The sequence below is a fragment of the Solirubrobacter phytolaccae genome, from assembly GCF_027587195.1.
Taxonomy (GTDB): domain Bacteria; phylum Actinomycetota; class Thermoleophilia; order Solirubrobacterales; family Solirubrobacteraceae; genus Solirubrobacter; species Solirubrobacter phytolaccae.
In genome coordinates this window covers 1-47,163 of the sequence record NZ_JAPDDP010000062.1, presented here as the reverse complement: position 1 = coordinate 47,163, position 47,163 = coordinate 1, and the positions used below count along the sequence as shown (strand labels likewise).

Here is a 47,163-nt window from a genome sequence, read left to right as displayed (position 1 = left end):
GACTTGCCCGCGCAGCCGGGGACGCCCGGCCAGCCGGGCCAGGCGTCCGCGCCCGGGCAGCCGGCCCAGCCGGGCGCCGCCGCGCAGCCCGGCCAGTCGTCGGCGCCAGGACAACCCGCCCAGCCCGGCGGCACTGCGACGCAAGGACAGCCGGCCCAGCCGGGCGCCAACGCGGCGCCGGGGCAGACCGCCCAGCCCGGCGCCCCCGCGACGCCGGGTCAGCCCGCTCAGCCGGGCGGCAATCTGGCGCCGGGGCAGCTCACCCAACCGGGGGGGAACGCCGGAACGTCGGCGCCCGCCCCCGGCCAGCCCGCGCAGCCCGGGGCCGCCGCACAGCCCGCTCCCGGTACGTCTGCCGCACCCGCGCCCGCCCAGGCCGACGGCACCGCGCCGCCGAAGCCCGAGGCGGGGCCGGCCCAGCCCCAGGTCGCGCAGCCGCAGCCGCAGGTGCTCGCCCAACCGACGCCGCAGATGCCGTTCCAGCCGCGCGTGGAGGTGGAGGAGCCGCCGTCGCGTCAGGTCGGCGCGGACGGCGAGCCCGCGAACGTGGTCCTGCTCACGTTCACCTCGCCCACGCTGGGCAAGTTGGACCTGCGCCTGGAGCTCCGCGGGGAACGTTTCCTGGCCGAGGTGACGACCCCCGCGGGCCGCCCCCACCAACTGGCCAGCGTTGCTTCTGAGCGTTTGCGTGCCAACTTGGAAGGAGTTGGTTTAGAGGCGACGGTAAACGTCCGACCGCGACACAACCCGCTGGATCTTTATGCCTGAGCGCGACGTCATCGCGGCCCTGCAGTACACCGGCGACGGCGCGCCGAAAGTCGTCGCCGCCGGCCGGGGATTGGTCGCCGCGCAGATACTCGAGCGCGCACACGAGGCGGGGGTGCCCGTGCACCGGGACCCCGAGCTCGCGTCGGCGCTGACGGAGCTCGCGCTCGGACAAGAGATTCCGGAGCAGATGTGGACGGCTGTTGCCCAGGTGCTGGCCTGGGCGTACGGACTGTCCGAAAAGCGTCCTACTCCAAATCGGTGATGAAGAAACTCCGGCGAGCGCCCGATACAGACTGCGTCCGTCAGTCCGTTTCGCCCTCTTAGGAGTCCCCTACTCGCCATGAAGTCAACGACGTCCTCAGGCAGTCGCCGCCGCGTCAGCGCGGAGGATGCCCTCGCGCTCTGGCGTGAGTACAAGGAGACCGGATCGCTCACGGTCCGCAATCGCCTGGTGATGACCTACGCACCGCTGGTCAAGTACATCGTCTTCAAGAAGGTGCGCGAGCTGCCCGCTCGTTGCGAGGTCGAGGACTTCATCTCGTGTGGCCTCGAGGCGCTCATCGCCTCGATCGATCGCTACGACCCGGAGAAGGGCGCGACGCTCGAGCAGTTCGCGTGGACCCGCATCCACGGCGCCGTGCTCGACGAGCTGCGTCGCCAGGACTGGGCGCCGCGCTCGCTGCGCCGCTGGGAGCGCGACATCGCTCGCGCCCGTGATCAATTCACGACGATCCAGGGCCGTCGCCCGACCCGTGAGGAGCTCGCCGACGCGCTCTCGATCACGGTCGAGGAGCTGCGCCGCCGCGAGGACGACATCTCCGTCTCCGACGTCACGTCGCTGAACACGCTCGTGATCTCCGACGACGAGACCACCGTCGAGCGCATCGACACGCTCGCCGACGGCGACTCCAAGGCCGACCCGGAGCACCAGGCCGCCAACTCGGAGGCCAAGGCGAAGTTCCGCCGTGCGTTCGACAACCTGCCCCAGCGCGAGCGCGAAGTCGCCGTGCTGCTCTACGTCAAGAACCTCACGCTGCGCGAGATCGGGGAGGTCATGGGCGTCTCCGAGAGCCGGATCTGCCAGATCCACTCCCAGCTCAAGCGCACGCTCAAGCAGCAGCTGTCCGACGACGCGGTGCTGTTCTCCGCGGTGGGCTAAAGGATCTCCGGCACCCGCCGACTACCGGGTCTGAGATGACACTCCAGATCGGTCGCTTCGTTCCCTACCAGCAGCTGCCCGCGGTGCCCCCCGCGGCGCCGGCCGCTGCGGTTGAGCCGAGCCCCCAGGTGGCGGCTCAGCATCACCGGGGAGTGGTTGAGACCGGGACGATCGTCGGCGACGTTCCCCCGGCCCCCACCCCGGAAGCCCGCGAGCTTGTGGCCAAGGCTGCTGAGGTCGTGGAGGCGCTGCACAAGAACAACCGCGAGCTGCACTTCACGCGGGACGAGGACACGAACCGGGTGATCATCCAGGTGCGCGACCTCGAAGGCAACGTGATCAAGACCATTCCGCCCTCGAAGGCCCTGGACGTCCTGTCCGGCGGCGAGCTGTAAGGAGCCCCGAAGATGGCTATCTCTCTAAGCGGCATGGCGTCGGGCCTTGATACCGACTCGATCATCACGCAGCTCATGCAGATCGAGCAGACCAAGGTCACGGCCGTACAGAAACGCCAGGTCTCGGTCACGCAGCACCAGACCGACCTGAAGGCGATCAAGACCAAGCTCGACGCCGTCAAGACGGCGGCCGCCGACTTGCAGGCCGCGTCGCTGTGGAAGCCCGCCCAGGCGACCGCCTCTTCGGACGCGACGAAGGTCGACGTCTCGGTGCTCGGCGGTGCCGGCATCGGCGGTCACACGATCCAGGTCAACAAGCTCGCGTCCTCCGCGCAGCACGGCTTCACGTTCGACCCGCAGACGACCGCCGGCACGCTCAGCTTCTACTACGGCAACGACCCGAACGCCGCGGGCGCGTCGAAGATCGACATCCCGGTCGCCGCGAACGCCACCGCCACCGACGTCGCGACGCTGATCAACGCGAACGACAAGGCTCCGGTGTACGCCGCGGTCGTGAAGGAGAACGGCACCGAGCGGCTCGTCTTCTCCTCGCGCAAGACCGGCGAGAACTCCAACTTCACCGTCGACACCTCGGCGCTCGCCGACGCGAGCAAGATGACCGAGCTCGCGAGCTTCAAGCGCGAGGGCACGATCCTCAACGCCGACGTCGTCGTCGACGGCCAGCAGCTCAACCCCGAGACCAACGTGCTCGAGGCCGCGGTCCCGGGCCTGCGCATGACGCTCAAGGGCGTCACGACCAGCCCGGTGTCGGTCACCACGACGCAGCCCGCGGTCGACAGCGACGCGATCGCGAAGAAGATCACGGCGCTCGTGGACGCCTACAACGCGGTCGTCACCTCGACCCGCGCCGAGCTGACCGAGAAGCGCGTCCCGACCGCGAACACGACGGCCGACCTGCAGAAGGGCCAGCTGTTCGGCGACACGGGCATGACGTCGATGCTCAACTCGCTCAAGAGCACGATGACCAAGACGCTCTCGGGCCTCGGACTCACGGGCCTGAAGGACCTCGGCATCGACGTGCCCAAGGCCGGCACCAACGCGGCCGACGCCCGCGCCGGCAAGCTCACGATCGACACCGAGAAGCTCAAGACCGCGATCGCCAACGACTACACCAAGGTCAAGGAGCTCTTCGCCGGCCAGGGCGCGACCAAGGGCCTGTCCGCGGTGATCTCCGACTACGTCGGAACCCAGACCGGCACCAACGGCGTCCTCACGAGCCGCATCAGCGGCGACGACAAGACCCTGACGGGCTTCAACGACCAGATCACGAAGCTCAACACGCGCATGGAAACCGAGCAGAAGCGCCTGAAGGCGCAGTTCGCGGCCATGGAAACGGCGCTGAACACCTCGCAGACGCAGCAGGCCTGGCTCACGAGCCAGATCGCCACGCTCGGCTGATGAGCCTCAAGAACCACGTGTTCGCACCGAATACCCGATCGATCCCTCCCTCCTCCCCCTCCCCTCCGACTCACCAGGAGCCTCCCTCAGTGGCTACTTACGCCGCCAGCAGCCCGACGGCCCAGTACAAGCAGCAGAGCATCCTCACGGCCCCTCCTGGGCGGCTCGTGGTCATGCTCTACGACGGGTGCCTTCGCTTCCTGTTCCAGGCCGCCTACGCGATGCGCGAGGGCGACAAGACCAACTCGCAGGACCGCATGCGCCGCGCCGAGGCGATCATCGACGAGCTCACGGTCACCCTCGACCACGAGCGCGGCGGTGAAGTCGCCGCGCGCCTGCAGGGCATCTACGCGTTCTGCCGCCGGCACCTGATCGAGGCCTCCCTCGAGCGCAACCCGGCCAAGATCGAGGAAGTCTCCGAGCTCCTCACCGAGCTGCGTGACGCCTGGGCCGAGATCGCCGACGCCCCGCGGCCGACGGCATGAGCGTCGAGGCCCAGCCCTGGGCCGACCTCGTCGCGCTCGCCGAGCATGAGCGCGACCTCGTTCGCGACGGCCGCTGGGACGAGGTCCCCGCGGTCGCCGAGCAGCGCCTGAGCGCCGCCACGGCGCTCGGCAACCCGCCCGCGACGGCCCGCCCGCACCTCGAGCGCCTGGTCGAGCTCCAGGCCGAGATCCACTCCGGCCTCTCGGTCGGACGCGCGTTCACGATGCAGAAGCTCGGCGGCATGAACCGCAAGATGACCGCCTTCCGCGGCTATGCGGGGCCACCGCCCCCGCAGCAGCACGACCTCGTCAATCGCAGCGCTTGACCTTCGGCCCGCCCTCGGCGGGCCGACGCGATTAATCAGGTCCAAGCCCTAAAGGCGTTCGTTCAGCACGCCGATAGAGGGAGTGCGCACCAAGGATGGAGCGCGTGAGGTCCAAGGACGGACCGCCCCCCTCTTCCCTCCAGGAGATTCCGTCCCTCGTGCTGATCGATACCACACAGCTGGCGCTTGAGCGCAGCATTTCGGGCGCTGCCCAGCGCCACGAAGCGCTTGCCGCCAACCTCGCCAATGCTTCGACGCCCGGCTACCGCCGCGTCGACGTGGATTTCCACGGCGCGCTCTCCGCGGCCCTGGGCACCGGCGACAAGAACACCGTCGAGCACACCACGTTCACGACGCAGGCCGATCAGGCAGTCGGTGTGACGCAGGCCGACGGCAACTCCGTCGACGTCGACGCCGAGTCGGCCAAGCTCGCGGCCAACGCGCTCGAGCAGCAGGCCGCCGTCTCCGTGCTGAAGGCGCGCACGGCGATCATCCGCTCGGCTCTGGGTGTTGCCTGATGAGCATGTTCGGCGGCATGGAGATCTCGGGCTCTGCGCTCACCGCGCAGCGCCTGCGGATGAATGTGACGGCGGAGAACATCGCCAACGCTGAGACGACCAAGGGCGCCGACGGCAATCCGTACCGGCGCAAGGAAGTCACGCTGCAGTCCGTCGGCCAGTCCGGCGCGTTCGGCTCGCAGCTCTCCCGTGCGATGGGCACCTCGGGCGTCGCGCCCGGCGGGGTTCAGGTCACGGCCATCAACGAGGACACGACGAACGGGAAGCTCGTCTACGACCCCGGCCACCCCGACGCGAACGAAGAGGGGTACCTGCGCATGCCGAACGTCGACACGGTCACCGAGATGGTGGACCTGATCGACGCGCAGCGCGCGTATGAAGCCAACGTCACCGCCATGACGGCCGCCAAGCAGATGTTTGCCAAGACCCTGGAGATCCTCCGCTAATGACCATCGATCCGACTTCCGCCATCTCGGGCGCCAGCTCGATCGGTTCCATCGGTTCCATCGGCTCGATCAGCAAGCCGCCGACCGCCACCGAGGGTGGCTCGGGCTTCGGCTCGATGCTCGGCGACGCGATCCAGGGGCTGCAGAACACGCAGACCGAGGCCGCCGGCGCCGCGCAGGACCTCGCCACGGGCAAGGCCACCGACCCGACCGCCGTGGTCATGGCCGTCGAGCGCGCGCAGCTCTCGATGCAGATGGCCAGCCAGATCCGCACGAAGGCCGTCGAGGCCGTCCAGACCATCTTCCAGACGCAGGTCTGATCTAAGTCATGCCGCCTTTCGTTCAGAACATCCTCGCCCTCCCCGCCAAGACCAAGGCGATCCTCGGTGTGTCGGCCTTCGCCATCCTGGCGATCGCCTTCCTGCTGCTCAAGATCGCCACGGCGCCGGCGTACTCGACGATCGCGTCGGGCCTCGATCCCGCCCAGACGGGCAAGATCACGGCCGCGCTCGACGAGCAGGGCATCGCCTACGAGCTCCAGAACAACGGCACGGCGCTCGCGGTGCAGAAGGCCTCCATGGCGCAGGCGCGCATCGCGCTCGCCTCGCAGGGTGTCGAGGCTTCGGGTGGCGGCACGCAGCCGGGCTACGAGCTGCTCGACGAGAGCAAGCTCGGCGCCTCGCAGTTCCAGCAGCAGGTCACCTACCAGCGTGCGCTGGAGGGTGAGGTCGGCAAGTCGCTCAAGTCGGTCTCGGGGGTCTCCAACCCGCAGGTCCAGATCGTGATGCCGCAGGACGACCTCTTCCAGGACCAGGCCTCGCCGGCCACCGCCTCGGTCATGCTCGGCAACACCGCCGACGCGCTGGCGCCCGGCGCCGTGCGCGGCATGGCGCAGACCGTGGCCTCCTCCGTGAAGGGCCTCAAGACCGAGAACGTGACGATCACCGACTCGACCGGCGCGATCCTGTGGCCGTCCGACGAGGTCGGCGGCGCCGGCGGCAGCTCCAAGCAGTCCGCCGAGGCGCGCTTCGCCCGTCAGAAGGAAGCAGCCATCAACGCGATGCTCGCCTCCACGCTCGGCCCGAACAAGGCCAAGGTCACGGTCAACGCCGACCTCAACGTCGACGACACGACCGAGAAGTCCGAGACCTACGGCGCCAACGTCGTCCCGGGGACCGAGACCACCGAGAAGGAGGAGATGCAGGGCGCGGGCGCCGGCAACGCGGGTGGCGACACCGGCACGGCCAACAACGTCCCGACCTACTCCGACAACGAGGACGCCGGCAACGGCAACGGCGCGGGGAGCTACAGCAAGGAGAGCACCACCCGCGGCAACCTCGTCAACAAGAAGATCACCGAGACCAAGAAGGCCCCGGGCGAGGTCAACAAGATGAACGTCGCCCTGATCCTGGACAAGTCGGTCCCGGCCGATGTGGCCACCGCCCTCAAGAACACGGTCGCGACCGCCGCCGGCATCGACACGCAGCGCGGCGACACGATCACCTCCACGCAGTTCGCCTTCGCCAAGGCGGAGACGCCCAAGGCGGGCCCGGTGCCCACCACGCTGCTCGGTCCGCTCAAGTGGGTCGGCCTCGGCCTCGCGGCGCTGATCTTCCTCTTCTTCATGACGCGCGGCATGCGCAAGCGCGAGAACGAGAACCTCACCCCGGCCTGGATGACCGAGATCTCCGAGCCCGTCTCCCTGGCCCAGCTCGAAGCGGGCGCCGGCCAGAACTTCACCCTCGACAACGCCGCCACGGCCATGCTGCCGCCGCGCAGCCCGGACGCCAGCATGCATCAGCTCGACCAGCTGATGGAGCGCGAGCCCGAGCGCGTCGCCGCGCAGGTCAAGGCCTGGATGGCGGAGGACTAGTCAGATGGCCGCGCTGAGAGACCTCGAGAAGCCGGAGATCACGGCTTCCTCCCTCAAGGGCATCCAGAAGGCCGCCGCCCTGCTCGTCGCCATCGGCGAGCAGCGGGCGGGCGAGATCTTCAAGTACCTCGGCGAGACCGAGGTGGAGGCCCTCTCCCTGGAGCTCGCCAAGGCCCAGAAGATCCCGACCGAGGTGTGCCGTGACGTGATCACGGAAGCCGTCGAGTCGGTCCTCGCCGAGGACTACCTCGCCGAGGGTGGCGTGGACTACGCCCGCAGCGTGCTCATGCGCTCGCTGGGCGAGGATCGCGCGGAGGAGATCATCGGCCGCCTCGCGGCGACGATCGAGCGCCGCCCGTTCGAGTTCCTGCGCCGCACGCCGGCCGAGCAGATCGTGGTCTTCCTGCGCAACGAGTCGCCGCAGACGATCGCGCTGGTCGTCTCGAACCTGCACACGATGCTCGCGGCCCAGGTGCTGTCGGACATCGACCCGGAGATCCAGGCCGACGTGGCCCTGCGGATCGCGCTGATGGCCGAGACCCGGCCGGAGGTCGTCTCGCACGTCGAGACCGTCATGCGCTCGCGTCTGTCGGCCGTCGGCTCGCAGGAGTACGCGGCCGCCGGTGGCGTCAAGTCCCTGGCCGACATCCTCAACAGCTCCGACCGGACGACCGAGCGCAACGTGCTCGACGAGCTGGCCAAGGCCGACGGCGAGCTGGCCGAGGAGATCCGCCTCCTGCTGTTCACCTTCGAGGATGTCGTCAAGCTCGACGACCGCTCGATCCAGATGGTGCTCAAGGAGGTCGACCAGAAGGACCTCGCGATCGCACTTCGTGGCGTCAACGACGAAGTTGCGGGCAAGATCTTCGGGAACATGTCCGAACGTGGCGCCGAGCTCCTCAAGGAGGAGATCCAGTTCCAGCCGCCGCAGCGCAAGCGTGTGGTGGAAGAGGCCCAGGGCCGCATCGTGGGTGTCGTCCGGCGTCTCGAAGAGGCCGGCGCCATCGTCATCTCCCGCGGTGGCGGGTCCGGCGACGACGCGCTGGTGTAGTCATGGGCTTCGTCGCTGAATACGACTTCGAGACGCTCGACCCGATCCAGCCGGCGATGTCGCCGGTCGATCAGGCCGCCGCCGTCATGGACGTGCTGGCCGAGGCTCGCGCCGAGGCCGACCAGATCCGCCGCCAGGCCCTCGAGGAGGGCTACGCGGCCGGTCGCCACGAGGCGCTCGAGGCGCTCGCTCCCGCGCTCGCCGCGCTGGGTGCGGCCACCGAGGAGGTGCGTGCCGCGCAGGCGGACACCGCTTCCGAGCTCGAGCTCCGCGCGGTCGAGCTGGGCATGGCGCTCGCTTCGAAGGTGCTCGCCGGTGCGCTGTCGGTCGAGCCCGAGCGGGTGTTGGACTCCGTCCAGGGCGCGCTGCGCGGGATCGTCGAGCGTGAGCGGGTCATCGTCATGGTCAACCCGGAGGATCTCGAGATCGTCCAGGGCGCGGCCGAGGAGCTCAAGGCCACGCTCGGCGGCATCGACCACTGCGTTATCGAGGCTGAGCGGCGCGTCGGCCGCGGCGGGTGCATCGTGCGCACGCCCGTGGGTGACGTGGACGCGCGCATCGAGACCAAGCTCGAGCGCGCCAGCGAAGTCGTCGCGGCCGCGCTCGGCAAGTCTTCGCCCGGCAAGCCGGCCGCGAAGTCGGCTGCCAAGTCGGCCTAAAGCCTCCCGCTGCGCCGCCGATAAGACCTCAGATGTTCTCGCTGATGGAGAGCGCGCTCGACGCGGTCGGCGCTGCCGACGAAGACCTGCTTGACGAGGCCACGCTCGCGATCCGCGAGGCGGACCTGCATCGTCGTACCGGCCGTGTGATCGACCTGATCGGCCTGATCACCGAGGCCACGGGCCTCGAGGCCGAGGTCGGCGAGGTGTGCATGATCGAGACCGGCCGTGGCCGCGCCACGGTGCCGGCCGAGGTCGTCGGCTTCCGCCAGGGCCGCACGCTGCTGATGCCGCTCGGCGAGCCCAAGGGCATCGGCCCGGGCTCGAAGGTCGTCGCCACCGGCCAGCCCTTGAAGGTCGACGTCAGCGACGCCCTGCTGGGTCGCGCGCTCGACGGCCTCGGGAACCCGCTCGACGGCAAGGGCCCGATCGATCACTCCAAGTGGTACCCGGCCGAGCAGTCGCCGCCGGACCCGCTCTCGCGTCCGCGCATCCATGAGCGCGTGTCGCTCGGCGTGCGGTCCTTGGATGCGTTCGTGCCCTGCGGGCGCGGCCAGCGCATCGGCATCTTCGCCGGCTCCGGCGTGGGTAAGTCGTCGCTGCTGGGCATGATCGCCCGGTCGACCTCGGAGGAGATCAACGTGATCTGCCTGGTCGGCGAGCGTGGTCGAGAGGTGCTCGAGTTCATGCAGCGCGACCTCGGCGAAGAGGGCCTCGCGCGGAGCGTCGTCGTCTGCGCCACGTCCGACCAGCCGGCGCTCGTGCGTCTGAAGGCCGCGTTCACGGCCACCGCGATCGCGGAGTACTTCCGCGACCAGGGCAAGAACGTGATGATGATGATGGACTCCGTCACGCGCTTCGCCATGGCCCAGCGTGAAGTCGGCCTGGCCATCGGCGAGCCGCCCGCCACGCGCGGCTACACCCCGTCCGTCTTCGCGATGCTCCCGAAGCTGCTCGAGCGCACCGGCACCTCGCCGAGCGGGTCGATCACCGCGCTCTACACCGTGCTCGTCGACGGCGACGACATGAACGAGCCGATCGCCGACGCCGTCCGAGGCATCCTCGACGGCCACATCGTGCTCTCGCGCCACCTCGCCCACGCCGGTCACTACCCGGCCGTGGACGTCCTCGCCAGCGTCTCCCGTCTCGTCACCGAGATCACGACCCCCGACGTGCGCGCGGCCGGCAACGAGGTCCGCAAGCTCATGGCCACCTACAAGGAAAAGGCCGACCTCATCTCGATCGGCGCCTACCAGCCCGGCTCGGACCCCCAGATCGACGCGGCCATCGAGGCCCGCGGCCCGATCGACGGCTTCCTCAAGCAGCTCTCCAGCGAGCCCTCCTCGGCCGAGTCCGCCGACGCGACCCTGGCCCAGCTCGCCCAGCTCTCCGGCACATGGGAGGCGCCCGTGGTCACCGGCTACGTCGTCGACCCGGCCGGCGGCAACGGCGGCATGCCGCTGCACAACGCGATTCCGCCGTTGCACATTCCGAGCTGACGCTCGGCAACGGCAACGGCTGACCGCACCGTCGGGCGCCTGCAGTGATCCGTCAGTTGACCCCCCTCAGGGGCGTCAAGTGACGGATGACCCCACGAGGGGGTGTTCGGCCCTCGCGAATCGCCCGACGGGAACGCAACGCGTTCCACAGTCCGGGGAACCCGGCTCATTGGCACATGAGCGCACCCGCCCCGACGGGTCAAGCGGGCTCGCCGCGAAGCGCGAGTTTGCTTGACGCGGCGGCAGTGGGTGTGCTCGCCGTTCAGGCCGCGAGCGGCGCGGTGTAGCCCTGGCGTGTGTAGGCCAGCGGCATCGTCGCTCCGCGTACGGCGCGTTTGACCGCGCCGATCACGAGCACGTGGTCGCCTGCCGCGTGCACGCGTTCGACCTCGCACTCGAAGCGTGCCGCCGCGCCGTGCAGGCGCGGCAGGCCGCCGCCGGAGACTGGCCACCAGTATCGGGCGGCGAACGTCGGCTCGACGCCGCGGAAGGTCTCGGCCAGGTCCGCCTGGTGGTCGCCGAGCACGTTGGCGGCGAACTCGCCGCGGGTCTGGATCGCGGTGGCGAGCGCGGGCGTGACGGTGACGAGCAGCAGCGGCGGTTCGTCGGAGAGTGAGCTCAAGCCGGTGACGGTCTCGCCGAACGGGCGGCCGGCGACGCGGGTGGTGACGATGGTCACGCCGGTCACGGTCGCGTTGAGGGCTTGGCGGTAGGAGCGGGACATGGGGAGGGTGCAAGTGGAGCGGATGGCGGCCAACGGCCAGTAGGTGTCCGGTAAACGGCTGGCAGGCGTTTACCGTGAGCCGGTAGCTTGCGGCCGTGGACTTCCGGCTGCTGGGACCGCTCGAGGTGGTGGATGGTGGGGGCGCGCCGCTCAAGCTGGGCGGGCGCAAGCCGCGGGCGTTGCTGGCGCGGCTCGCGCTGGACGCGGGGCGCACGGTGTCGGTGGACCAGCTGGTGGACGACCTGTGGGGCGACGAGGTCCCGGAGTCGGCGGTGAAGATGGTCCACATCCACGTGTCCGCGCTGCGCAAGGCGTTGCCGCCGGGGACGCTGCACACGCGGTCGCCGGGGTACGCGCTGGAGCTGCCGGAGGAGGCGCTGGACCTGGACCGGTTCGAGCGACTGCGGCGCGCCGGCCGGCAGGCGCTGGATCACGGTGACGCGGGCACCGCGGCCGACCGGTTCGCGGCCGCGCTCGACCTGTGGCGCGGACCGGCGCTCGCCGAGTTCAACGAGCCGTTCGCGATCGTGGAGTCCGCGCACCTGCGCGAGCGACTGCAGGTGTGCGTGGAGGACCGGGTCGACGCGGACCTCGCGCTCGGTCGGCACGCGGACCTCGTCGGCGAGCTCGAGAGCCACGTGGCCGCGAACCCGCTGCGGGAACGGCTGCGCGCGCAGCTGATGGTCGCGCTCTACCGCTCGGGCCGTGAGGCCGACGCGCTCGCCGTCTACCACGCCTACCGGGACACGCTGAACGAGCAGCTCGGGCTGGAGCCGTCCGCGCGGATGCGGGAGCTCGAACGCCGGATCCTGCGCCAGGACGCCACGCTCGACGGCCGCACCGAGACGTCCGAGGAGGCCGTGGCGCTCAAGGTCGAGCCGATCCGCTACGTGCAGAGCGTCGGCGGCTACTCGATCGCCTACCAGGTGGTCGGCGACGGCCCGCTGGACATCATCTTCGTCCACGGCTTCATCTGCTCGTTCCAGCCGGGCTGGGAGTGGCCGGCGCTCGCGTCCTTCTACCGCGGGCTCGCGAAGCTCGGGCGGCTGATCCTGTTCGACAAGCGCGGCACCGGCCTCAGCGACCGCGTGCTCGGGATCGCCTCGCTCGAGGAGCGGATGGACGACGTGCGCGCGGTGATGGACGCGGTCGGCGCGGAACGTGCGGTGGTCGTCGGCGTCAGCGAGGGCGGCCCGATGTGCACGCTGTTCGCGGCCACGCACCCGGACCGCACGCAGGCACTGGTCACGCTCGGCGCGTACGCGCGGCGCAACTGGGCGCCCGACTACCCGATCGGCCGCCGCGCGGAGCAGGACGGCTGGCTGCGTCCAACCGCCGAGCAGTGGGGCCGCTACGCCACCGAGCGGTTCCTGCAGGAGCGCGCGCCGTCGATCGCCACCGACGAGGCCGCGATCGACTGGTACACGTCCTACCTCGTGCGCGGCGCGTCGCCCGCGGCGGTGTCGGCGATCACCGACATGAACGAGGAGATCGACGTCCGCCACGCGCTCGGCACCGTCCGCGTCCCGTCGCTCGTCGTCTACCGGGCGCAGGAGTACCTGCGCGAGGCGAGCCGCTACATGGGCGCGCGGCTCCCCGGCGCGCACGTCGTCGAGGCGCCCGGCTCCGACCACCTGCCGTGGGAAGGCGACCAGGGCGCGGTGCTGGAGGCGATCGAGCACTTCCTCACCGACCTGCGCGCCCAGCACGCCGAGCCGAACCTGATCCTCACGACCGTGCTCGAGGCCGACGTCCCGGAGCCGGACCTCGCGGTCGCGCGCTCGGCGCTCGCCCGCTTCCGCGGCCAGCCGCTCGACGCACCGCCCGGTCGCTTCCGCGCGAGCTTCGACGGGCCCGCGCGCGCCGTCCGCTGCGCGTCCGCGCTGGCCGAGGCGATCCCGCACCTGCGCGCGGGCGTGCACACGGGCGAGTGCGAGCTCGTGGACGGGCGCCTGACCGGGCCCGCGCTGGAGATAACCGCGGGCGTGGCGCGCGCGGCGGCGGCGGGGGAGATCCTCGCCACGTCGACCGTGCAGGACCTCGTCGCCGGCAGCGGGATCGAGTTCTCCGAGCGCGGCGCGGTCGAGCTGCCGCTGGCGGGCGCGTCCCGCGAGTGGCGCTTGTTCACGGTCGAGCGGTAGCTACCAGTCGTTTACCCGGCGGTATAGCGCCGCCCAACCGTGACGCGATGCACTGCCCGTATGGCGCAGATGATCTCCACGATCCGCAACGGCGTCGACACGCAGCAGCTGTTCGCCACGATCGACGCGATCCGTGAGCAGCCGGCCCTCGGCGCGTTCACCTTCCGCGCCACCAACCGCTGGATCAACGGCGCCCACAACCGCTCGCGGATGCAGGGCTTCTACGGCGCGGGCCGGGAGGACGACAGCCGCCGCGAGGCGTTCGTCGTCGACTCGGGCGAGCCGACGGTGCTGCTCGGCACCGACACGGGGCCGAGCGCGATCGAGTACCTGCTGCACGCGGTCGTGGCCTGCCTGACGACGACGATCGCCTACTGCGCGGCGGCGCGCAAGATCCGCCTGACCGAGATCGAGTCCACGATCGAGGCGGACATGGACGTGCGCGGGTGCTTCGGCGTCGACGACGACGTCCGCAACGGCACCTCGCAGATTCGCGTCACCGTGCGGGTCGCGGGCGACGCGTCCGCCGATCGGCTCCGCACGCTCGTCGAGCGCGCCCAGGAGCGCTCCGCGGTGCTCGACATGATCACCAACGGCGTCGCGCTGACCGTCGAGAGCGTCACGGAGTAGCCCAGCCGCGCACGCGTCCGGCGCCGCCGAAGCGGTGGCGCACGGCGCTGACCTCGCGGCCGCGGACGACGAGCCAGTGGTCGGCGCCCGGCCAGGCGGCGAGCAGCGAGCGGCCGTCGGGCGACCACTCGAGGTTGCGCAGCCGGCCCGGCGCGCTGAGCACCGTCTCCCCGTTGACCCGCACGCTCGTGCGGCCGTCGTGGAAGACCGCGAGCGCGAGCCGCCGGCCGAACGCCGCGGCGACGATCTTCCCGTCCACGCGCACGCGCGCGCGAGCGCCCGTCACGACGTCATGGATCGTGCCGTCGCGCCGGCCCGCGACGAGCAGCCGCCGCCCGTCGGACGACCACGCGAGCTGCCGCACCTGGCTCGACCGGAAGGACCACAGGACCTTGGCGGTGTCGGCGTCCTCGACCGTGACCGTCCCGTCGTAGCCGGCCCAGGCCAGGGTGCGCGGATGGCCCGGGCGCCAGGCGGGAGCTACGGGCGCCATCATCCGGCCCGCGAGCACGTCGTGGGTGCCGTTGCCGTACACGATCCGCAGCGCGGTCCCGGCCCGGTAGGCGACGTGCAGCCCGCCCGGCGCCCAGCGCGGGAACCGCACCTGCTCAGCGTGGACGAGCTTCCAGCGCACCGTGCCGTCGGTGGGGTCGAGCGCGGCCAGCGTGTTCGCGTTCGCGGCGGCGACGTAGAGCCCGCGTGGCGACCACGTCGCGTCGCGCCAATGCCCGAGGGACGTCCGCCGTCCACGCGCGACGACGAACAGCTCGTCGCCCTCGGTGACGAGCACGCGGCCCGAGAGCGCCGCCGGGGCCGCGGTCGGCGCCGGCGTGGGCGCGGCGAAGACGTCGCGCACCCGCTCGCGCACCTCCCGCGCGGGCTGCGTGTCCCGGGCCGAGAAGACCACGGCCGCGACCGCGCACGCCACGACCGCCCACACGAGCGCGGCGCGCGGCGCCCGCCGCGGCGAGCGCTGGCCGTGCGCGGTGAGCACCGTCCGGCGCGCTCGCTCACGCGCGCCGACCGCGTCGGGCACGTCGGCCTCGCGCAGCGCGCGCTCGAGCTCGTCCCGGTTCACGCCGGGCCCTCGTCCAGCGCGACCGCGAGCGCGTCGAGGGCCCTGCGCAGGCGCGAGTTCACCGTGCCGCGCGGGAGCTCGAGCATCGCCGCGATCTCGCCCGGCGTGTAGCCGAGCAGGTGGCGCAGGACGACGACGGCGCGGTGCTCGGGACCCAAAGCGGCCAGCGCGGCCACGACGTCCTCACCGATCCCGCCGTCTTCGGCGCTCGCGACCGGCTCGAGCACCGCGTCCGCGGGCGTCTCCGGGCGCAGCGCTCGCGCGCGGGACCAGTCGATCGCGCGGTTGACGGCGATCCGGTGCAGCCACGGGCCGAGCGGACGGCGGCGGTCGAACCGGTCCAGCGAGCGCAGCGCGGACAGGAACGCCTCCTGCGCGATGTCCTCCGCGGCGGCCGCGTCGCGCACGACCAGCCAGGCCGCGCGATGCGCCGCGCCCCAGTGGCGGCGGAACAGCTCGTCGATCGCCTCCGTGGAGCCGGCCTGCGCCGCCCGGACGAGCGTCGCGTCCGTCCGGCGGCTCAGCGGCCGCCCCACGCGTACCCACCCCGCGACGGCGTCCTGCACGGCGTGCTCCTCGGTCGACACGGCAACCCTACTCCCGCCCGACCCAGGAGAAGCCGGCCGAGCGGGCGCTCACCTCCGCCCAGGCGATGTCCCGCGCGCTCGCGTGCGCGCGCGCGAAGATCCGGAAGGACACGCGGTAGCCGCGGAAGCTCAGCCCCGCGCGACGGCGCGCGTCGAACGCGAGCGGCGCGCGGCCCGCCGGGAACGCCGGTGAGGCCTTGCCGCGCCGGTGCTCGCGCACGCGCAGCACGACCGAGCCGGAGGGGTTCGCGAGCCGGTACAGCACGCGCGGACGCGGCACGCCGCGCTGCACGCGCAGCGCGCGCACGGACCAGCCGGGCGGCACCCGGATCGAGTCCGCGGTGCCGGAGCGGGCGGTGCGCCAGCCCGCCGGCGGCGGGGGAGGGGGAACGCGCTCGACGACGAGCGTGTCCAGCAGCGCGGCCGCCTCGCGCCGTCGCGCCACCCCGGCCTCGCGTCCGAGCAGCACCTGCGCCGACAGCGCGCGTCCCTGCTCCTGCCAGTGGACGACGGCGCCATGGCCGAGGCACTCGACCGACTGCGGGCGGCCGATCACGAACCGGGCGGGCCGCTGCGGCAGCCGCGCGAGCGCGCGGGGCGTGATGTCGCGGCTCTCGACGAGCCACACCACGGCGCCGTCGGCCGGCAGCCGCCGCTGCGCGGTGTCCGGTGAGCACCCGTCGTCGCGCTCGGTCTGCCGCAGCGGGAACGTCGCGGCGGCGAGCTGGGGGGCCGGTTCGATCACGGCGGTGGACCGCGGCTCGACGGCCTGCCAGCCGGCCGGCAGCGTCCACGAGAGCCCGGCGAACAGCGCGGCGGTGAGGAGGTGCACACGACTCCTACGGTGAGCGTTCAGTAAGAAGTCCCGAGGCGGCCTTCAGGTCCTGACCCCATTTGCCGATAGGAGGTTTCGTGGAGACACCCTCCTTCACGTTCCGACTCGAACGGGTCCGGGACATTCGAGAGCGCGCCGAGGACCAGGCCCGCGAAGCCCTCACGCATGAGATCCGCCGTCGCGACGAAGGCCGGATGCTGCTCGACGAGGCCCGCGCTGAAGTCCGCAAGGCCTGCGACCTCAACCGCGCCTCCCTGTCCGGCGGCCAGCTGACCACCGCGCTGAACCTGCGCGCGATCCAGGGCTACGTCGAGCGCGCGGAGCAGCTCCAGACCAGCGCCGCGCTCGAGCTCTCCAGCCGCGAGGCCGAGGTCCAGGTCAAGCGCCAGCACCTCGCCGCCGCCGCTCGTGATCGCCAGGCCATCGACAAGCTCAAAGAGCGCCAGCTCGCCGAGCACAACGCCGAATGGGCCCGCAAGAGCCAGAACACGCTCGACGAGCTCGCGCTCGCCGTCCACCGCCGAGGAGCACTTGCCGCATGAGCATCGAAGTCGCGATCAGCCGCATGAGCCAGATCCAGGCCATGCTGGCGGCGCAGAGCCCGATGCCGGCGCAGCAGGCGAAGCCCGCGGCGTTCTCGGCCGCGCTCGCCACGGCGCAGGCCGGGACCGGCGCCGGCGCGAACACGAACTTCGCCGCGCTGGCATCGACCGCGCCGGCGACCGCGACGACCGCCGCCGCGGCCACGGGCGCGTCCGAGCTGCCCGCGGGCACGCCGTACGCCGCTGAGATCACCGCCGCCGCGAAGGCCAACGGCGTCGACCCGGCGCTGCTCGCCGGCCTCGTCAAGCAGGAGTCCGGCTTCAAGCCCGACGCGGGCTCACCCGCCGGCGCTCGCGGTCTGACGCAGCTCATGCCCGCCACCGCGGCCGGCCTGGGCGTGCAGAACGTGCTCGACCCGGTCCAGAACCTCAACGGTGGCGCCAAGTACCTCAAGCAGCAGCTGGACGCGTTCGGCGGCGACATCGCCAAGGCGCTCGCCGCCTACAACGCCGGTCCCGGCGCCGTGAAGCGCTTCGGCGGCATCCCGCCGTACGCCGAGACCCAGAACTACGTGCGGATCGTGCAGCAGAACGCGGCGTCGTTCCGCACCGCGTCTGCTCCCGCTGCCGCCGCCGCTCCGTCCGCCACGCCGTACTCGCCCTCCAACCAGCCCTCCGAGATCTGAGGCCGATGACCACAGACCGCCCAACCGCGCCGCGTCCCGTCGCGCTCAACCGCCCGGCTGCCGCGCCGCACGGCCGTCAGCCGGACGCTCCGGCCGACGCGTTCTCCGCGCTGCTCGGCGCCGCCGGTCCGCGCACCGACGACGCCCCGCGCTCTGAGCCGCGTGGCCGCCGCGACGACGGTCCGCGCCCCGACCGGCGTGACGACGTCAAGGCCAAGCCGGCCTCGGACGACCAGCCCAAGGCCGTCGACGCGCCGAAGGACGAGCCGATCGCCGAGGAGCCGACCGAGCCCAAGCCGCGCCTGGTCACCCCGGACATCTTCGCGCTGCAGCTCGCCAGCCCGCTGCCGACCACGCCCGCCCTGCCGACCACGCCCGTCACCGGCGTCCCGGCCGAGGGTGAGAGTCAGGTCGCGCAGCCCACGCTGCCGACGTTCACGCAGGCCAACCTCGCGCTCACGGGCCAGACGACCATCGTCGATCCCGCCGCTGCCGCCCAGGGCGAGCCGGTGACGACTCCGCCCGCCCCCGCCGCCCCGCCGACTCCCGCCGCCGGTACCCCCGGCGGCATCCCGCTGCCGCTGCTGACGGGCCTCACGCCCGCCTCGCAGGCGGACGTCTCGGCGATCGAGCTCCCGGCCACGCCGCCGGCGCCGGCCCCGGCCGACGCCGCGACGGCTGCGCCCCAGCCCGACGCCACCGTCGCGCTCCCGAACGCCGGCGAGCAGACCTCGTCCGACCCGGGCCAGCAGCAGAACCCGCAGTCCTCGTCGCAGAACGCCGCGACCACGCTGCAGGCCAAGCCGACCGACGGGCCGCCCGCGCCGACCACCGCGCAGCCGCTCACCCCGACCGCGCCGGTCGTCCAGGTCGCGCCGACCAGCCAGCCCGTCGCCACCGAGCGTGCGGTGCCGCTGTACCGCGCGCCCGAGACCGCCGCCGCGATGATCAAGATCGCGGCCGACCGGGGCATCACGCACGCGAAGCTGAGCCTCCGGCCGGCCGAGCTCGGTGGCATCGAGGTGCGCCTGAAGACGACGCCGCAGGGCGTCACGGCGCTGCTCGTCGCCGACTCCGCCGAGGCGGCCAAGCTGCTCACGCAGACGGCCGACGACCTGCGCCGCGACCTCGCGGACCGCAACGTGAACCTGCTCTCGCTGGACGTCTCGACGCAGCAGCAGTACCAGGAGCAGCAGCAGGCCGGTCAGGCCCAGGCGGACATCTTCGGCGACGACTACCTGCCGGGTGGCGCGCAGCGCCTGCGCGTTGGTCTGCAGGGTGACGAAGGACTTGCGGAAACCGCTGCATCTGCCGACACGACTCTTGTCCTCCCTAACGGCGTGCTCGTCGACGTCCTTGCCTGATCCGGAGATCAACCCCTCTTCATGACCGCTATCAACGCCACGTCCACCGCCGCCGCGACGGACTCGACGCACACGGCGGCCACCAAGGCCACCAACACGGCGAGCCTGACGAACCCCAAGGCCTCGATGGACAAGGACGGCTTCCTGAAGCTGTTCGTCGCCCAGCTCACGCACCAGGACCCGACCAGCCCGATGGACACCAACGACTCCATCGCGCAGATGGCCTCGTTCTCCATGGTCGAGGGCGTCAACAACCTGCAGTCGACGAACGTGCAGATCGCCTCGGCGCTCTCGACGTCGTCCGCCGTCGGCCTGATCGGCCGCACGGTCTCCTACGTCGACGACAAGGGCGACCTCCAGACCGGCAAGGTCGATCGCGTCTCAACCACCAAGGACGGCCAGGCCCACCTGACCGTCGGTGGCAAGCCGGGCATCGACCCGTCGAAGATCGCCGAAGTCTCCGCGTAACCCCGCGCCCTTCCCCTCCAAGCTAGAAACCTCCAAGGAGCACCCCCTCTCATGATGCGAGGCATGTTTTCCGCGATCAGCGGTCTGAAGCAGCACCAGGTCATGCTGGATGTCACCGCCAATGACATCGCCAACGTCAACACGATCGGCTACAAGTCCGCTCGTGTCACGTTCCAGGACAGCTTGAACCAGCTTCAGCGCGGCGCGGCCGGCGCGAACACCGCGACGGGCGGCACCAACGCCGCCCAGGTCGGTCTCGGCGTCAAGCTCGGCTCGATCGACAACCTGATGGGCACGGGTACGGCCCAGACGACGGGCAGCCCGCTCGACGTCTCGATCACCGGCGAAGGCTTCTTCCAGATCGGCGAGGGCAACCCGAACGGCGCCGCGAACGCGCCGATCGACGCGCGCACCTACACGCGCTCGGGCAACTTCTCGGTCTCGACCCAGGGCTACCTGACCAACTCGGCCGGCCAGTACGTCGTCGGCTACCAGCTGGACCCGGGCACGGGCAACCCGATCACGACCGGCGTCGCGATCAAGATCCCGGACGACGCGTCCAACGTGGCCATCGACACCAACGGTGGCGTCTCGTGGGTCGACAACGGCACGGGCCTGCGCACCACGGGCTACCGCCTCACGCTCGCCAACTTCGCGAACGCCTCCGGCCTCGAGCGCGTGGGCGGCAACTCGTGGGCCGTCTCCGCCAACTCCGGCAACAAGACCGTGAACACGCCGGGCGAGGGTGGCGCCGCCCCCCTGAACCCGGGCACGCTCGAGATGTCGAACGTGGACCTCTCGCAGACGTTCACGAACATGATCACCGCCCAGCGTGGCTTCCAGGCCAACTCCCGCGTCATCTCGACCGCCGACGAGATGCTCCAGGACTTGGTGAACCTGAAGCGCTAACGCCCTCGAAGGGACTGGTCCCTTCCCTTACGTAGAGCCAAAAAGCCCGCCTCCGGCGGGCTTTTTCGCTTAAGCCTGGTCGTACATGTGCCGATGACAGGGGTGTGATCCGTCTTCACCGTCTATCCGCGCGGGCTGAGGAGTTCTACCTCAACCCCGACCTGATCGTCGCCATCGACTCGACGCCCGACACGGTGGTGACGCTGACCACGCACCAGAAGGTCCTGGTCTCCGATTCTCCCGAGGTCGTCGTCGCCGCCATCCAGGCCTGGCGCTCGTCCATCCTCGCGAACGCGGTGCCCAGCCTCCCCAAGCGTCGCAGCCACGACTCCAACCTCACGCTCGTGGCCGCCACCTCCGCCTCTCCCCCTCCAAACACTGATCACGAGGAGAATGACCGATGAAGGTCTCTTCCCTTATCGGCCTGGCCATCGGGATCGCCGGTCTCTATCTCGGAGCCACCCTCGAAGGCTCCAACCCCATGGCCGTCCTGAACCTGCCGGCCATGCTCATCGTGCTCGGCGGCACGCTCGGCGCCACCGTCATGGGCACCAGCTTCGACTCCGTCAAGAACATCCCGATGCAGTACAAGCGGATCTTCATGACGGAGGCGCCCGACCTCAACGCGAAGGTCGCGGAGCTCGTCGGCTACGCCGAGGCCGCCCGTCGTGACGGCCTGCTGGCCCTCGACGAGGTCACCAACACGATCGAGGACCCGTACACCAAGAAGGGCCTCCAGCTCGTCGTCGACGGCACGGATCCCGATCTGGTCGCCGACATCCTCGAGTCCGAGAACTCGGCCATGCAGAAGCGCCACGCGGCGGCCACGCAGCCGTTCGAGAAGGCCGGTGGCTACGCCCCGACGATGGGCATCATCGGCACCGTCTTCGGCCTCATCCACGTGCTCGGCAACCTCGATCAGCCCGAGACCCTCGGGCCGATGATCGCCGCGGCGTTCATCGCGACGCTGCTCGGCGTGGCCTCGGCCAACGTCATCTTCCTCCCCGCCGGCGCGCGCCTGAAGCAGCTCTCGCAGGAGGAGCTCCACGCCCGCGCCATGATCGTCGAGGGCATCCTCTCCATCCAGGCCGGCGACAACCCGCGCGTCGTCCAGGAGAAGCTCATCACCTTCGTCCCGCCGTCCAAGCGGCCCGCCGACGGCGAGTCCGTGACGGCCAACTCCGGCGCCGCGAAGGCGGCCGCGTAAACCACCATGGCCGGTCATCGCAGACAAAAGGGCGGGCACTTCGAGGAGGAGCACGAGAACGAGGAACGCTGGCTCGTGTCCTTCGCGGACATGATGACCCTCCTCTTCGCGCTCTTCATGGTGCTCTTCTCGATCTCGTCGGTGAACACGTCGAAGTTCGAGGCGCTCCAGAAGTCCCTCAACGACGCGTTCTCCGGCGCGGTCCTGGATGGCGGCAAGTCGATGCTCAGCACCGGCGCCAGCGCTGACGAGACCGAGCAGGCCTCGGTGCAGCCGCCGTTGCCCTCGCTGCGCCCGCTGACCGACATCAAGGCCGAGACGTCCGAGAAGACCAACGGCGAGAAGCTGAAGGCCTCCAAGCAGGAGGAGCAGGACTTCCGGAAGCTCAAGCGCCGGATCGACAAGCTTTCCGAGCAGGCGGGGCTGAAGGGCAAGGTCAACGTGACCATCCGTCGCCGCGGCCTGGTCATCCAGCTGCTCACCGACAAGGTGTTCTTCGATTCCGGCTCGGCCACGCTGAAGCCGTACGCGAAGAAGCTCGTGGACAAGATCGCCGTCGTCGTGCGCGACGAGCGTGAGCATCCGATCGTCGTCGAGGGTCACACCGACTCGCAGCCGATCTCGGGGTCGCAGTACCCCAGCAACTGGGAGCTGTCCGGAGCCCGCTCCGGCGCAGTGATCCGGGACTTCGTCCAGAACGGCGTCCTGGCCCGACGGGTCTCCGGTGGCATGTACGCCAACCAGGAGCCCATCGATACCAACACCACGTCTGAAGGACGTGCCAAGAACCGCCGGGTGGAGATCGTGCTCTCGCGCATCAACGCCCCAGTCACAACCGACACGGAGTCAACTCCCTAGCGCATGGAGGCGCTGAAACCATGGTCAAGAAGATCGTCCCAATCATCGCGCTGCTCGCCATCCTCGGCGGCGCGTACAAGTTCGTCCTCGCCAAGCCGGCGGCGGCCGAGAAGAAGCCGGAGCCCAAGGTCCACGGCTCCGTGTACATGCTCGAGAAGGAGTTCCTCGTCAACCTCGCCGACGGCCGCTTCGCGAAGCTGCAGGTCGGCCTGATCCTCGCTCACGACGACGTGTCGACGGTCGCGGCCGGCGGTGGCCACGGTGCCGCCCCGACCCCGCCCGAGGGCTACGGCGCGATGCTGCAGGAAGGCGTTGTCCGCGACGTCATCACGGATACCCTGACTGATGCGACGGACAAAGAGCTCATCGAGAAGAAGGGCCGCGAGCATCTCAAGGAAGAGATCCTCAAGGACATCAAGAAGCACACCGATGTGAAGGTGGAGCACGTCATCTTCTCGGACCTGACGGTCCAGTAAGGCAGAAATGGCTGAGAACGTCGATTACGCACCCTTCGAGACGACCACCGCCGGCCCGGCGGAGCCCGCCGCGCCCAGCGCGCCGGTAACCGCCGAGGAGCTTTCCCGCCTGCACGACGTGCCGGTGGAGCTCGCGGTCGAGGTCGGTCGCACGAAGATGACCATCCGCGAGGCGCTCGCGCTCGGGCCGGGGTCGATCGTGACCCTGAACCGCCTGGCCGGCGAGCCCGTCGACCTGCTGGTCAACGGCAAGCCGATCGCCCGCGGCGAGGTCGTCGTGATCGACGAGGAGTTCGGCCTGCGGGTCACCGAAGTCCTGGCGCCTGCGGGCTCAGAGGCCGCTGACGGCGCTGAGGGCGACGCCTAGTACCAGCGTTTCGGCTAGAACGGGCGGCGTGTTTCGACGCGCCGCCCGTGCAGTTGCCGCTTTTTGGCGCAAGGCCTATGAGGACGGGATCACCGGCCTCGCCGCGATGGTGGCGTACAACCTGCTGCTGTCGATCTTCCCGCTCGCGCTGATCTCGCTGTTCGTCGCGAGCCGCGTCGTGCGCTCCCCGGAGCTCGCCGCGTCCGTCATCCAGGACGCCCGCACGATCTTTCCCACGGCGGCGGAGAGCACGCTCGTGGACGGCATCCGCCGGCTCCAGGAGTCCTCGACGACGGTCGGCATCGTCGCCGTCGTCTCCTCGCTGTGGGTGGGCGCGTCCTTCTGGGGCGCGCTGGACACGGCGTTCTGCAAGATCTACCACCGGCCGTGCCGCTCGTGGGTCCACCAGAAGCTGTTCGGCTTCGCGATGCTCGCGGTCGTGCTGATCTTCATCGCGGCCAGCGTCGCCGTGCCGACCGTGCAGGCGCTGCTGGCCTCGAGCGCCGAGGATCTGCCGTTCGGGCTCGCCGGCACCGACGACGTCGTGTACTTCGCGTCGGTCGGGCTCGGCCTGCTCGTGCTCTTCGGCGCGCTGTGCATCACCTACTCCGCGGTGCCCAAGGGACCGATCCCGTGGTCGTGCGTGTGGCCGGGCGCGCTGGGCGCGACGCTGGCGACCGGGATCGTGGACGTCACGTTCCCGGTCTACCTGACCAACATCTCGACCCTGCGGATCGGCACGAGCGCGGTGTTCGTGTTGATCGCGCTCGTGTGGTTCTACGTGCTCGCGCTGATCGTGCTCTCAGGCGCGGTGATCAACGAGCTGCGATTTGAGCGACTGCGCTACCGCCGCGGGGGAACTGTCGATGTTGGGGTACCGCCCGCTGCCACGGCTCCACTCGCCGCTCCAGCACCGAAGCCGGGCGCATCGGTGCGCGCGGGTACACCTGGTGGCGGGCCGGGCGGGCCCGCGGATTCGTCTCAGCCATAGCGTTGGAGCACACCAGGTAGACGCGCCCGCGTCGTCGGACCGTCGGGCGAAAGCTTGAGGTCCGGAACTGGACTTCAGGTCTGGACCCCACCTGCCGATACGAGCCTTGAGCCTGATCCGGGCTCACCTCCTCGGTTATGCGGACCCTCCACGCCTTCTTTCCTGCGGCTGCCGCGGCCACCTTTGGCTGCCTGCTTACCGCCCCCGTCGCGTTCGCGTCGGAAGACGACAAGCTGAACCTCAACGCTGAGGCCGGCAAGACCACGGAGACCGCTGCGGGCGCTTCCGGTGGCAGCATCGTGCGCACCATCCTCGGCCTGGTGGTCGTCCTTGGTGTGATCTACGGACTCCACTGGGTCCTCAAGCAGGTCAAGGCCGCGAAGGACACCGGCGAGACCGGCGAGTCGCTCGAGAACATCGCGACGCTGAACCTCGGCACGAACCGCTCGCTGCACCTCGTGCGCGTCGGTGGCGAGATCGTCCTCCTGGGTGCCGCTGAGCACCAGGTCACGCCGATCCGCCGCTACAGCGAAGCCGAGGCGTACTCGCTGGGCCTGCTCGAGCCGCCGTCGATGACGCTCGCGAGCCTCGAGGCCGAGGTCGAGACCCCCAAGGGCCTGATGAACCTCCTGCGCGCGAAGACGGTGGTCAAGTGAAGCCCGACGGTCAGAACGCCGTCCAGCTGCTGCTGTTCATCGGTGGCATCTCGCTGGTCCCCGCCCTGCTCTTCACGGTCACGGGCTTCACCCGCATCCTGATCGTCCTGGGCTTCATCCGCTCGGGCCTCGGCACGCCGACCGCGCCGCCGAACCAGGTGCTCGTGGGCATCGCCTTCTTCCTGACGATCTTCGTCATGAGCCCGACGCTCAAGGACATCAAGAAGGAGGCCTACGATCCGCTCCAGAAGGGCGCGATCACGCAGGAAGTGGCGCTCAAGAAGGCCGAGGCGCCGCTGCGCGAGTTCATGTTCGACCAGACGCGCTCGAAGGACCTGGAGCTGTTCGTCGGCCTGTCCGACATGAAGGTCAAGGACGTCAAGACCCGCCGGGACGTCCCGACGCAGGTCCTGATCCCGGCCTTCATCATCTCCGAGCTCAAGACGGCCTTCCAGATCGGCTTCCTGATCTTCCTGCCGTTCCTGATCATCGACCTCGTGGTCTCTTCCACGCTGATGTCGATGGGCATGATGATGCTCCCACCGGTATTCATCTCCCTCCCGTTCAAGATCCTTCTATTCATCCTCGTCGACGGCTGGAACCTGGTCTGCGGTTCCCTCGTGCAGAGCTTCCACTCATGAACCAGGACAAAGTCACCAGCCTGCTCGTCGACATGATGGGCGTGACCATGAAGGTCGCGATGCCGATGCTGCTCGCGGCGCTGATCGTGGGCCTGCTGATCTCGATCTTCCAGGCCGTCACGCAGATCCAGGAGCAGACGCTCTCCTTCATCCCGAAGATCGTCGCGATGGTCGTGGTCCTCATCGTGGCCGGCCCGTGGATGCTCAACACCATCACGGACTGGACCACCAACCTCTGGGGCGGCATCGCCCAGACCGTCGACTTCCAGCCTGTCGGCGGATCCGATGGACCCTAATACCCTCCTCGCCCACTTCAGCGAGCAGCAGGTCGCGGCCTTCTTCCTGGTCCTCGCGCGCGTCTCGCCGCTGTTCATCCTGGCCCCGCTCTTCTCGAGCAAGATGGTCAACTCGCGCGTCCGCGGCATCGTCGCCGTCGCCCTGACCGTCGGCCTGCTGCCGGTCGTCAAGCACGGTGAGATAGACCTCGACGTGCTCGGCTACGCCGCCCTGCTGGTCAAGGAGGTCATCGTCGGCCTCGCGTTCGCCTTCGCCCTGCAGGCGATGTTCGCGGCCCTGCAGGTCGCGGGCACCCTGCTGGATACGTTGATCGGTTTCTCGTTCGGTGCGATCGTGGACCCGGTGACGGGCACGCAGTCCGCCGTCATCCAGCAGGTGTACAGCCTCTTCGGCGTGGCCATCTTCATCGCCCTGGGCGGCGACGCCAAGGTGATCGCGGGCCTCGCGCGGACCTACAACGCGGTCCCGCTGCTCGACGCGCCGGTCATCAGCACGATGGTGGAGGGCGTGCAGGTCGCGTTCTCCGGCATCTTCGTGGCCGCGTTCATGATCGCCGCGCCCGTGCTGATCGCGATCGTCATCGTCGACGCCGCGTTCGGCGTCGTCTCGAAGGTCGTCCCGCAGATGAACATCTTCGCGGTCGGCTTCCCGGCCAAGATGATCGTCGGGCTGACGCTGATCGGCGCCTCGCTGCCGTTCGTCTCCGGCTTCGTCGGCAACCAGGTCGACACCTCGATCTGGCAGGCCATCGCGACCCTCAAGTAGGGGGGTGAACCCGCGCCATGGCCAACGACAAGACCGAGAAGGCAACACCCAAGAAGCGCGAGGACGCCCGTAAGAAGGGCCAGATCGCGCGCTCGCAGGACATCAACGGCGCGGCCATCCTGCTCGCCGCGATCCTGGCGCTGAACGCGTTCGCCCCGAAGATCATGCAGCAGTGCAAGCTGGCCATGGTCCAGGTCATCGACCTGATGAAGACGCCCGAGGTCGTCGACCAGAAGGGCATCGGCACGCTGTTCATGATGGTCGGCCAGCACGTGATGCTCGCCGCGCTGCCGATCATGGCGATCTGCTTCCTCGCCGGCTTCATCGCTTCGGCCTCGCAGGTCGGCCTCAAGCCGATGCCGGGCGCGATGAAGCCCGAGTTCAAGAAGCTCAACCCCGCCTCAGGCTTCAAGAACCTCTTCAACCCGCAGCACTTCGCGGTGGAGACGCTCAAGAACGTCGCCAAGACGGTCGCGGTCGGTGCCATCGCCGCGCTCGCGGTGTTCCCGAAGCTCGACGAGTTCGCCGCGCTGGTGGGCACGCCGCCGCAGGACATCATCCCCGAGATCGCCCACCTGGTGATGACGATCGCCACCCGCGCGCTGATGGCCTACCTCGCCATCGCGGCCCTCGACTACTTCTGGCAGAAGCACAAGCACGAGAAGTCGCTGAAGATGGACAAGGAGGAGATCAAGCAGGAATTCAAGCAACAGGAGCTTCCTGCCGAAATCAAATCTCAGCAGCGGCGACGGGCAATGGAAATGTCCCGCAGCCGCATGATGGAAGCCGTTCCCTCCGCAGACGTGATCGTCACGAATCCCTCCCACTACGCCGTCGCGCTCAAGTACGAGAGCGGCAGCTCGGCACCCATCGTCGTCGCCAAGGGCGTCGACAACCTCGCAGCGAAGATCCGTGAAGCCGCCAAGGACGCCGGCGTCATGATCGTCCCCGACCCGCCGCTGGCGCGCACGCTGTACGCCAACGTCGACATCGGGCGTCAGATCCCCGAAGACCTGTTCCACGCCGTGGCACAGCTTCTTGCCTACGTCTACCGCGTCGCCGGCCTCCGGAGTGCTGCATGAACAACGCCCTGTCCAAGATCGGCAAGAAGGCCGACCTCGTCGCCGCGTTCGGCATCGTGCTGATCGTCGCGATGCTGATCATCCCGCTGCCGCCGCTGCTGATCGACTTCTTCATCACGCTGAACATCTCGGCGGCGCTGATGATCGTCGTGGCCACGATGTACGTGCCGCGCGCGCTGGACTTCTCGTCGTTCCCGACGATCCTGCTGCTCACGACGCTCTTCCGCCTCGCGATCAACGTGTCCGTGACGCGTCTGATCCTGCTCGAAGGCGACGCGGGCCACGTGGTCGAGGCGTTCGGCAACTTCGTCGTCGGCGGCAACATCGTCGTCGGCCTCGTGATCTTCCTGATCCTGATCGTGATCCAGTTCGTCGTGATCACCAACGGCGCCGGCCGCGTCGCCGAAGTCGGCGCCCGCTTCACGCTCGACTCGATGCCGGGCAAGCAGATGGCGATCGACGCCGACCTCAACACGGGCCAGATCACCGACGAGGAGGCACGCAAGCGCCGCGCGGAGGTCTCCCAGGAAGCCGACTTCTACGGCGCGATGGACGGTGCGTCCAAGTTCGTCAAGGGCGACGCGATGGCCGGCATCCTCATCACCGGCATCAACCTGCTCGGCGGCATCATCATCGGCGTCGTCCAGATGGGCATGCCGTTCGCCGAGGCCGGCCACCACTTCTCGCTGATGTCGATCGGCGACGGCCTCTGCGCCCAGATCCCCGCGCTGCTGATCTCGGTCGCCACCGGCATCCTGGTCACGCGCTCCTCGGGTGCGGATGCTGACCTCGGCACCACGGTCTCCACGCAGATCCTCGACCAGCGCAAGGCGCCGCTCGTCGCCGGCGTGATGGTCATGCTCTTCGGCCTCGTCCCGGGCCTCCCGAAGCTTCCGTTCCTGGTCATCGGCGCCCTGTTCTTCGCCGTCGGCTGGTCACTGCGCAACAAGCCCACCTCGCGTGAGCAGGTCGAGATCGACCGGCATGACGCCGCGACCGCGACCAGCGCCGCCCAGGCGCAGCTGCCCGCGCCGCGCGACGCCGCGCTCGACGCCCTCGCGCTCGACCCGCTCGAGCTCGCGATCGGCTTCGGCCTGGTGCCGATGGTCGACGCGCAGGCCGGCGGCACGCTGCTCGCCCGCGTCGGCACGATCCGCCGCCAGATCGCCTCCGAGCTCGGCATGGTCATCCCGCCCGTCCGCATCCGCGACGACGTCGGCCTGGACTCGCACGAGTACGTCATGCGGGTCCGTGGCACGGAAGTTGCGCGCGGTGGCGTGATGGCCGGGCACCATATGGCCATGAACCCGGGCGACGCCATGGGTCAGCTTCCCGGCATCCCGACCACGGAGCCCGCGTTCGGCCTCCCGGCGGTCTGGATTCCGGAGTCGGGCCGCGCCGAGGCGGAGGCCCTGGGCTGGACCGTGGTCGACGCCGAGTCCGTCGTCGTCACCCACCTCACCGAGATGATCCGCGCACACGCCTCCGAGCTGCTCTCCCGTCAGGAGACGCGTCAGCTGCTCGACCAGCTCAAGGAGTTCAACGAGGCCGTCGTCACCGAGGTCGTGCCGGACGTGCTGTCGCTCGGCGAGGTCCAGCGCGTGCTGCAGTCGCTGCTGCGCGAGAACGTCTCGATCCGCGACCTGGGCTCGGTGCTCGAGGCGATCGGCGACAAGGCCCGCCTCACCCGCGACCCGGCGATGCTCGCCGAGTACGCCCGTCAGGCGCTCGGCCGGACGATCACGGCGCCGTTCCTCGACAGCGAGGGCACGCTGCACGTGATCGCGCTGGACCCGACGCTCGAGCAGCAGATGGCCGAGGCGCTCGTGCAGACGGCCGACGGCGAGTTCCTCGCCATGGACCCGAACCTCGCGGCGATGGTCGTGGACTCCGCGGCCGAGCAGGCGGAGCTGGCGATCGCCGCCGGCGGGCGCCCGGTGCTGCTGTGCTCGGCGCGCGTGCGCCGCCACCTGCGGATGCTGTGCGAGCAGCGCCTGCCGCAGATGTCGGTCTGCTCGTACAACGAGATCGCTCCGGGTATCGGTGTAGAGACGACTGGTGTGATCAGCGCGGCCCTGCAGCAGCAGGCGGTTGCCGCGTAAGAAGGACCTTCTCAGGTGAAAGGGCGCTGAACACGAATGGAAGCCTCGACGAGCCACACAGCCGACGACGTCAAGACGTTCCGCGGGCGCAGCCTGGAAGAGCTGCTGCCGCAAATCCGTGCCGAGCTCGGCCCGGACGCGATCGTCCTGCGCCGTCGCGAGGGTCGCGACAAGAAGGCCGGAGGCTTTTTCCAGCGCCCCTTCGTCGAGGTCGACGCGCGGGCTCCGCACGCCGACGAGCGCCCGCTCGAGATCCGCTCCGACCGCGCGACCGCGGAAGGCCTGTCCTCGCCCGCCGTGCAGGCGCTGTTCGAGCAGGCCACGCCGTTCGCCGACGCGCTCGCCGCGGCCGCGCGCGACTCGCGCATGGAGCAGGACACGTTCTCGGCGTCCTTCACCGCGCAGCCGGCGCCCGCGCCCGATCCTGAGCCCGCCGAGCCGCCGCGGCGGATGCGCGAGCGCGCCGCCGAGCCCGAGCCACCCGCCGAGCCCGCGTCGGGCGCCGGCCTCTATGGCCCGCAGCCGAACGCGTCCGCGATCGAGTTCGCCTCGCCGCAGCCGACCTCCGAGGAGCCGGTGCCGGAGCCCGTCGCGCCGCCCCCGCCGCCCGTGGCCGCCGAGCCGGTCGCGCCGCCGCCCGTCGTCGAGGAGCCCGCGCCCGTCGCCGCGACTCCCGAGCCCGAGCCCGAGGAACCCGCGCCCGCCGCGCTGGAGATCCCGCCCGCGCCCGTGCCGGCCGCACGCCCGTCCGGCGTGCCGCGCCCGCCGTCGGCCGACGCCGCCGAGGACCGCCTGATCGCCGCCGGCATCAGCCACGCGCTCGCTGCCGACGTCGTGGCCGAGGCCGTCGTCCACGGACTCCCGTTCTCCGCGCCGCGGAACATGAAGCGCCTCGTCCGCGCCGCGTTCGCGCGCCGGATCCCGACCACGTCCGCGCTCGGCCCCGGCCCGCGCACGATCGCGATCGTCGGTGGCGGCGGCTCGGGCAAGTCGTCCGCGGTCGCGCACCTCGCCGCGGTCTACGCCGCCGCCGGTGCCGACGTCGCCGTGATCGAGCTGCGCGGCAACGGCAGCCTGTCGAACCGCCTGCAGCCGCTCGGCGTGGGCGTGATCGCCGCCGCGAACGCGGATCAGGCCACGGAGCGCCTCGGCGCCCGCGAGCCGCTGATCACGCTGATCGACACGCCCGCGACCGGGCCGAGCACCAAGCCAGCGGACGTCAAGGCGCTCGCGGCCGACCTGAAGGCGCTCGGCGCCGAGGTCCACATGGCGCTGCCCGCGACGATCAGCTCGGCCGCCGCCGGGGAGGTCGCCGCCGCGCTCGCGCCGCTCGTCCCGAGCCACGTCGCGCTCACGCACGCCGACGAGACGTCGCGCCCGGGCGCGCCGCTCGAGCTCGCGCTGGCCGCCGGCCGTCCGCTGTCCTACGTCTGCTCGCGCGAGGGCGCGGCCCCCGCCGATCCCGGCGCGTTGGCCGCCCAGCTGCTTCCCTGATAATGACCGCTGTGACCGCTCCCGTCTCCAAGCTGATCGTGGGCCAGTACGTGATCGTCCGCCACCTGCACGTCGGGATGCTCCCCGGCACGGTGGAGGAGGCATCCGAGGCGAGCGTGATCGTCGCGCTGGCGGTCAAGGACGAGCGGATCACCCGCACGATCGGGCACGACTGGGCCGTGGAGGCCACCTCCGGCCGCGGCATCTTCCGCTTCCCGGGCAAGCTGAACGCGGAGCGCAACGGCTCGCTGACGATCGCCCTCACGGGTGAGGTGGAGCGCATCCAGCGGCGCGAGTTCGTGCGCATCGACGCGTTCCTCGACGTGACCGTGCGCGGTGTGGACGAGCCCGTCGGCGGCGACACGCACACGGTCGACGTCTCCGGCTCCGGCATTCAGATCCAGGACAAGTGGGATCTGCCCCTCGGCATCGACGTGCGCGTCGAGCTCCAGCTCCCCGACGGGCCGCCGCTGCGCGCGCTCGGCCGCGTCGTGCGCGCGGGGAACGACCCGGAGCAGAAGGGCATCCGCATGGACGGGATCGCGCGCGCCGACGAGGATCGGCTCATGCGTTACATCCGCGACAAAGAGGTTCAGGCGCTGCGCGCCTCACGAGATCGATGAGCGACAAGAAGGAAAAGAAGAAGGGCAAGAAGGGCAAGCCCGAGGCGCTCGTCACGCTCTCCCAGCACCCGCGGGCGAAGGCCGGCATCCGCCGTGCCCGCACCCGGGCGGCGTTCCTGTCGTTCATGCTCGTGCTCGTGCTGAACCTGGTCGGCGACCAGGACCCGTTCGACGCCGTCTGGCGCGCGCTGGTGGCCGGCATCGTGGTCAACGTCGTCGTCTGGCGCTGCGCGATCATCGCCTGGCGCCACATCGTGCTCAACGAGCTCAAGCAGGTCGAGGAGCACCGCCTCGAGCAGGTGCGCCTGCAGCGCGAGCGCCTCGAGAAGATGGCCGCCGAGCGCGCCGAGCAGGAAGCGGCGTCCTGATGGAGCCGATCTACCGCATCGTCCCGGGTGAGCCGGGTACGTCCCGCATCGAGCGGGTCGACCAGCTGCGCCTGCTCACGCCCGGCGAGCGCGAGGAGGCCCGCCGCCGGCGGGAGGAGAAGCGCGAGGAGAACGCCAAGCGGCCGCCGAAGCGGCCGTCAGCTCAAGAACCACGCGGAGGCGTCGACTACACGGCATAAGGCGACATGGAGTCGCCCGCACCTCGCCCTACACCCCGATCAACAAGGAGCGTTGAATCATGGGCCTTCGCATTCAGAACAACATCGAGGCGTTCAACACGCATCGCCAGCTGACGGCGACGTCGTCGCTGGCCTCGAAGTCGATGGAGAAGCTCTCCAGCGGCTACCGCATCAACCGCGCTGCTGACGACGCCGCCGGCCTTGGCATCTCGGAGAAGATGCGCGGCCAGATCGGCGGCCTGGCTCAGGCTCAGCGCAACGCGCAGGACGGCATCTCGCTCGTCCAGACGGCGGAAGGTGCCCTCGCCGAGGTCCACTCCATGCTGTCGCGTGTTCGTGACCTGAAGGTCCAGTTCAACAACGGCACGCTCGACAACAACGACAAGGAAGCCATCGGCGCCGAGGTCGTGGAGATCGCCAAGGAAGTCCGCGACATCCTTGACGACACCAAGTTCAACGGCAAGACGCTGTTCGGCGCCTCCGACACGTTCAAGTTCCAGGTCGGCGCCAACCAGGGCGAGACGATCGACATCGCCGCGACCAAGCTCGACGGCACGGTCCTCTCGGACGGCCTCGGCAAGCTGACCGCCCTCTCGGCCTCGACGGCCGCCGGCGCGGTCTCGGCGTTCAACGACCAGGGTCTCTCGGACATCGACGACATCGACCAGATGATCAAGAACGTGTCCCAGGTCCGTGGCACGTACGGCGCGGTGCAGAACCGCCTCGAGCATCGCCTGGCCAACCTGGCCACGTACCAGGAGAACCTCACCGCCTCCGAGTCGCGGATCCGTGACGTGGACATGGCGGCGGAGATGACCAAGTTCACGAAGCTGAACATCCTGCAGCAGGCCGGCACCTCGATGCTGGCCCAGGCCAACCAGGCCCCGCAGGGCGTCCTCAGCCTCCTGCGCTAAGCCGTCTCACCAAACATCGAGCAGGTCCCTAAAGGTCGGCCCTTCGTGGCCGATCTTTCGGGTTAAGGCGACAAGGAGTCGCTGACATAGCCCAATTTCCCCCGATCAACAAGGAGTGTTGACTCATGGGCCTTCGTATCCAGAACAACATCGAGGCGTTCAACACGCACCGTCAGCTGACGGCGACGTCGACGCAGGCCTCGAAGTCGATGGAGAAGCTTTCCAGCGGCTACCGCATCAACCGCGCTGCGGACGACGCCGCGGGCCTGGGCATCTCGGAGAAGATGCGTGGCCAGATCGGTGGTCTGGCCCAGGCGCAGCGCAACGCCCAGGACGGCATCTCGCTCGTCCAGACCGCGGAAGGCGCGCTCGGCGAGGTGCACTCGATGCTCCAGCGCGTCCGTGACCTGAAGGTGCAGTACAACAACGGGACCCTGGACACGAACGACCAGGAGGCCATCGGCGCCGAGGTCGTGGAGATCGCCAAGGAGATCCGCACGATCCTTGACGACACCAAGTTCAACGGCAAGACGCTGTTCGGCGCCTCCGACACGTTCAAGTTCCAGGTCGGCGCCAACCAGGGCGAGACGATCGACCTGGCCGCCGCGTCCTTCAACAGCGCGACCATGTCCGACGGCCTCGGCTGGATCACGAGCCTCTCGGCCTCCACGGCCACGCAGGCGGTCACCTCGTTGTCGTCCGGCGGTCTGTCGGACGTCGACCACGTCGACACGATGATCAAGAACGTGTCCGAGCAGCGCGGCCAGTACGGCGCCGTTCAGAACCGTCTCGAGCATCGCCTGGCCAACCTGGCCACGTACCAGGAGAACCTCACCGCCTCCGAGTCGCGGATCCGCGACGTGGACATGGCGGCCGAGATGACCAAGTTCACGAAGCTGAACATCCTGCAGCAGGCCGGCACGAGCATGCTGGCCCAGGCCAATCAGGCCCCGCAGGGCGTCCTCAGCCTCCTGCGCTAAGCCCGCCTTTCGGCCCTCTGGTTCGCTCGCGGACCAGGGGGCCGGCTCGCGTTCCCTCGAATCTCACGCAGGCTAAAGCTCCTCTGCGAGGCGGCCGACAGATGTCGTATCCGTCCGGGACGACATGGAGTCGTCCAGTCCCTCACAAGGAGTATCCCTGGCCATGGGCCTGCGCATCCAGAACAACATCGAAGCCTTCAACACGCATCGCCAGCTCTCGGCGACGTCGGCGCAGGCCTCGAAGTCGATGGAGAAGCTCTCCTCCGGTTATCGCATCAACCGCGCCGCGGACGACGCCGCGGGGCTCGGCATCTCCGAGAAGATGCGCGGCCAGATCGGCGGCCTCGCCCAGGCGCAGCGCAACGCGCAGGACGGCATCTCGCTCGTCCAGACCGCGGAAGGCTCGCTGGCCGAGGTGCACTCGATGCTCGAGCGCGTCCGCGACCTGAAGGTGCAGTTCAACAACGGCACCCTCGACACCGGCGGCCAGGAGGCCATCGCCGCCGAGGTCTTCGAGATCGCCAAGGAAGTCAACTCGATCATCAGCGAGACCAAGTTCAACGGCAAGTCGCTGTTCGGCGCGACCGGCTTCACGTTCCAGGTCGGCGCGAACCAGGGCGAGACGGTCACGACCAGCCCGACCGGCCTCAGCGGCGGCATCGACGCCGGTGGCCTGTCCGACCTCACCGGCCTCGCCGCCAGCGGCGTCAGCAGCGTCGTCGCCGCGCTGTCGTCCGGCGACCTGTCCGATCTCGGCGACCTCGACAAGGCGATCGAGAACGTCTCCAAGATCCGTGGCAACCTCGGCGCGGTCCAGAACCGCCTCGAGCATCGCCTGACGAACCTGGCCACCTACCAGGAGAACCTCACCGCCTCCGAGTCGCGGATCCGCGACGTGGACATGGCGCAGGAGATGACCAAGTTCACGAAGCTGAACATCCTCCAGCAGGCCGGCACGAGCATGCTCGCCCAGGCCAACCAGGCCCCGCAGGGCGTGCTCTCGCTGCTGAGGAGCTAAAGCCTCGCCGGGCCCGCGACCCGAGCTCGGAGCTTCGTCAAGGCCGGCCCCTCGGGGCCGGCCTTTGTCGTTCTTGGACCACTTTTCGATTAACCCACTCAGCCGAAACGGAAGTAATCGCTTAAGATCGATTCGTTCTACGCCGACGCGGTCCCCGAGGACGACACGGAGTCGTCTGGACGTGCCCAACCACCCGATCAACAAGGAGTAGATCATGGGCCTTCGCATCCAGAACAACATCGAAGCCTTCAACGCGCACCGTCAGCTGACGGCGACGTCGAACATGGCCTCGCGCGCCATGGAGAAGCTGTCGAGTGGCTACCGCATCAACCGCGCGGCCGATGACGCTGCCGGCCTCGGGATCTCCGAGAAGATGCGTGGCCAGATCGGTGGCCTCGCCCAGGCGCAGCGCAACGCGCAGGACGGCATCTCGCTGGTCCAGACGGCGGAAGGCGCGCTCGCGGAGGTGCACTCGATGCTCGAGCGCGTCCGTGACCTGAAGGTGCAGTACAACAACGGCACCCTGGACGCCAACGACAAGACGGCGATCTCGGCCGAGGTCCTGGAGATCTCCAAGGAGATCAAGGACATCTTCGACGACACGAAGTTCAACGGGAAGGGCGTCTTCGGGGCCTCCGACACGTTCTCGTTCCAGGTCGGCGCCAACCAGGGCGAGACGATCTCGATGGGCGCCGCGTCGTTCGGCGTGATCTCCGACCTCACGGGGCTCGCCGTCAGCGCCGTGAGCGATGTCGCCACCGCGCTGAGCACGGCGGGCCTGCAGGCGATCTCGACGGTCGACGCGATGATCGAGAACCTGTCCAAGCTGCGCGGGACCTACGGCGCGCTCCAGAACCGCATGGAGCACCGCTTGACGAACCTGGCGACCTATCAGGAGAACCTGACGGCGTCGGAGAGCCGGATCCGCGACGTGGACATGGCGCAGGAGATGACCCGGTTCACGAAGCTGGCGATCCTGCAGCAGGCCGGCACCTCGATGCTGTCCCAGGCCAACGTCGCCCCGCAGGGTGTGCTCTCGCTCCTGAGCTGAGTCGCATACCTGACATACGACCCGTACCGCTCAAGATCGGTCCTTCGGGGCCGATCTTCGTGTTCGAGGCGACAAGGAGTCGCCTGCATACGCCCAACCCCCCGATCAACAAGGAGCGTTGAATCATGGGCCTTCGCATTCAGAACAACATCGAGGCGTTCAACACGCATCGCCAGCTCACGGCGACCGGCAATGCCGCTTCGAAGTCGATGGAGAAGCTCTCCAGCGGCTACCGCATCAATCGCGCGGCCGACGACGCCGCGGGCCTCGGGATCTCCGAGAAGATGCGTGGCCAGATCGGCGGCCTCGCTCAGGCTCAGCGCAACGCGCAGGACGGCATCTCGCTCGTCCAGACCGCTGAAGGCGCCCTCTCCGAGGTGCACTCGATGCTCGAGCGCGTCCGTGACCTGAAGGTCCAGTTCAACAACGGCACGCTCGACGCGAACGACAAGTCCGCGATCGGCGCCGAGGTCCTGGAGATCGCCAAGGAGGTCAAGGACATCCTCGACGACACCAAGTTCAACGGCAAGACGCTGTTCGGCACCGGCGACACGTTCAAGTTCCAGGTCGGCGCCAACCAGGGCGAGACCATCGACATCGCCGCGGCCAGCCTCGGCAACGACTCGAGCACCGGCGGCCTCTCGAACCTGACGCAGCTCGCCGGCGCCGCGATGACCGTCAGCGACGCCGTGTCGGCGCTCGCCACGAACAACATGTCCGTGATCTCCGATCTCGACAAGATGATCGAGAACGTGTCCAAGCAGCGCGGCACGTACGGCGCGGTCCAGAACCGCCTCGAGCACCGCCTGGCCAACCTGGCGACCTACCAGGAGAACCTGACGGCCTCCGAGAGCCGCATCCGCGACGTCGACATGGCGTCCGAGATGACGAAGTTCACGAAGCTGAACATCCTGCAGCAGGCCGGCACCTCGATGCTGGCCCAGGCCAACCAGGCGCCCCAGGGCGTCCTGTCGCTGCTCCGCTAAGCGGTCAGCCCACAGACCGAGCAGTTCCTCAAGATCGGCCGTTCGCGGCCGATCTTTTGGGTTAAGGCGACATGGAGTCGCCTGAGTACAGCCCTTCAACCCGATCAACAAGGAGCGTTAGATCATGGGCCTTCGCATCCAGAACAACATTGAAGCCTTCAACACGCACCGTCAGCTGACGGCGACGTCGTCGCAGGCTTCGAAGTCGATGGAGAAGCTCTCCAGCGGCTATCGCATCAACCGTGCGGCTGACGACGCTGCCGGCCTGGGCATCTCCGAGAAGATGCGCGGGCAGATCGGTGGTCTGGCTCAGGCGCAGCGCAACGCGCAGGACGGCATCTCGCTCGTCCAGACGGCGGAAGGTGCCCTCTCCGAGGTGCACTCGATGCTCGAGCGCGTTCGCGACCTGAAGGTGCAGTTCAACAACGGCACCCTGGACGCCAACGACCAGGACGCCATCGGCGCCGAGGTTCTCGAGATCGCCAAGGAAGTCAAGAACATCCTCGACGACACCAAGTTCAACGGCAAGACGCTGTTCAAGACCACGGACACGTTCAAGTTCCAGGTCGGCGCCAACCAGGGCGAGACCATCGACCTGGCGGCGGCGTCGTTCGGCGTCGTCTCCGACCTCACGGCTCTGGCCGCGGTGGGTACGACGGCCGGCGCCGTGGCGGCGTTCTCTTCGGGCGCGATGTCGAAGATCGACGCGCTCGACGACATGATCGAGAACGTCTCCAAGGTCCGCGGCAACTACGGCGCGGTCCAGAACCGCATGGAGCACCGTCTGACGAACCTGGCCACGTACCAGGAGAACCTGACGGCGTCCGAGTCGCGGATCCGCGACGTGGACATGGCCGCAGAGATGACCAAGTTCACGAAGCTGAACATCCTGCAGCAGGCCGGCACGAGCATGCTCGCGCAGGCCAACCAGGCGCCGCAGGGCGTCCTGTCGCTGCTCCGCTAAGGGGCTGGGTCAGAAAATCACTGAGCAGTACTAAAGATCGGCCCCATTGGGGCCGATCTTTCTGCATGAGGCGACATGGAGTCACCTCGGCAAGCCCTCACCACCAACGATCAAACAAGGAGCGTTAGATCATGGGCCTTCGTATCCAGAACAACATCGAAGCTTTCAACACGCACCGTCAGCTGACGGCGACGTCGTCGCAGGCTTCCAAGTCGATGGAGAAGCTCTCCTCCGGCTACCGCATCAACCGTGCCGCGGACGACGCTGCCGGCCTGGGCATCTCTGAGAAGATGCGTGGCCAGATCGGCGGCCTCGGCCAGGCGCAGCGCAACGCGCAGGATGCGATCTCGCTCGTTCAGACGGCGGAAGGTGCCCTCGCCGAGGTGCACTCGATGCTCGAGCGCGTTCGTGACCTGAAGGTGCAGATCAACAACGGCACCCTCGACAACAACGACCAGCAGGCCATCGGTGCCGAGGTTGTCGAGATCGCCAAGGAGATCAGCACCATCCTCAGCGACACGAAGTTCAACGGCAAGACGCTGTTCGGCACGTCGAGCACGTTCAAGTTCCAGGTCGGTGCCAACGAGGGCGAGACGATCTCCATGGGTGCGCCGGCGTTCAGCGGCGACGCGTCCACCGGCGGTCTGTCGAACCTGACGGGCCTGTCCACCGCCACGGCTTCGGCCGCGGCCTCGGGCATGCTCCTCACCGGCGGCAGCGTGTCGGACATCGGCACGATCGACGACATGATCGAGAACGTCTCCAAGCAGCGCGGCACGTACGGCGCGGTGCAGAACCGTCTCGAGCACCGTCTGGCGAACCTGGCCACGTACCAGGAGAACCTGACGGCGTCCGAGTCGCGGATCCGTGACGTGGACATGGCGTCCGAGATGACCAAGTTCACGAAGCTGAACATCCTGCAGCAGGCCGGCACGAGCATGCTCGCGCAGGCCAACCAGGCGCCGCAGGGCGTCCTGTCGCTGCTCCGCTAGGAACCTGGCGCATAGCGGTACCTCAAGATCGGTCGCTCGCGGCCGATCTTGTTGGTTAAGGCGACAAGGAGTCGCCTGAACATCCGCCCTATACCCCGATCAACAAGGAGCGTTGAATCATGGGCCTTCGCATTCAGAACAACATCGAGGCGTTCAACACCCACCGTCAGCTGACGGCGACGTCGACGCAGGCCTCGAAGTCGATGGAGAAGCTCTCCAGCGGCTACCGCATCAACCGTGCCGCCGATGACGCCGCGGGCCTGGGCATCTCGGAGAAGATGCGCGGCCAGATCGGTGGTCTGGCCCAGGCGCAGCGCAACGCCCAGGACGGCATCTCGCTCGTCCAGACCGCGGAAGGTGCCCTCTCCGAGGTGCACTCGATGCTCGAGCGCGTCCGCGATCTGAAGGTGCAGTTCAACAACGGCACCCTCGATCAGAACGACAAGTCGGCCATCGCCGCCGAGGTCTTCGAGATCGCCAAGGAGATCAAGACGATCTCCACCGACACGAAGTTCAACGGCACGGCCGTGTTCTCGAACAACTTCTCGTTCCAGGTCGGCGCCAACCAGGGCGAGACCATCTCCATCGCGGCGACCGCGCTCAGCGGCGCGGCGACGGCCGGTGGCATCTCGACCGTCATCGCCCTCGGCGGAGCCGCCGGCGCCGACGCCGTCTCGACGGCGCTGGACACCGGTGACCTGGCCGTCATCTCCGACATCGACAAGGCGATCGAGAACGTCTCGAAGGTCCGTGGCAACCTCGGCGCGGTCCAGAACCGCCTCGAGCACCGTCTGACGAACCTGGCGACCTACCAGGAGAACCTGACGGCCTCCGAGAGCCGCATCCGCGACGTGGACATGGCCGCAGAGATGACCAAGTTCACCAAGCTGAACATCCTGCAGCAGGCCGGCACGAGCATGCTCGCGCAGGCCAACCAGGCGCCCCAGGGCGTCCTGTCGCTCCTGCGCTAGTTCGCGCGCCGGGCGCAATTCTCACACCGCACTCAAGATCGGCCCTTCGGGGCCGATCTTCTTGTTTGAGGCGACATGGAGTCACCTCAGTACAGCCCTTCAACCCGATCGAACAAGGAGCGTTAGATCATGGGCCTTCGCATCCAGAACAACATCGAAGCCTTCAACACGCACCGTCAGCTGACGGCGACGTCGACGCAGGCCTCGAAGTCGATGGAGAAGCTCTCCTCCGGCTACCGCATCAACCGCGCCGCGGACGACGCTGCCGGCCTGGGCATCTCCGAGAAGATGCGTGGCCAGATCGGCGGCCTCGCTCAGGCGCAGCGCAACGCGCAGGACGGCATCTCGCTCGTCCAGACCGCTGAAGGTGCCCTCTCCGAGGTCCACTCCATGCTGTCGCGTGTTCGCGACCTGAAGGTGCAGATCAACAACGGCACGCTCGATCAGAACGACAAGGAGGCCATTGGCGCCGAGGTCGTCGAGATTGCCAAGGAAATCAGCACCATCATGAGCGACACCAAGTTCAACGGCAAGAACGTGTTCGGTGGCGCCAACTCGTTCTCGTTCCAGGTTGGAGCCAACCAGGGCGAGAAGATCGACGTCGCGGCGATCTCGTACACGGGTGACGCCTCCGCCGGTGGCCTGTCGAACGTGACCAGCCTCTCCGCCGGTACCGCGGCCGCGGCCGTCACGGCGCTCTCCGCCACCGGCGGCAGCGTGTCCGACATCGGCACGGTCGACAAGATGATCGAGAACGTCTCCAAGGTGCGTGGCAACCTCGGTGCCGTCCAGAACCGCCTCGAGCATCGCCTGACGAACCTGGCGACCTACCAGGAGAACCTCACGGCGTCCGAGTCGCGTATCCGCGACGTGGACATGGCCGCTGAGATGACGAAGTTCACGAAGCTGAACATCCTCCAGCAGGCCGGCACGAGCATGCTCGCGCAGGCCAACCAGGCGCCCCAGGGCGTTCTGTCGCTGCTCCGCTAAGCCAGTCGCTCGCCGTTTTGAGCCGGTCCTCCGCAAGGGGGGTCGGCTCACAACATTTAATCTCGCGTCTCTCAAGGTCCGTTTGCGGGCAACCGATGGAGGAGACGTGGAATCCGATCCGACCCTCATCGTCTGCCCGGTCCGGGCAGAGAGCGCGGAGGACATCGACCCGATCCTCCAGACGCTCGTCTCCCTCCAGGCGAGCGCACCCGAGACGATGGTGCTCGTCGTCGACGACCGCTCGCCCGCGCCCCAGGCGCAGCTCCTCGAGGTCGCGGCCGCCGAGCTCAACTGCGCGTACGTCATGCAGCTGGACGGCGAGGGCCACTCGGCCGCCGTCAACGTCGGCCTGACCGCCGCGGTCGAGCACGGCATGGACGTCTGCATCGTCGCCCCGGGCCTGCTGTTCGAGTCCGCCAACTGGCTCGGGCGCCTACAGGCGCGCACGGGCACCGACGGCGAACCCGCCGCGGTCGCGGGCGGCGCCATCCTCGAGGCCGGCGGCACGATCCGCCAGGCCGGCTACTTCTTCTCGCTCTTCCGCCGTGCCTGGGCCGCGCGCCTGCGCAACGTGCCGGAGGAGCTGCTCGACGTGGCCGATCCGCTGCTGTGCCCGGTCAGCTCCGAGCTGCAGTTCATCCGCCGCGGGTGGATCGAGCGCGTCGGCGGCTACGACAACCTGATGGAGGGCCCGCACGCGGCGCTCGACTACTGCCTGCGCATCCAGGCCGAGGGCGGTCAGTGCGTCCTGGAGCCGACGGTGCGTGCCCGCGCGCTGAAGGCCAGCGACGGCGAGCCCGACCCCGCCGCCCCGTCCGAAGGCCGCCTGCGCCTCAAGCACGCGAACATGAGCTTCCAACGCTGGAGCCCGGAGATCGTGTCATGACCGACATCCCGAAGACCCTTTTCCTCGGCCTCGGCGCGAGCGTCGTCTCCTACTACCGCTGCTTCCTGCCGGCGATCGCCCTCGGCGCCGAGTACGCGACCTGGGGCGCCCTGGCGGACGACACCGTCGTCCTCACCGGCGGCCTCGGCAACCCGCCGCCGTCGCTGGAGAACCTGCCCGACTACGAGGTCGTCGTCATCCAGTACGCGAACGGCCGCTCCTGGCTCAAGCGCATCCGCGAGCTGCAGGACCGGGGCGTGAAGGTCCTCTACGAGATCGACGACTACGTCCAGGCCGCGCGCAAGAGCAAGACGCACGAGCTCGCGCACAAGTTCGGCGCCGACCGCGTCCGCGACCTCGAGATGGGCATGCGCGCCGTCGACGGCATGATCTGCTCGACGTCGTTCATCGCGCGCCGCTACCGGTCCTTCAGCGAGCACACGTGGGAGTGCCGCAACGGCGTCGACCTCAACCGCTACGACTACCGCAAGCCCGACCGCAAGGGCGTCGTGACGATCGGCTTCGCGGGTGGCGTCGGCCACAAGGCGTCCCTGGCGCGCTGGGAGCCGGCGATCCGCTCGGTCATGCGCCAGCGCGAGAACGTCCGCTTCGTGTCCGTGGGCCACGCGGCCGCCGCGCCGTACGCCGAGGAGTTCGGCGCTGACCGCGCGGTCAGCTACCCGAGCTCGGGCATCGAGGTCTACCCGGCGTCGATGGCGCTGTTCGACATCGCCTTCGCGCCGTCGGCCGAGAACAACCAGTTCCGCGGCAAGAGCGACCTGCGCTGGCTCGAGGCGAGCGCGCTGGGCATCCCGCTCGTCGCGCATCCGGACGTGTACCCGGACATCGAGGACGGCGTCACCGGCGTCCACGCGCGTGAGGTCGACGAGGTCGAGGCGGCGCTGCTGCGGCTGATCGACGACCACGAGGCCCGCGAGCGGATCGGCGCGACCGCGCACGAGTACGTGCGTGAGCACCGGCGCATCGAGGTGGCCGCCCAGAGCTGGGCCGAGGTGCTCCGCGAAGTGGTCGCCGGCCACCCCGCGCACGCGTCGTAGAAATTCGCCTACAGGTCTTCCGACGGCTGCCGATTACCTCGGTTAGCCACGGATGGCGCTGCAGGAGTTACTCAAGGGCTTCCCCGCCCTCCTCCGCACGCGGTTCGCGGTTCATACGGGTTGCTGGAGGGCGACCCAACACATACCCCACCGAGGGACGGATCGCGCGGGCGGCCTTTCGAGGCCGCCCGTCTGCGTTAACTTCCCCGCCGTGATCCCCTACGGACGGCAGACGATCGAGGACGACGACGTGGCGGCGGTGCTGGAGGCGCTGCGCAGCGACTTCCTGACGCAGGGCCCGCGCGTCGCGGCCTTCGAGGCGCAGCTCGCCGAGCTCGCCGGAACGCCCTACGCGGTGGCCTTCTCCTCCGGGACGGCCGCGCTGCACGCCGCCTGCTTCGCGGCGGGCGCCGGGCCGGGCGACGAGGTGGTCACGAGCGCGCTGACCTTCGCGGCCAGCGCGAACTGCGCGGCCTACGTGGGCGCCACGCCGGTGTTCGCGGACATCGATCCGGCGACCTGGAACGTGAGCGCCGAGACGGTGGCGGCGGTGGTGAGCGAGCGCACGCGCGCGGTCATCCCGGTCAGCTTCACGGGCCTGCCCGCGCCGATCGCCGAGATCCGGGCCGCGGTCGGTCCGGACGTCGTGGTGATCGAGGACGCCGCGCACGCGATCGGCGGGCGCCGCGCCGGCCGTCCGGTCGGCGCCGACGCGGACATGACCGTGTTCTCGTTCCACCCGGTCAAGACGGTGACCACCGGCGAGGGCGGCGCGATCACGCTCAGCGACCCCAAGCTCTACCAGCGCCTGCTGGACTTCCGCTCGCACGGGATGACGAAGGACCCGGCGCGGCTCGAGCGCCCGGACGAGGGCGGCTGGTACATGGAGCAGCACCTGCTCGGCTTCAACTACCGGATCACCGACCTGCAGTGCGCGCTCGGGAGCTCGCAGCTGGCCAAGACGGAGCGCTTCGTGGCCGCGCGCAACGCGATCGCGGCGCGCTACCGGGAGGAGCTGGCCGGCGTGGTCGCGCTCCCGCCGGAGGTGCCGGCCGACAGCCTGCACGCCTACCACCTGTTCGTGATCTCCGTCGCCGAGCGCCGCCGCGTGTACGACGCGCTGCGCGAGCGGGGCGTGCTCGCGCAGATCCACTACCTGCCGGTCTACCTGCACCCGTACTACCGGGACACCTACGGCTACGCCCCGGGGCTGTGCCCGGAGGCCGAGACGTACTACGAGGGCTGCCTGTCGCTCCCGTGCTTCCCGGGCCTCACCGAGGACGAGCAGACGACGGTGATCACCGCCGTCCGCGACATCGTGGGGGCTTAGGCCTCCCAGCCCGGGGCGCCCGCGCCGCGGTCGCTCTCGCGGCGGCCGGGTGCGCGGACGGTCTTGGTCATCGCGAGCAGCTGCTCCTCGGTGAGCCAGTCGGTGTTGTTGTCCGAGGAGTAGCGGAACCCGTCGGGGAGCTTCTCGCCGCGCTCGGGCGGCTCGCTGTGCCACGTCGGGCGCGAGGGCATGATCACGTAGCGGTCGCCGATGTCATACGTGACGCGCGCCTCGTCCTCGGTGACCATCACCTCGTGCAGCTTCTCGCCGGGCCGGATGCCGGTGATGCGGTGCTCGGCCTCGGGCGCCATCGCGCGCGCCAGGTCGACGATCCGCATGCTCGGGATCTTGGGCACGAACGTCTCGCCGCCGTGCACGAGGTCCATCGAGCTGAGCACGAACTGCACGGCCTGCTCGAGCGTGATCCAGAAGCGGGTCATGCGGTCGTCGGTGATGCTCAGGATGCCGGTCTCGGCCTGCTGCTTGAACACCGGGATGACGCTGCCGCGGCTGCCGACGACGTTGCCGTAGCGGACCGAGCCGAAGCGGGCGGGGCCGTCGGGCGCGTACACGTCGGCCTGGGAGATGATCTTCTCGGCCGCGAGCTTGGTCGCGCCGTAGAGGTTCACCGGGTTGACGGCCTTGTCGGTGCTCAGGGCCATCGTCAGCGGCACTTCGTTCTCGATCGCGGCCGAGGCCACGTTCTGCGCGCCGAGCACGTTGGTCTGGACGGCCTCGAACGGGTTGTACTCGCACGACTCGACCTGCTTGAGCGCCGCGGCGTGCACGATCACATCGACCCCGCGGGTGGCGACGCGCAGGCGGTCCGCGTCACGGACGTCGCCGAGCAGCAGTCGCAGGCGCGGATCGCGCAGGCGCTGGTTGAGCTCGTACTGCTTGAGCTCGTCACGGCTGAAGACGCGGATCGACGCCACGTCGTGATTGGCAAGGACGGTGCGGATGAACTGCGTCCCGAATGACCCCGTCCCGCCGGTTATCAACAAGGTCTTCCCGGTGAGATCCATCGGCGGCGGAGTGTAGGGATCACGAACCGTCTAGGCTCAGCGCCGTGGGCCGAATGACCTATGCGCGCGCGCTCTGCGTGGCCGCACATCCCGATGATGAAGTGCTCGGAGCCGGGGCCACGATGGCCTCGCTTTCCGACCAGGGCGTGGACGTGCACGCGCTCGTGCTGGGCGAAGGTGTGGGCGCGCGCTTCGAGGGCGACGACCGGCCGGACGACGAGGTCGCCGAGCTGCGTGGCCAGCTGGAGAAGGCCGGCGAGATCCTGGGCGTGACCATGCACCAGCGCGAGCTGCCGGACAACCGCTTCGGCACGGTGGCGCTGCTGGACGTGATCCACCTCGTCGAGGCGGTCAAGGCCGAGGTCGATCCCGACATCGTCTTCTGCCATCACGCCGGCGACATGAACCAGGACCACCTGGTGGTCGCCGAGGCCGTGATGACCGCCTTCCGGCCGCTGCCCGGCGAGCGGCCCGTGACGCTGCTGGGCTTCGAGACGCTGTCCTCGACCGAGTGGAACCCGTCGCCGAACGCCGCGCCGTTCCGGCCGAACTGGTTCGAGGACGCCTCCCCCGGGCTGGAGCGCAAGGTGGCCGCGATGGCGGCCTACGAGCACGAGCTGCGCGAGTGGCCGCACCCGCGGTCACTTGAGGGCATCCGCGTCTCCGCGCGCAAGTGGGGCATGACGGTCGGGCTGGAAGCGGCCGAGCCGTTCATGCTGCTGCGCCGCGTAGCCGGCTGAGCGCTTCCGCCACGCGCCGGGCGCCGCGTCCGTCGATCGTCGCCCGGCCCGCGGCCGTGAGCTTTGCGCGCTGCTCGGGAGCTTCGAGCAGCGCGGTCGCGAGGCGGACGGCGTCCTCGGCCGAGTCGGCGAGGAGCGCCGCCCCGGCTTCGGCCAGGCGCCGCGCCTGCTCGGCCTGGAATGCGTCGAGCGCGAGCAGCACGGCGGGCGTGCCGCACGCGGCGGCCTCCAGCGAGGTCTGGCCGGCGGTGGCGATCACCACGTCGGCCGCGAGCAGCACGTCCTGCAGCGAGGGCAGCGCGGTGAGGACGGTCGCGTGGGCGGGTGCGGCGAGGTCGGAGGCCGCGCCGCGCACGACCGTCACGGGCGCAGCGAGGCGCGCGAGCACGGCCTCGCCGAGTGCGTCCCCTTCTGGCCCGGCGCCCATCGTCACGAGCGTGCCGGCGCCGCCGGCATGGGGCGGGACGTCCCAGAACCCGCGCCGGAGGCACGCGTAGGCGAGGCCCGAGAGCCACGTGGGGCCGCCGCCCGCCGGGCCCGTGCCGGCCGCCCCCGCCGCCGCCCCCGCG

55 protein-coding genes and 1 pseudogene are annotated in these 47,163 nt (G+C 69.5%); 50 read left to right on the top strand and 6 right to left on the bottom strand.

Going from position 1 to position 47,163, the window contains the following annotated elements; translation table 11 throughout:
* From OJ997_RS26400 to OJ997_RS26335, 14 genes and pseudogenes are all read left to right on the top strand, one after another.
* Positions 1-768, top strand: a pseudogene (locus OJ997_RS26400) (hypothetical protein); the annotation flags it as partial.
* Complete coding sequence (locus tag OJ997_RS26395) at positions 761-1,030, top strand: EscU/YscU/HrcU family type III secretion system export apparatus switch protein (protein ID WP_270028288.1); 270 nt, start codon at positions 761-763, stop codon at positions 1,028-1,030. The pseudogene OJ997_RS26400 and the gene OJ997_RS26395, both read left to right, overlap by 8 nt.
* A 78-nt stretch (positions 1,031-1,108) precedes the next feature.
* Positions 1,109-1,927 carry a sigma-70 family RNA polymerase sigma factor gene (locus OJ997_RS26390; RefSeq protein ID WP_270028287.1) on the top strand — a complete coding sequence of 273 codons (819 nt, stop codon included), beginning with the start codon at positions 1,109-1,111 and terminating at the stop codon, positions 1,925-1,927.
* A 152-nt stretch (positions 1,928-2,079) separates the two neighbouring features.
* Positions 2,080-2,322 carry a flagellar protein FlaG gene (locus tag OJ997_RS26385; protein WP_270028286.1) on the top strand — a complete coding sequence of 81 codons (243 nt, stop codon included), beginning with the start codon at positions 2,080-2,082 and terminating at the stop codon, positions 2,320-2,322.
* A gap of 12 nt (positions 2,323-2,334) precedes the next feature.
* Entirely contained in the window at positions 2,335-3,741 is a 1,407-nt protein-coding gene (fliD, locus tag OJ997_RS26380; RefSeq protein WP_270028285.1) for a flagellar filament capping protein FliD, read from the top strand.
* An 89-nt stretch (positions 3,742-3,830) separates the two neighbouring features.
* Entirely contained in the window at positions 3,831-4,226 is a 396-nt protein-coding gene (gene fliS / locus OJ997_RS26375; RefSeq protein WP_270028284.1) for a flagellar export chaperone FliS, read from the top strand.
* A complete protein-coding gene (locus OJ997_RS26370) occupies positions 4,223-4,552 on the top strand; it encodes a hypothetical protein (protein WP_270028283.1) in 330 nt (109 codons plus the stop codon). The genes fliS and OJ997_RS26370 overlap by 4 nt, the downstream gene beginning before the upstream one ends.
* Before the next feature lie 158 nt (positions 4,553-4,710).
* Positions 4,711-5,070 (top strand): flagellar basal body rod protein FlgB, encoded by a 360-nt coding sequence (flgB, locus tag OJ997_RS26365; protein WP_270028282.1) that lies wholly within the window; start codon positions 4,711-4,713, stop codon positions 5,068-5,070.
* On the top strand, positions 5,070-5,516 hold the full coding sequence (gene flgC, locus OJ997_RS26360) for a flagellar basal body rod protein FlgC (protein ID WP_270028281.1): 447 nt from the start codon (positions 5,070-5,072) through the stop codon (positions 5,514-5,516). Before flgB ends, flgC begins: the two co-directional genes overlap by 1 nt.
* Positions 5,516-5,836, top strand: a complete 321-nt coding sequence (gene fliE / locus OJ997_RS26355; protein WP_270028280.1) for a flagellar hook-basal body complex protein FliE — start codon at positions 5,516-5,518, stop codon at positions 5,834-5,836. Before flgC ends, fliE begins: the two co-directional genes overlap by 1 nt.
* 8 nt (positions 5,837-5,844) lie before the next feature.
* The gene (gene fliF / locus OJ997_RS26350; protein ID WP_270028279.1) at positions 5,845-7,389 is read left to right on the top strand and encodes a flagellar basal-body MS-ring/collar protein FliF; all 1,545 of its coding nucleotides are present in this window, start codon (positions 5,845-5,847) and stop codon (positions 7,387-7,389) included.
* A gap of 4 nt (positions 7,390-7,393) precedes the next feature.
* Positions 7,394-8,440 (top strand): flagellar motor switch protein FliG, encoded by a 1,047-nt coding sequence (fliG, locus tag OJ997_RS26345; RefSeq protein WP_270028278.1) that lies wholly within the window; start codon positions 7,394-7,396, stop codon positions 8,438-8,440.
* 2 nt (positions 8,441-8,442) lie between these two features.
* Complete coding sequence (locus OJ997_RS26340) at positions 8,443-9,099, top strand: FliH/SctL family protein (RefSeq protein WP_270028277.1); 657 nt, start codon at positions 8,443-8,445, stop codon at positions 9,097-9,099.
* Between the two features lie 44 nt (positions 9,100-9,143).
* A complete protein-coding gene (locus OJ997_RS26335; RefSeq protein WP_270028276.1) occupies positions 9,144-10,598 on the top strand; it encodes a FliI/YscN family ATPase in 1,455 nt (484 codons plus the stop codon).
* Positions 10,599-10,860: 262 nt separating this feature from the next.
* Here the strand turns inward: OJ997_RS26335 and OJ997_RS26330 are convergent, their stop codons facing one another.
* The gene (locus OJ997_RS26330; protein ID WP_270028275.1) at positions 10,861-11,322 is read right to left on the bottom strand and encodes a flavin reductase family protein; all 462 of its coding nucleotides are present in this window, start codon (positions 11,320-11,322) and stop codon (positions 10,861-10,863) included.
* A gap of 95 nt (positions 11,323-11,417) precedes the next feature.
* Between OJ997_RS26330 and OJ997_RS26325 the strand changes: the two genes are divergently transcribed.
* Together OJ997_RS26325 and OJ997_RS26320 are read left to right on the top strand one after the other, a co-directional pair.
* Positions 11,418-13,463 carry an alpha/beta fold hydrolase gene (locus tag OJ997_RS26325; RefSeq protein ID WP_270028274.1) on the top strand — a complete coding sequence of 682 codons (2,046 nt, stop codon included), beginning with the start codon at positions 11,418-11,420 and terminating at the stop codon, positions 13,461-13,463.
* A 60-nt stretch (positions 13,464-13,523) separates the two neighbouring features.
* Positions 13,524-14,093: an OsmC family protein gene (locus OJ997_RS26320; RefSeq protein ID WP_270028273.1), complete on the top strand. Its 570-nt coding sequence runs from the start codon at positions 13,524-13,526 to the stop codon at positions 14,091-14,093.
* Here OJ997_RS26320 and OJ997_RS26315 read toward each other — a convergent pair.
* Genes OJ997_RS26315 through OJ997_RS26305 form a run of 3 tightly spaced genes read right to left on the bottom strand, consistent with a single transcriptional unit; the run spans position 14,083 to position 16,590 of the window.
* Positions 14,083-15,171 carry a WD40 repeat domain-containing protein gene (locus tag OJ997_RS26315; protein WP_270028272.1) on the bottom strand — a complete coding sequence of 363 codons (1,089 nt, stop codon included), beginning with the start codon at positions 15,169-15,171 and terminating at the stop codon, positions 14,083-14,085. The genes OJ997_RS26320 and OJ997_RS26315 overlap by 11 nt on opposite strands.
* The gene (locus OJ997_RS26310) at positions 15,168-15,758 is read right to left on the bottom strand and encodes an RNA polymerase sigma factor (protein WP_270028271.1); all 591 of its coding nucleotides are present in this window, start codon (positions 15,756-15,758) and stop codon (positions 15,168-15,170) included. Before OJ997_RS26310 ends, OJ997_RS26315 begins: the two co-directional genes overlap by 4 nt.
* Positions 15,759-15,765: 7 nt before the next feature.
* Positions 15,766-16,590 (bottom strand): hypothetical protein, encoded by an 825-nt coding sequence (locus OJ997_RS26305; RefSeq protein ID WP_270028270.1) that lies wholly within the window; start codon positions 16,588-16,590, stop codon positions 15,766-15,768.
* Positions 16,591-16,670: 80 nt separating this feature from the next.
* On the opposite strand from OJ997_RS26305, the gene fliJ reads away from it, so the two are divergent.
* From fliJ to pseC, 33 genes are all read left to right on the top strand, one after another.
* On the top strand, positions 16,671-17,135 hold the full coding sequence (gene fliJ, locus OJ997_RS26300; protein WP_270028269.1) for a flagellar export protein FliJ: 465 nt from the start codon (positions 16,671-16,673) through the stop codon (positions 17,133-17,135).
* Positions 17,132-17,821, top strand: a complete 690-nt coding sequence (locus tag OJ997_RS26295; RefSeq protein WP_270028268.1) for a lytic transglycosylase domain-containing protein — start codon at positions 17,132-17,134, stop codon at positions 17,819-17,821. Before fliJ ends, OJ997_RS26295 begins: the two co-directional genes overlap by 4 nt.
* Positions 17,822-17,826: 5 nt before the next feature.
* Positions 17,827-19,185, top strand: a complete 1,359-nt coding sequence (locus OJ997_RS26290; RefSeq protein WP_270028267.1) for a flagellar hook-length control protein FliK — start codon at positions 17,827-17,829, stop codon at positions 19,183-19,185.
* Between the two features lie 21 nt (positions 19,186-19,206).
* Positions 19,207-19,653, top strand: a complete 447-nt coding sequence (locus OJ997_RS26285) for a flagellar hook assembly protein FlgD (RefSeq protein WP_270028266.1) — start codon at positions 19,207-19,209, stop codon at positions 19,651-19,653.
* Between the two features lie 63 nt (positions 19,654-19,716).
* Positions 19,717-20,562, top strand: coding sequence for a flagellar hook-basal body complex protein (locus OJ997_RS26280; RefSeq protein ID WP_270028265.1), 846 nt, complete (start codon positions 19,717-19,719; stop codon positions 20,560-20,562).
* Positions 20,563-20,666: 104 nt separating this feature from the next.
* Entirely contained in the window at positions 20,667-20,966 is a 300-nt protein-coding gene (locus OJ997_RS26275; protein ID WP_270028264.1) for a flagellar FlbD family protein, read from the top strand.
* Complete coding sequence (locus OJ997_RS26270) at positions 20,963-21,769, top strand: flagellar motor protein (RefSeq protein ID WP_270028263.1); 807 nt, start codon at positions 20,963-20,965, stop codon at positions 21,767-21,769. The genes OJ997_RS26275 and OJ997_RS26270 overlap by 4 nt, the downstream gene beginning before the upstream one ends.
* A 6-nt stretch (positions 21,770-21,775) precedes the next feature.
* Entirely contained in the window at positions 21,776-22,627 is an 852-nt protein-coding gene (locus OJ997_RS26265; RefSeq protein ID WP_270028262.1) for a flagellar motor protein MotB, read from the top strand.
* A 20-nt stretch (positions 22,628-22,647) separates the two neighbouring features.
* Positions 22,648-23,103: a flagellar basal body-associated FliL family protein gene (locus tag OJ997_RS26260; protein WP_270028261.1), complete on the top strand. Its 456-nt coding sequence runs from the start codon at positions 22,648-22,650 to the stop codon at positions 23,101-23,103.
* Between the two features lie 7 nt (positions 23,104-23,110).
* Positions 23,111-23,470 (top strand): flagellar motor switch protein FliN, encoded by a 360-nt coding sequence (gene fliN, locus OJ997_RS26255; protein WP_270028260.1) that lies wholly within the window; start codon positions 23,111-23,113, stop codon positions 23,468-23,470.
* Positions 23,471-23,498: 28 nt separating this feature from the next.
* Positions 23,499-24,461: a YihY/virulence factor BrkB family protein gene (locus OJ997_RS26250; RefSeq protein WP_270028259.1), complete on the top strand. Its 963-nt coding sequence runs from the start codon at positions 23,499-23,501 to the stop codon at positions 24,459-24,461.
* 137 nt (positions 24,462-24,598) lie between these two features.
* On the top strand, positions 24,599-25,117 hold the full coding sequence (locus OJ997_RS26245) for a FliO/MopB family protein (RefSeq protein ID WP_270028258.1): 519 nt from the start codon (positions 24,599-24,601) through the stop codon (positions 25,115-25,117).
* A complete protein-coding gene (fliP, locus tag OJ997_RS26240) occupies positions 25,114-25,758 on the top strand; it encodes a flagellar type III secretion system pore protein FliP (protein ID WP_270028257.1) in 645 nt (214 codons plus the stop codon). The genes OJ997_RS26245 and fliP overlap by 4 nt, the downstream gene beginning before the upstream one ends.
* Complete coding sequence (gene fliQ, locus OJ997_RS26235; RefSeq protein ID WP_270028256.1) at positions 25,755-26,054, top strand: flagellar biosynthesis protein FliQ; 300 nt, start codon at positions 25,755-25,757, stop codon at positions 26,052-26,054. Before fliP ends, fliQ begins: the two co-directional genes overlap by 4 nt.
* Positions 26,044-26,820, top strand: a complete 777-nt coding sequence (gene fliR, locus OJ997_RS26230) for a flagellar biosynthetic protein FliR (RefSeq protein WP_270028255.1) — start codon at positions 26,044-26,046, stop codon at positions 26,818-26,820. The genes fliQ and fliR overlap by 11 nt, the downstream gene beginning before the upstream one ends.
* A gap of 17 nt (positions 26,821-26,837) precedes the next feature.
* On the top strand, positions 26,838-27,902 hold the full coding sequence (flhB, locus tag OJ997_RS26225; RefSeq protein WP_270028254.1) for a flagellar biosynthesis protein FlhB: 1,065 nt from the start codon (positions 26,838-26,840) through the stop codon (positions 27,900-27,902).
* The gene (gene flhA / locus OJ997_RS26220; protein ID WP_270028253.1) at positions 27,899-30,004 is read left to right on the top strand and encodes a flagellar biosynthesis protein FlhA; all 2,106 of its coding nucleotides are present in this window, start codon (positions 27,899-27,901) and stop codon (positions 30,002-30,004) included. Before flhB ends, flhA begins: the two co-directional genes overlap by 4 nt.
* A 36-nt stretch (positions 30,005-30,040) precedes the next feature.
* A complete protein-coding gene (locus tag OJ997_RS26215; protein WP_270028252.1) occupies positions 30,041-31,498 on the top strand; it encodes a hypothetical protein in 1,458 nt (485 codons plus the stop codon).
* Between the two features lie 11 nt (positions 31,499-31,509).
* Entirely contained in the window at positions 31,510-32,121 is a 612-nt protein-coding gene (locus tag OJ997_RS26210) for a flagellar brake protein (protein WP_270028251.1), read from the top strand.
* Positions 32,118-32,489 (top strand): hypothetical protein, encoded by a 372-nt coding sequence (locus OJ997_RS26205; protein WP_270028250.1) that lies wholly within the window; start codon positions 32,118-32,120, stop codon positions 32,487-32,489. The genes OJ997_RS26210 and OJ997_RS26205 overlap by 4 nt, the downstream gene beginning before the upstream one ends.
* Positions 32,489-32,689: a hypothetical protein gene (locus OJ997_RS26200; RefSeq protein ID WP_270028249.1), complete on the top strand. Its 201-nt coding sequence runs from the start codon at positions 32,489-32,491 to the stop codon at positions 32,687-32,689. The genes OJ997_RS26205 and OJ997_RS26200 overlap by 1 nt, the downstream gene beginning before the upstream one ends.
* A 59-nt stretch (positions 32,690-32,748) precedes the next feature.
* Positions 32,749-33,603, top strand: a complete 855-nt coding sequence (locus tag OJ997_RS26195) for a flagellin N-terminal helical domain-containing protein (protein WP_270028248.1) — start codon at positions 32,749-32,751, stop codon at positions 33,601-33,603.
* Between the two features lie 125 nt (positions 33,604-33,728).
* A complete protein-coding gene (locus OJ997_RS26190; protein ID WP_270028247.1) occupies positions 33,729-34,583 on the top strand; it encodes a flagellin N-terminal helical domain-containing protein in 855 nt (284 codons plus the stop codon).
* Positions 34,584-34,746: 163 nt separating this feature from the next.
* Complete coding sequence (locus tag OJ997_RS26185; protein ID WP_270028246.1) at positions 34,747-35,601, top strand: flagellin N-terminal helical domain-containing protein; 855 nt, start codon at positions 34,747-34,749, stop codon at positions 35,599-35,601.
* Positions 35,602-35,815: 214 nt separating this feature from the next.
* The gene (locus OJ997_RS26180) at positions 35,816-36,652 is read left to right on the top strand and encodes a flagellin N-terminal helical domain-containing protein (RefSeq protein WP_270028245.1); all 837 of its coding nucleotides are present in this window, start codon (positions 35,816-35,818) and stop codon (positions 36,650-36,652) included.
* Between the two features lie 125 nt (positions 36,653-36,777).
* Positions 36,778-37,638, top strand: a complete 861-nt coding sequence (locus OJ997_RS26175; RefSeq protein ID WP_270028244.1) for a flagellin N-terminal helical domain-containing protein — start codon at positions 36,778-36,780, stop codon at positions 37,636-37,638.
* A gap of 124 nt (positions 37,639-37,762) precedes the next feature.
* Positions 37,763-38,602: a flagellin N-terminal helical domain-containing protein gene (locus OJ997_RS26170; protein WP_270028243.1), complete on the top strand. Its 840-nt coding sequence runs from the start codon at positions 37,763-37,765 to the stop codon at positions 38,600-38,602.
* A 131-nt stretch (positions 38,603-38,733) separates the two neighbouring features.
* Entirely contained in the window at positions 38,734-39,594 is an 861-nt protein-coding gene (locus OJ997_RS26165) for a flagellin N-terminal helical domain-containing protein (protein WP_270028242.1), read from the top strand.
* A gap of 119 nt (positions 39,595-39,713) precedes the next feature.
* Positions 39,714-40,565, top strand: coding sequence for a flagellin N-terminal helical domain-containing protein (locus OJ997_RS26160; protein ID WP_270028241.1), 852 nt, complete (start codon positions 39,714-39,716; stop codon positions 40,563-40,565).
* Positions 40,566-40,694: 129 nt separating this feature from the next.
* The gene (locus tag OJ997_RS26155; protein ID WP_270028240.1) at positions 40,695-41,555 is read left to right on the top strand and encodes a flagellin N-terminal helical domain-containing protein; all 861 of its coding nucleotides are present in this window, start codon (positions 40,695-40,697) and stop codon (positions 41,553-41,555) included.
* A 106-nt stretch (positions 41,556-41,661) separates the two neighbouring features.
* Positions 41,662-42,441, top strand: a complete 780-nt coding sequence (locus OJ997_RS26150; RefSeq protein WP_270028239.1) for a glycosyltransferase family 2 protein — start codon at positions 41,662-41,664, stop codon at positions 42,439-42,441.
* Positions 42,438-43,499 (top strand): glycosyltransferase, encoded by a 1,062-nt coding sequence (locus OJ997_RS26145; protein WP_270028238.1) that lies wholly within the window; start codon positions 42,438-42,440, stop codon positions 43,497-43,499. Before OJ997_RS26150 ends, OJ997_RS26145 begins: the two co-directional genes overlap by 4 nt.
* A gap of 211 nt (positions 43,500-43,710) precedes the next feature.
* The gene (gene pseC, locus OJ997_RS26140; RefSeq protein WP_270028237.1) at positions 43,711-44,829 is read left to right on the top strand and encodes a UDP-4-amino-4,6-dideoxy-N-acetyl-beta-L-altrosamine transaminase; all 1,119 of its coding nucleotides are present in this window, start codon (positions 43,711-43,713) and stop codon (positions 44,827-44,829) included.
* Here the strand turns inward: pseC and pseB are convergent.
* On the bottom strand, positions 44,826-45,854 hold the full coding sequence (gene pseB, locus OJ997_RS26135; RefSeq protein WP_270028236.1) for a UDP-N-acetylglucosamine 4,6-dehydratase (inverting): 1,029 nt from the start codon (positions 45,852-45,854) through the stop codon (positions 44,826-44,828). The genes pseC and pseB overlap by 4 nt on opposite strands.
* 53 nt (positions 45,855-45,907) lie before the next feature.
* Here pseB and OJ997_RS26130 point away from each other — a divergent pair, with 53 nt between their 5' ends.
* A complete protein-coding gene (locus tag OJ997_RS26130) occupies positions 45,908-46,594 on the top strand; it encodes a PIG-L deacetylase family protein (protein ID WP_270028289.1) in 687 nt (228 codons plus the stop codon).
* Here OJ997_RS26130 and OJ997_RS26125 read toward each other — a convergent pair.
* Positions 46,566-47,163 (bottom strand): glycosyltransferase (locus OJ997_RS26125; protein ID WP_270028235.1); only part of this gene is annotated, 598 nt, incomplete at its 5' end. The two genes, OJ997_RS26130 and OJ997_RS26125, sit on opposite strands and share 29 nt — an antisense overlap.

Bases quoted from the DNA above. Each gene is read 5' to 3' on its own strand.
- OJ997_RS26395 (WP_270028288.1), top strand. From the start codon at position 761: ATGCCTGAGCGCGACGTCATCGCGGCCCTGCAGTACACCGGCGACGGC.
- OJ997_RS26390 (WP_270028287.1), top strand. From the start codon at position 1,109: ATGAAGTCAACGACGTCCTCAGGCAGTCGCCGCCGCGTCAGCGCGGAG.
- fliD (WP_270028285.1), top strand. From the start codon at position 2,335: ATGGCTATCTCTCTAAGCGGCATGGCGTCGGGCCTTGATACCGACTCG.
- OJ997_RS26370 (WP_270028283.1), top strand. From the start codon at position 4,223: ATGAGCGTCGAGGCCCAGCCCTGGGCCGACCTCGTCGCGCTCGCCGAG.
- flgC (WP_270028281.1), top strand. From the start codon at position 5,070: ATGAGCATGTTCGGCGGCATGGAGATCTCGGGCTCTGCGCTCACCGCG.
- fliE (WP_270028280.1), top strand. From the start codon at position 5,516: ATGACCATCGATCCGACTTCCGCCATCTCGGGCGCCAGCTCGATCGGT.
- fliF (WP_270028279.1), top strand. From the start codon at position 5,845: ATGCCGCCTTTCGTTCAGAACATCCTCGCCCTCCCCGCCAAGACCAAG.
- fliG (WP_270028278.1), top strand. From the start codon at position 7,394: ATGGCCGCGCTGAGAGACCTCGAGAAGCCGGAGATCACGGCTTCCTCC.
- OJ997_RS26340 (WP_270028277.1), top strand. From the start codon at position 8,443: ATGGGCTTCGTCGCTGAATACGACTTCGAGACGCTCGACCCGATCCAG.
- OJ997_RS26335 (WP_270028276.1), top strand. From the start codon at position 9,144: ATGGAGAGCGCGCTCGACGCGGTCGGCGCTGCCGACGAAGACCTGCTT.
- OJ997_RS26330 (WP_270028275.1), bottom strand. From the start codon at position 11,322: ATGTCCCGCTCCTACCGCCAAGCCCTCAACGCGACCGTGACCGGCGTG.
- OJ997_RS26320 (WP_270028273.1), top strand. From the start codon at position 13,524: ATGGCGCAGATGATCTCCACGATCCGCAACGGCGTCGACACGCAGCAG.
- OJ997_RS26295 (WP_270028268.1), top strand. From the start codon at position 17,132: ATGAGCATCGAAGTCGCGATCAGCCGCATGAGCCAGATCCAGGCCATG.
- OJ997_RS26290 (WP_270028267.1), top strand. From the start codon at position 17,827: ATGACCACAGACCGCCCAACCGCGCCGCGTCCCGTCGCGCTCAACCGC.
- OJ997_RS26285 (WP_270028266.1), top strand. From the start codon at position 19,207: ATGACCGCTATCAACGCCACGTCCACCGCCGCCGCGACGGACTCGACG.
- OJ997_RS26280 (WP_270028265.1), top strand. From the start codon at position 19,717: ATGTTTTCCGCGATCAGCGGTCTGAAGCAGCACCAGGTCATGCTGGAT.
- OJ997_RS26270 (WP_270028263.1), top strand. From the start codon at position 20,963: ATGAAGGTCTCTTCCCTTATCGGCCTGGCCATCGGGATCGCCGGTCTC.
- OJ997_RS26265 (WP_270028262.1), top strand. From the start codon at position 21,776: ATGGCCGGTCATCGCAGACAAAAGGGCGGGCACTTCGAGGAGGAGCAC.
- OJ997_RS26260 (WP_270028261.1), top strand. From the start codon at position 22,648: ATGGTCAAGAAGATCGTCCCAATCATCGCGCTGCTCGCCATCCTCGGC.
- fliN (WP_270028260.1), top strand. From the start codon at position 23,111: ATGGCTGAGAACGTCGATTACGCACCCTTCGAGACGACCACCGCCGGC.
- OJ997_RS26245 (WP_270028258.1), top strand. From the start codon at position 24,599: ATGCGGACCCTCCACGCCTTCTTTCCTGCGGCTGCCGCGGCCACCTTT.
- fliQ (WP_270028256.1), top strand. From the start codon at position 25,755: ATGAACCAGGACAAAGTCACCAGCCTGCTCGTCGACATGATGGGCGTG.
- fliR (WP_270028255.1), top strand. From the start codon at position 26,044: ATGGACCCTAATACCCTCCTCGCCCACTTCAGCGAGCAGCAGGTCGCG.
- flhB (WP_270028254.1), top strand. From the start codon at position 26,838: ATGGCCAACGACAAGACCGAGAAGGCAACACCCAAGAAGCGCGAGGAC.
- flhA (WP_270028253.1), top strand. From the start codon at position 27,899: ATGAACAACGCCCTGTCCAAGATCGGCAAGAAGGCCGACCTCGTCGCC.
- OJ997_RS26215 (WP_270028252.1), top strand. From the start codon at position 30,041: ATGGAAGCCTCGACGAGCCACACAGCCGACGACGTCAAGACGTTCCGC.
- OJ997_RS26205 (WP_270028250.1), top strand. From the start codon at position 32,118: ATGAGCGACAAGAAGGAAAAGAAGAAGGGCAAGAAGGGCAAGCCCGAG.
- OJ997_RS26200 (WP_270028249.1), top strand. From the start codon at position 32,489: ATGGAGCCGATCTACCGCATCGTCCCGGGTGAGCCGGGTACGTCCCGC.
- OJ997_RS26195 (WP_270028248.1), top strand. From the start codon at position 32,749: ATGGGCCTTCGCATTCAGAACAACATCGAGGCGTTCAACACGCATCGC.
- OJ997_RS26190 (WP_270028247.1), top strand. From the start codon at position 33,729: ATGGGCCTTCGTATCCAGAACAACATCGAGGCGTTCAACACGCACCGT.
- OJ997_RS26185 (WP_270028246.1), top strand. From the start codon at position 34,747: ATGGGCCTGCGCATCCAGAACAACATCGAAGCCTTCAACACGCATCGC.
- OJ997_RS26180 (WP_270028245.1), top strand. From the start codon at position 35,816: ATGGGCCTTCGCATCCAGAACAACATCGAAGCCTTCAACGCGCACCGT.
- OJ997_RS26175 (WP_270028244.1), top strand. From the start codon at position 36,778: ATGGGCCTTCGCATTCAGAACAACATCGAGGCGTTCAACACGCATCGC.
- OJ997_RS26170 (WP_270028243.1), top strand. From the start codon at position 37,763: ATGGGCCTTCGCATCCAGAACAACATTGAAGCCTTCAACACGCACCGT.
- OJ997_RS26165 (WP_270028242.1), top strand. From the start codon at position 38,734: ATGGGCCTTCGTATCCAGAACAACATCGAAGCTTTCAACACGCACCGT.
- OJ997_RS26160 (WP_270028241.1), top strand. From the start codon at position 39,714: ATGGGCCTTCGCATTCAGAACAACATCGAGGCGTTCAACACCCACCGT.
- OJ997_RS26155 (WP_270028240.1), top strand. From the start codon at position 40,695: ATGGGCCTTCGCATCCAGAACAACATCGAAGCCTTCAACACGCACCGT.
- OJ997_RS26145 (WP_270028238.1), top strand. From the start codon at position 42,438: ATGACCGACATCCCGAAGACCCTTTTCCTCGGCCTCGGCGCGAGCGTC.
- pseB (WP_270028236.1), bottom strand. From the start codon at position 45,854: ATGGATCTCACCGGGAAGACCTTGTTGATAACCGGCGGGACGGGGTCA.
- OJ997_RS26130 (WP_270028289.1), top strand. From the start codon at position 45,908: ATGACCTATGCGCGCGCGCTCTGCGTGGCCGCACATCCCGATGATGAA.